Below are 57671 nucleotides of genomic sequence, written 5' to 3'. Positions count from 1 at the left end.
CAATTCCGCCACCATCGCATCTTAGTTGTCTGTTTATATCGTCGCATTGGTGCGAAGGGAGGGACTTGAACCCTCACGTCCGTAAGAACACTAACACCTGAAGCTAGCGCGTCTACCAATTCCGCCACCATCGCTCAGTGCGCAGATATAAACTGTGTGATTTTAGTTTGGTGCGAAGGGAGGGACTTGAACCCTCACGTCCGTAAGAACACTAACACCTGAAGCTAGCGCGTCTACCAATTCCGCCACCATCGCAAACTAACAACACCCTAAAGTATTGCTAACCACGGAGGCGCATTTTAGAGATTTTACTCATTGCGTCAACACATATTTCGCGACGGCAAAACGATCGCTGTAAAAAGCAACGTTTCTGCCGCCGCGCTTGAATTAACGCGCTTTAGCACCGCGACCGTAGACGGCGCGATAGACTTTGAAGCGTCCGGTTTGCGCCAGCACTTCGTGGTTGCCGAAGGTTTCATCGAGAATTTGCGGATACGGCAGGAAGGCGTTAGCCACGATACGCAGTTCGCCGCCGCTGTTCAGATGCTTAAGCGCACCGCGAATCAGCGTGTTGGCCGCTTCAAGGCTGGTTTGCAGGCCATCGTGGAACGGCGGGTTGGAGATGATCATGTCAAAACGGCCGGTAACGTCAGAGAACACGTTACTGGCAAACACTTCACCTTCCAGTTCATTGGCGGCCAGCGTGGCTTTACTCGCTTCAATCGCAGCAGCGTGCACATCACACAGCCACAAACGTACGCGCGGCGACACTTTCGCCATTACGGTCGCCAGCACGCCGCTGCCACAACCGATATCCAACACTTTGCCACGGAAGTGCGGCGTCAGCGTGGAGAGCAGCAGATCGCTGCCGATATCCAGACCATCGCGGCTGAACACGCCTGGCAAGGTATGGATGGTGAGATCCTCGAGCTGATAGGTATTGCCGTAGCTGCTGGCATCAAAGGTCGGCTGCTTATCGAGACGACCGTGATACAGGCCGCAACGACGCGCGCTGTCGACTTTCTCCAGCGTTGCCCACTCTTCCAGCATGCCTTCGGCGCTGCGCACGCCGCTGCGGTTTTCACCCACCACGAAGATATCGCAGCCAACCGGCAGCAGAGAGAGCAGGTTTTGCAGCTGGTACTGCGCTTCGGGTTTGTTCTTCGACCAGTAATAAACCAGCGTATCGCAGCCTTCAACATCGGCAGCGGTTGCGACCATGCTGTAAACCGCACGTTCACCAAGGCGATGGCTAAGGTTCTGCCAGTGATGATATTGCTGGGTATGCACGCGGCTCGACGCGGTTTCTAGCTGGGCGGGCAGGTCATCCTGCAGGTCGCCAGCAAACAACACGTGGCGGGCGGTAAATTCATCACTGTGGCGCAGAATCACTTCGCTGGCCGGGGTAAAAGCAGACATGGAGCACTCCTGTTAAATCAGAGCGACGATTATATACACGTCATACTTCAAGTTACAGGTGCGTTGGCTGCTCTCGCTCACCCGAATCACTTACCTGAAGTAAGCTCATCGGGCCTCACTCGTTTGCCGCCTTCCTGAAACTCGAATTATTTTGTGTATGGTGCTTTGTTGGCGCATGTTCGATGGGTTTGCTAGCATAGCGTCGCATTCTGGCAGCATAACGGGTAATAGCATGAGCACAAGGCGCGACTGGCTTCTACAGCAAATGGGGATTACGCAGTACCAGCTGCGGCGTCCGCGCGTGCTGCAAGGGGAAATTGCCGTTACGCTTTTGCCCGACACACGTTTGGTTTTGGTGGCCGAACAGGCACCAACGCTACAAGAACCGCTGATTCGCGACGTGCTGCGCGCGCTGAACCTTCAACCCGCGCAGGTGATGGCGTTAACGCCAGACCAGCTGCAAATGCTGCCGGAGCAGGTCGACTGCGCCGGCTGGCTGCTGGGCGTCGAGAGCGAACATCCCTTTAACGGCATTACCTTTAACACCGCCGTTTTCAATGAACTGATCAGCAGCGGCGCCGCAAAACGCGCCCTGTGGCAACAGATGTGTAACCATGACAGCCATCTCTTTAATCACCCCTGAAGACCAGCCGCAGCTGCTGGCGATTGAGCGCCGCGCGCATGCCTTCCCGTGGAGCGAGCAGACGTTTAGCAGCAATCAAGGCGAACGTTTTGTTAATTTCCGCATTGAAGATGAAGGTAAGCTGGCCGGATTCGCCATCACCCAGGTGGTGCTGGATGAAGCGTCGCTGTTCAACATTGCGGTGGATCCCGACTTCCAGCGTCGCGGCCTGGCGCGCCAGCTGTTACAGCATCTGATTGCTGAGCTTGAACAGCGCGACGTCATGACGCTGTGGCTGGAAGTGCGCGCCTCAAATACGCCAGCGATTGCGTTGTATGAGCAGCTGGATTTCCATCAGGTGAGCGTACGCCCCAACTATTATCCCACTGCCAGCGGACGAGAAGATGCCATCATTATGGCGCTAACCCTTTAAGGAGCACCATGCTAAACGATTGGGACTGCATCCTGTTTGATGCAGACGACACGCTTTTCCATTTCGATGCTTATGCCGGTTTACAGCGCATGTTTGCCCGCTATGACGTGCAATTTTCCGCGCAGGATTACACCGATTATCAGGCGATCAACAAGCCGCTGTGGGTCGATTATCAAAACGGCACCATTTCCGCGCTGCAACTGCAAACGCGCCGCTTCACCTTGTGGGGCGAAAAGCTCAGCGTCGCGCCGGAAGTGCTCAACAGCGATTTCCTCAGCGCGATGGCCGATATCTGCCTGCCGCTGGAAGGCGCAGCGCATCTGCTGGAGACGCTGAAAGGCAAGGTGAAGATCGCCATCATCACCAACGGTTTCACCGCACTACAGCAGGCGCGCCTTGAGCGCACCGGTTTCCGCGATGTGTTTGATGCGCTGGTGATTTCTGAAGAAGTTGGCGTACCGAAACCTGACGTGGCGATCTTTGACCATACGCTAGCCTTGCTCGGCAATCCGGATCGTAGCCGCGTGCTGATGGTCGGCGATACGCCGGAATCGGACATTCTCGGCGGCATGAATGCCGGCCTGAAGACTTGCTGGATCGATCATGGCACGCGTCCGTTACCGGATCACATCACGCCAACCTGGCAGGTTAAGACGCTGGCCGAGCTGGAAGCGATTCTGACCAAAGGTTAAAAGTATCTATTCACCGTTACCATCGTGATGATGCTAAGAAGCCCGCTGTGCGGGCTTTTTTGTACAAAAAATCTATTCAAGTATCTATTCAAGTATCTATTCACGAATCTATTCACGAATCTATTCATGAAGGTGCTGAGGAGGAAACGGAGATATCGTTAACGCTCTTTTTCGGTCTCGGATGTTGCCGTCTGCGCCTCTTCTTCCTCTTTCTCTTTATCCTCTTTCACGGTGCGGCTCGCCGTTAGCAGGAACGGTGATTGCTGCCAGCGGGTGCGGCGGTCACGCAGCAGGGTACGCGTCAGAATAATGCCGATGGCCAGCGCCAGTAACATCATCAGGCGCAGGATGTTGGTGGTGTTATCCACCTGTCGCGATTCCGTTACCAGCACGTGGGTATCCAGCGTGACGCGCAGGAAGCCTTGCGGGCCATCTTTGCCTTCCAGCGGCTGCACAATTTGATGGTTGAAGTAGCTGCCGGCGCGTTTGCCATCCAGCGACAGGCGATCGCGTACATTAATGCTTTCACCGCTGTGCGCCACCAGGCTGCCATCATCGGCGTAAACGGAGGCATCAAGAATGCGGCTGTTGTCGGTCATCTGATTGAGGATCGCGGCAATCTGCGTGCGGTTATCGTCGCTGTTATCCATCAACGGTTTAAGGCTAAACGCCACCTGTTTAGTCAGGGTGCGCGCCAGTTCTTCCACTTGTTCAGAGCGTGCCATTTGATGGCCGAGGCTAAACCAGGATGCACCTTGCATCAGAACCACTAACAGAGCCAGCGAGATAAGAACAATCACCGTGCGATGCAGGCGAAATTTCAGTGCGGTTTTAACCATCAGAAACCCGTGTGATGTAACAGCAGAAAGGCTGGCAATTATGTTGCCAGAACCCGCGCAGACAAGGTAGCCTCTTGCGTGGTTTTGTTGTCCCTACAGGAGCTGTAATGCCAAATCGTCTTACCTGGTGCGATCTGCCCGCCGATGTTTCACTTTGGCCGGGTTTACCCCTTTCCCTCAGCGGTGATGAAGTGATGCCGCTGGATTACCGTGCCGGTCGAACTGGCTGGTTGCTGTATGGGCGCGGGCTCGATAAACAAAAACTCACCGATTATCAGCATAAGCTGGGTGCGGCGATGGTGATCGTTAGCGCCTGGAATGTCGATGAGTATCAGGTGATACGTCTGGCAGGCTCGCTGACGCCGCGCGCCAGCAAACTGGCGCATGAAGCCGGTTTTGATGTCGCGCCGCTTGGCAAAATCCCGCATCTGAAAACACCTGGCTTGCTGGTGATGGACATGGATTCCACCGCGATCCAGATTGAGTGCATCGATGAGATCGCCAAACTGGCGGGCTGCGGCGAGCAGGTGGCGGAAGTCACCGAACGCGCCATGCGTGGCGAACTGGACTTCAAAGCCAGCCTGCGCGAGCGCGTCGGCACTTTAGCGGGCGCCGATGCCAATATCCTAATGCAGGTGCGCGACGCGCTGCCGCTGATGCCAGGCTTAACCGCGCTGGTGCAGAAACTGCAGGCGCTGGGCTGGCAAGTGGCGATCGCCTCGGGCGGCTTCACCTTCTACGCCGACTATTTGTGCCAGACGCTGCATTTAGCTGCGGCGGTAGCCAACGAGCTGGAAATTCGCGACGGCAAGCTGACCGGCCAGGTGCTGGGACAGATTGTCGATGCCCAATTTAAAGCCGATACCCTGAACGATCTGGCCGAGCGCTTTAATATTGCCCCGGAACAAACCGTGGCGATTGGCGATGGTGCCAACGATCTGCCGATGATTAAAACGGCGGCGCTGGGTATCGCCTATCATGCTAAACCTAAAGTGAATGAGCAGACGGAAATCATCATCCGCCATGCTGACCTGATGGGCGTGTTCTGCATCCTGACCGGCAGCCTGATTCACGAAGAGCGTTAACAGAGGATTTGATTTGGCCAAAGCGGCAAAACGCGCCTTCGTTTGTAACGAATGCGGCGCTGATTATCCGCGCTGGCAGGGGCAATGCAGCGCCTGCCATGCGTGGAACACCATCACCGAGGTGCGCATTGCCGCCTCGCCTGCGGCGGCGCGTAACGAGCGTCTGAGCGGCTATGCCGGCGGCAATGCAGGCGTTAGCCGCGTGCAGAAGCTATCGGAGATCAGCCTCGAAGCCCTGCCGCGTTTCTCTACCAGTTTCAAAGAGTTCGACCGCGTACTGGGCGGCGGCGTGGTGCCGGGCAGCGCCATCTTGATTGGTGGTAATCCGGGTGCCGGTAAATCGACGCTGCTGCTGCAGGTAATGTGCAAGCTGGCGGAAGGGATGAAAACCCTGTACGTCACTGGCGAAGAATCACTGCAACAGGTCGCGATGCGCGCCCATCGTCTGGGATTACCCACCGAAAACCTCAACATGTTGTCGGAAACCAGCATCGAGCAGATCTGTCTGATCGCCGAGCAGGAGCAGCCGAAACTGATGGTGATCGACTCGATCCAGGTGATGCACATGGCAGAGATCCAATCTTCGCCAGGCAGCGTGGCGCAGGTGCGTGAAACGGCCGCTTACCTGACGCGCTTTGCCAAAACGCGCGGCGTGGCGATCATTATGGTCGGCCACGTCACCAAAGACGGTTCGCTGGCCGGCCCGAAAGTGCTGGAACACTGTATTGACTGTTCGGTGATGCTTGATGGCGATGCCGATTCCCGTTTCCGTACCTTGCGCAGCCATAAAAACCGCTTTGGCGCGGTGAATGAGCTCGGCGTGTTCGCCATGACCGAACAAGGCATGCGCGAAGTCAGCAATCCTTCAGCCATCTTCCTGTCGCGCGGTGATGAGATCACCTCGGGCAGCTCGGTGATGGTGCTGTGGGAAGGCACGCGTCCGCTGCTGGTCGAGATTCAGGCGCTGGTGGACCATTCGATGATGGGCAATCCACGCCGCGTCGCGGTGGGGCTGGAGCAGAATCGCCTGGCGATCCTGTTAGCGGTGCTGCATCGCCACGGCGGCTTGCAGATGGCGGATCAGGATGTGTTTGTTAACGTGGTCGGCGGCGTAAAAGTCACCGAAACCAGCGTCGATTTGGCGCTGCTGATGGCGATGGTATCGAGCTTCCGCGATCGTCCGCTGCCGCAGGATCTGGTTATCTTTGGCGAAGTGGGCCTTGCCGGCGAAATTCGCCCGGTGCCGAGCGGTCAGGAGCGGATTTCCGAAGCGGCGAAGCACGGCTTCAAGCGCGCCATCGTCCCGGCCGGTAATGCACCGAAGAAGCCGGTAGAAGGGATGAAGGTGTACAGCGCGAAGAAGCTGGCGGATGCGTTAGCGATTCTGGATGAGTTGTAAGTTTTACCGGTCGGCATGAATGCCGACCCTACGTTTGTAGGGTGCGCATTTTTGCGCACCGTCTTTAAGGCCGCACCGCCCTTTATTCCACGCAGGAGGCACGCAATGTCATCATTTGACTACCTGAAAACAGCCATTCGCCAGCAAGGCCACACGCTGCAGCAGGTTGCCGATGCCAGCGGAATGACCAAAGGCTACTTAAGCCAGCTGCTCAACGCCAAAATCAAAAGCCCGAGCGCGCAGAAGCTGGAAGCGCTGCACCGTTTTCTTGGCCTGGAATTTCCGCGCCGCGATAAAACCGTAGGCGTGGTGTTCGGTAAATTTTATCCGCTGCATACCGGCCATATTTATCTGATCCAGCGCGCCTGCAGTCAGGTAGATGAATTGCATATCATCATGGGCCACGACGATCCGCGCGATCGTGAACTGTTTGAAAACAGCGCCATGTCGCAGCAGCCGACCATCAGCGATCGATTACGCTGGTTGCTGCAAACCTTCAAATACCAGAAAAATATCCGCATCCATTCGTTCGATGAAGAGGGCATCGAACCTTATCCGCACGGCTGGGATGTGTGGAGCGGCGGCGTTAAAACCTTTCTGGCTGAGCAGGGCATCGAGCCGAATTGTGTCTACACCAGTGAAGAACCCGATGCCGCCATGTATGAGCAACACCTTGGCATTCCGGCGGTGGTGATCGATCCCAATCGATCCTTTATGAATATCAGCGGCGGCCAGATTCGTCAGGATCCGTTCCGTTACTGGGAATACATTCCAACCGAAGTGAAGCCGTTCTTCGTGCGCACCGTGGCGGTGCTGGGCGGCGAGTCGAGTGGCAAATCAACGCTGGTGAACAAGCTGGCGAATATCTTCAACACCACCAGCGCCTGGGAATATGGCCGCGATTATGTTTTCTCTCACCTCGGTGGCGACGAGATGGCGCTGCAGTATTCCGATTACGACAAAATCGCGCTAGGCCAGGCGCAGTACATCGACTTCGCCGTGAAGTACGCCAGTAAAGTTGCCTTTATCGATACCGATTTCATCACCACGCAGGCGTTTTGCCTCAAGTACGAAGGACGCGAGCACCCGTTTGTGCAGGCGTTAATTGATGAGTACCGTTTCGACCTGGTAATTTTGCTGGAAAATAACGTGCCCTGGGTGGCGGATGGACTGCGCAGCCTCGGCAGCTCCATGGATCGCCGCGAGTTCCAGACCATGCTGATCACCATGCTGCGTGAAAACAATATCGAGTTTGTTCACGTCAAAGAAGATGACTACGACACGCGCTTCCTGCGCTGCGTCGAGTTAGTGAAGCAGATGTTGGGCAGTTGATTCAGCCATAAAAAAAGGCGCCATGCGGCGCCTTTTTCACAGCAAAAGCCTTACTTCGTCATACGCTTGTACTTGATACGCTTCGGCTCCAGCGCATCGGCGCCGAGGGTGCGTTTCTTGTACTCTTCGTACTCAGTAAAGTTGCCTTCGAAGAACTCCACCTTACCTTCATCCTGATAATCGATGATGTGGGTGGCGATACGGTCGAGGAACCAACGGTCATGCGAGATCACCATGGCACAGCCAGGGAATTCCAGCAGGGCATTTTCCAGCGCGCGCAGAGTTTCGATGTCGAGGTCGTTGGTTGGTTCATCGAGCAGCAACAGGTTGCCGCCGACTTGCAGCAGCTTGGCGAGGTGCAGACGACCGCGCTCACCACCTGACAATTCACCAACGCGTTTGCCCTGATCGGTGCCTTTGAAGTTGAAACGACCAACGTAAGCACGGCTTGGCATCTCGGTGTTGCCCACGCGCATAATGTCCTGACCGCCAGACACTTCTTCAAACACGGTTTTGGAGTTGTCCATCGCGTCACGGAACTGATCAACCGACGCCAGCTTGACGGTTTCGCCCAGCTCGATGGTGCCGGAATCCGGTTGCTCCTGACCTGACATCATGCGGAACAGCGTAGATTTACCCGCGCCGTTCGGACCGATGATGCCGACAATAGCGCCTTTCGGTACCGAGAAGGTCAGATCATCGATCAGCACGCGATCGCCATACGATTTCTTCAGATTGGTCACTTCCAGCACTTTGTCGCCAAGGCGTGCGCCAGGTGGAATGAAGAGTTCGTTGGTTTCGTTACGCTTCTGGTAATCGGTGTTGTTCAGCTCTTCAAAGCGTGCCAGACGGGCTTTGCCCTTCGACTGACGGCCTTTCGCGCCTTGACGCACCCACTCCAGCTCTTTCTCGATAGATTTGCGACGCGCCGCTTCAGAAGACGCTTCCTGCGCCAGACGCTGATCTTTCTGCTCCAGCCAGGAAGAGTAGTTACCTTCCCACGGAATACCTTCGCCGCGGTCCAGCTCCAGAATCCAGCCAGCCACGTTATCCAGGAAGTAACGGTCGTGCGTGATCGCCACAACGGTGCCTTCGAAGTCATGCAGGAAGCGCTCGAGCCACGCCACGGATTCAGCATCCAGGTGGTTTGTCGGTTCGTCGAGCAGCAGCATGTCTGGCTTTTCCAGCAGCAGACGGCACAGCGCCACGCGACGCCGCTCACCACCGGAAAGGGTGGCGATTTTGGCATCCCAGTCTGGCAGACGCATCGCATCAGCCGCACGGTTCAGTTGGGTATCGAGGTTGTGACCATCATGCGCCTGGATCACTTCTTCCAGACGGCCCTGTTCAGCGGCCAGCTTATCGAAATCCGCATCGGGATCGGCATACAGCGCATAAACTTCGTCGAGACGCTTCAGCGCGCCAACCACTTCTGAAACCGCTTCTTCAACGGATTCACGCACGGTGTGCTCCGGGTTCAGCTGCGGTTCCTGCGGCAGATAACCCACATTGATGCCCGGCTGCGGGCGAGCTTCCCCTTCGATATCGGTATCGATACCGGCCATGATGCGCAGCAGCGTCGATTTACCCGAGCCGTTCAGGCCGAGTACACCGATTTTTGCTCCAGGGAAGAAGCTAAGAGAAATATTCTTCAGGATGTGACGCTTCGGCGGAACCACCTTGCCGACGCGATGCATGCTATAGACGAATTGAGCCACGTTGTATTGAGCCTTTTGGTCTGTGAGTTATGAACTTTAGGTACAGAAGTTTAGCCGTTTTCAGCCTTTATTCATACCCGTCATACTTCGGCTTGCCGCGGTCTTTATCGGTCACCCTAAATGGCGACCCTACAACACATCTGCACGCTTTTGTAGGGTCGCCATTTATGGTGACCACATGCAATATCATCAACTTATGGCAAACGCAGCGGGATGTTTTGTTGTGCCAGCCAGCTCTTCAGCGCCGGTTCGGGCGCGCTATCGCTGACCAGCAAATCAAAACGGCGCAGTTCAGCAATGCGCGCCGGCAGCACTTTGCCAAATTTACTGCTATCTGCCACTAACACGCGCTGACGTGCGCGCAGCATCGCGTGGTGCTTCATCGCCAGCTCGTTGATGTTGTAGCAGGTTGCGCCCTGTTCCTGATCGATACCTGCCGCTGAAATAAACGCCAGCGTCGGGCAGAGATCGTCGAGGATCGAATGCGCGCCAATCGGCGTAAACAGCGCGTTGTCGGCGTGGAACTCGCCTCCGCTCAGGATCACATTGCAGGCCGATTTCTCTTTCAGTGCCAGGAAGGTGTTCATCGCGCAACAGATGGCGGTGAACGGCAAGGTGTCAGGGATCGCATCCACGATGTACGGCAGCGTAGTGCCGCAATCAAAAAATACCGTGTCATTTTCACTGATCAGGTCCGCTGCAGCCTGCGCCAGGCGCTGTTTGCGTGCGGCGTTCTGACCGTGCTGATCGGAGATGAAATAGTGTCCAGCGTGGCTTTTCGGATCGCTAACGATATAGCCGCCCAGCAGCACCACGGTTGAAGCCGGTTCGGTGAGATCGCGGCGGATGGTCATTTCCGACACGCCCAGCAGCTGCGCCGCGTCTTTCAGATGCAGTTTATCGGTGCGTTTCAGCGCCTGGGCTAACTTGTGAATACGTTCGTCGCGCCGGGTTTCCATGATCATCTCTGCGTAATTAATCCTGAAGTCGAAGTAGCCTGGTCAAAAATCACGATAAATCTCACATATTTTAATGATTTGCGACGTATGCAGCAGGCCAGTTTTCAATCTTACCTGTAATGAGATCGGCCCGCAAACCTCACGCAGTGCCGCCAATATGTTGCCTTCTAGCCGCTTCGCTCGCCGCCAGGTTGCCTTCTCAATGTTGTTGCATTGTTAGAATAATAACATTCATTTCTATGAATGAATGGCTGTTTATCGGCTTTTTGTCATGATGTTGAGGTGTGAAATTTATCACATAATTAACTTTATTAACCTGATATTGTGATTTTAATAACATTATGACGTTAAAATTTCACCGGGAGAAAACAATGGATATTGCGGTTATTGGGTCAAATATGGTGGACCTCATTACCTATACCAATCAGTTGCCTAAAGCGGGCGAAACGCTGGAAGCACCTGATTTTGCTATCGGCTGTGGTGGCAAAGGTGCCAACCAGGCGGTGGCAGCGGCGAAAATGGGCGCCAGCGTGATGATGGTGAGCAAAGTCGGCGACGATCTGTTTGCGCCGAATACCGTGGCCAATCTGCAACAGCAGGGCGTTGATACCCGTTTCGTCACCACTGCGCCAGGTACTTCCAGCGGCGTGGCGCCGATCTTCGTTGACGATCAGTCGCAGAACCGCATTCTGATTATCAAAGGTGCCAACCAGCAGCTGAAACCGGCGGATATTGATGCCGCCGCCGAGGCGCTGAAAAGCTGCCAGCTGATCATCCTGCAACTGGAGATCCCACTGGAAACCGTGTACTACGCCATTGATTTTGCCCGTCAGCACCACATCAAAGTGATCCTCAATCCGGCACCGGCGGTAGCGGCTCTCAATATCGAATACGCCTGCAAATGCGACTTTTTCATGCCGAATGAAACCGAGCTGGAGATCCTCACCGGTATGCCGGTCACCACCGATGAAGAGGTGAAGCTGGCGGGGCAATCGCTGCTTAAACGTGGGCTGAAAAACCTGATCATCACGCTGGGCGGACGCGGTTCGCTGTGGATGTCTGGCGACAATGTGCATCAGGTTGCACCCACTGCGGTAAAAGCGGTGGACACCAGCGGCGCGGGCGATGCCTTTATCGGCTGCTTCGCCCACGAGCTGGTGAAAAGCGGCGATATCCCGGCCGCGATGGCGCAAGCCTCTGCTTATGCCGCCTGCAGCGTGACCGGTCGCGGCACGCAGCGCTCCTATCCCGACGCGGAAACCTTCCAGCGTTTTCTCAACGTTCACTGAGGTCGAGTTATGCAACCGAACATTGTTCAGCAATCTGATGGCTATCTGAATAAAACGCCGCTGTTCCAGTTCATTTTGCTCTCGTGCCTGTTCCCGTTGTGGGGCTGTGCGGCGAGTCTGAACGACATCCTGATCACCCAGTTCAAAAGCGTGTTCGCATTAAGCGATTTCGCCAGCGCGCTGGTGCAGAGTGCGTTCTACGGCGGCTACTTCCTGATCGCCATTCCGGCCTCGCTGGTGATCCGCAAAGCCACCTATAAACTGGCGATTTTGCTGGGACTGGCGCTGTATATCGTGGGCTGCGTGCTGTTCTATCCCGCTTCGCACATGGCGACCTACACCATGTTCCTTGCGGCGATTTTCGCCATCGCCATCGGTTTGAGCTTCCTCGAGACCGCCGCCAATACCTATAGCTCGATGATTGGTCATCGCGATCACGCCACGCTGCGCCTCAATATCAGCCAGACGTTCTATCCAGTCGGTGCGCTGATGGGCATCGTGCTGGGCAAATATCTGGTGTTCCAGGAGGGTGACAGCCTGGAAAGTCAGCTGGCGGGCATGAACGCTGAACAGGCGCATGCGTTCCGTCTCACCATGCTGGAGCACACGCTGGAACCGTACAAATATCTGGTGATGGTTTTGGTGGTGGTGATGCTGCTGTTCCTGTTCACCCGCTATCCGCGCTGCAAGCCGGAAAGTAGTGAAAAATCCCTGCCGTCGCTCGGCGAGACCTTCCGCTATCTGGCGGCGAATCGTCACTTCAAACGCGGCATCGTGGCGCAGTTCCTGTATGTCGGCATGCAGGTGGCGGTATGGTCGTTCACCATTCGTCTGGCGCTGACGCTTGGCGCGATCAATGAACGTCATGCCTCTAACTTTATGATTTATAGCTTTATCGGCTTCTTTATCGGTAAATTTATCGCCAACTTCCTGATGACACGCTTCCGTGCGGAGAAAGTGTTGATTGCCTACTCGCTGCTGGGCGTTCTCGCGCTGGCGTATGTGATGTTTGTGCCGAACTTTACCGCCGTGTATGCCGCCATCTTTGTCAGTGCGCTGTTTGGTCCGTGCTGGGCGACGATCTACGCCGGTACGCTGGCGACTGTCGATAACAAATACACCGAAGTGGCGGGCGCATTTATCGTGATGTCGATTGTCGGTGCCGCCTTTATTCCAGCGATTCAGGGCTTCGTCTCAGATCATCTGGGATCGATGCAGCTGGCGTTCGGCGTTTCGCTGCTGTGCTTCGCCTGGGTGGGTTACTTCTTCTGGGGCGAGCTGCGTCATAAAAAGCAGGCGGAAGCGGCCGGTCGTTTAGTCGAGGAGATGCCATGAAAACCCGTTTACCGTTACGTCGTGAGCAGTTTCACGAAACGCCCGCTACGCTGCTGCGCAACGAAACGTTCCACGTCGAGCTGTTTCGCTATCCAGCCGGCGTGGAAGCGGTGCGCATCAGCAACCCACGCGGCACGGTAATCGTGCTGCCGTTTTACGGTCAGATGGTGTGGGACGCCAACTTTGACGGCCATTCGCTGACCATGGGCCACAGCTTTAAGCAGCCGCTGCCCGGCAGTTCGATTATTGATACTTATGGCTGCTTTGCTTTCCACTCCGGGTTGCTGGCTAACGGCTGCCCGGCAGAAGATGACGATCATCCGCTGCACGGCGAAATGGCCTGCGCGCGCATGGACAGCGCATGGATGGTGCTGGAGGAGGATCGCGTGTCGCTGGAAGGCGAAACCGAGTACGTGAAGGGCTTCGGCCATCACTATCTCGCCGAACCGGCGGTGCGCCTTGAGGCCAATGCGGCGCGTCTGCACATTGAGATGAACGTCACCAACCTGGCGGGCGCGCCGATGCCGCTGCAGTATATGTGTCATCTGAACAGCGCCTGGCTGGATCAAGGCCGTTTCCAACAGTCGATTCCCACCGATGCGTTCCAGCTGCGCAGCTCGATCCCGGCACACGTCAAGCCTACGCCGCAGTGGCGTGCGTATACCGATCAGCTGGCGCGCGAACCGCAAGCATTTCAGCAGTTGGATCAGCCGGAAATGTGCGACCCGGAGATCGTGTTCTTTGCGGACGATCTCCAGCAGTACGGCGATGAGATGCAGTTCGAACTGCACTCACCGCAGGGTTTTGCCCTGATGACGCGCTTCTCCAGCCAGCAATTCCCGCACGCCACGCGCTGGATGCTGCATAACCGCGATCAGCAGGTCGCCGCCTATGTGCTGCCGTCAACCTGCCGCCCGGAAGGTTTTAAAGCAGCGCAGCGCGCCGGCACGCTGATTGAGCTGGCACCTGGCGAACAGCGCCATTTCAGCGTTGAAACCGGTATTTTGTAATCCCATTCCATGCACAATTCGTAGGGTCGCCATTTATGGCGACCTGGTCTCCAGGTGCGCATTAATGCGCACCCTACATAAACCGCACCTCAGGTTTGTAGGGGCGCCATTCATGGCGACCTGGTCTCCAGGTGCGCATTAATGCGCATCCTATAAACCGCACCTCAGATTTGTAGGGGCGCCATTTATGGCGACCTGGTTTCCAGGTGCGCATGAATGCGCACCCTACGAAAAACGGTGCAACTAAATCGCCACTAACCCGCGTACGCCGTCGGCTTCCATGCTTGAACCGGCGCCGCGCTGCACGATCTCGCCGCGCGACATCACCAGATAACTGTCGGCCAGTTCGGCGGCGAAATCGTAAAACTGCTCCACCAGCAGGATCGCCATATCGCCGCGCTGCGCCAGCTGGCGGATCACCGCGCCGATCTCTTTGATCACCGACGGCTGGATCCCTTCGGTCGGTTCATCGAGGATCAACAGCTTTGGTGAACAGGCGAGGGCGCGGCCAATCGCCAATTGCTGCTGTTGTCCGCCCGACAGATCGCCGCCGCGGCGTGCTTTCATCTCACGTAGCACCGGGAACAGTTGATAGATCTCCTCCGGCACCGCTTTGGCCTGTGCGCCAGAAAAACGCGCCAGCCCCATCAGCAGATTCTCTTCCACCGTCAGACGCGGGAAAATTTCGCGCCCCTGCGGCACATAAGCGATGCCCGCCTGCACGCGCTGATGCGGTTTGCGGCTGTTGATCACTTTATCCTGCCAGCGAATCTCGCCAGACTTGGCCGGAATCAGCCCCATTAAACATTTCAGCAGCGTGGTTTTGCCCACGCCGTTACGTCCCAGCAGGCAGGTAATTTCACCCGGTTTCGCTTCAAACGACAGCCCGCGCAGAATGTGGCTGCCGCCGTAATATTGATTCAGTTCCGCGACTTGCAGCATGTTAGCGCCCCAGATAAACGTCGATAACCCGATCGTCCGCCTGCACTTCGCGTAACGATCCCTCAGCCAAAACCTGGCCCTGATGCAGCACGGTGACGTGATCGGCAATGGTTTCAACAAAGCCCATGTCGTGCTCGACCACCATCAGCGAATGCTTACCGGCGAGGCTGCGAAACAGCTCGGCGGTGTACTCGGTTTCGGCATCGGTCATGCCGGCCGCCGGTTCATCCAGCAGCAGCAAATGCGGGTCCTGCACCAGCAGCATGCCGATTTCCAGAAACTGCTTCTGACCGTGCGACAGCAAACCGGCTTTGCGCTGGCGTTCGCCGCCCAACCGCAGCAGTTTCAGCACCTCATCAATGCGATCCTGCTGCTCGCCGTTCAGTCGCGCACGCAGGCTGGCCCACACTGATTTGTCATTTTTCAGCGCGATTTCCAGATTCTCAAACACTGTTAGCGCTTCGAAAACCGTGGGTTTCTGGAATTTGCGTCCAATACCGGCACGCGCGATCTCCACCGGCGACATTTTGCTGAGATCGGTATCTTGGTCGTAGATCACCTGGCCATTATCCGGCCGGGTTTTACCGGTGATCACATCCATCAGCGTGGTTTTTCCCGCGCCGTTGGGGCCGATCACGCAGCGCAACTCGCCCACGCCGATCTTTAGTGAGAGATCGGTTAGCGCGCGGAAACCGTCGAACGACACGTTGATCTTATCCAGCTGCAATACCGGATCGGTTTGTTCACGATGGCGATCCGCTGGATGAGGTTGGGTAAACAGGTGTTCAGTCATCACGCCTCCGGCGCAGCAGGCCAATCACGCCACGCGGCAGGAACAGCGTGACCAGGATAAACATCAGACCAAGGAAGAACAGCCAATATTCCGGGAAGGCGACGGTGAACCAGCTTTTGGCACCGTTGACAATGGCGGCACCAAGCAACGGACCAATCAAGGTGCCGCGTCCGCCCAGCGCCACCCAAATCGCCGCTTCAATTGAGTTGGTCGGCGACATTTCGCTGGGATTGATAATGCCGACCTGCGGCACATAGAGCGCGCCCGCCAGCCCGCACAGCACCGCCGAAAGCGTCCAGACAAACAGCTTGAAGCCTTTGGGATCGTAACCGACGAACATCAGGCGGTTCTCCGCATCGCGCACGGCGGTCAGCACGCGGCCAAACTTGCTGCGTGCCAGCGCGAAGCCAATGCCGAGGCTCACCAACAACAGCAGCACCGTGGCGACAAACAGCCCGATGCGCGTGCCGGTCGCGGTGACGTTAAAGCCGAGCAGCGTGGTGAAGCCGGTGAAGCCGTTGTTGCCGCCGAAGCCGGTTTCGTTGCGGAAAAACAGCAGCATGCCGGCGTAGGTCAGCGCCTGCGTCATGATCGAGAAGTAGACGCCTTTGATTTTCGAGCGGAAGGCGAAGAAGCCAAACACCAGCGCCAGCAAACCCGGCACCAGCATGATCAGGCATAGCGCCCAGGCAAAATGTTGCGTGCCCGCCCAGAACCATGGCAGCTCGTTCCATGAGAGGAAAGACATAAACGCGGGTAAGCCGTCGCCGGAGGCCTGACGCATCAAATACATGCCCATCGCATAGCCGCCGAGCGCGAAGAACAGGCCGTGACCCAGCGACAGCAGCCCGGCGTATCCCCACACCAAATCCAGCGCCACCGCGACCACGGCGTAACAGAGAATTTTGCCGACCAGCGTCAGCGTGTAGGTAGAGATCGCCAACGGATGCGTGGCGGGCAGCAGGGCGCAGAACGGCAGCACCAGCAATAGCGCGGTGATCACCACGCCAAGGCTTATAGTCAGGCGCGGTGCTTTGCGCGCAATGGTTAACGTCATTGGCTGGCTCATCAGTCAATCACCCTCCCTTTGAAGGCAAACAGGCCCTGCGGACGTTTCTGGATAAACAACACGATCAGCACGAGGATGAGGATTTTGCCGAGCACCGCGCCAATCTGCGGCTCCAGCACTTTGTTAAGAATGCCGAGACCAAAGGCCGCCACCACGGTGCCCGCCAGTTGGCCGACGCCGCCCAGCACTACCACGAGGAAGGAGTCGATGATGTAGCCCTGACCGAGCTCCGGCCCGACGTTGCCAAGCTGCGACAGCGCCACGCCGCCGAGTCCAGCAATGCCAGAACCGAGGCCAAACGCCAGCATATCGATGCGTCCGGTCGGCACGCCGCAGCAGTCGGCCATCGCGCGGTTCTGCGTTACGGCCCGCACGCTAAGGCCGAGGCGGGTTTTATTCAGCAGCAGCCAGGTGAGGCCCAGCACGGCAAACACAAACAGGATCACCGCGATACGGTTGTAAGGCAGCACCAGATTGGGCAGCAGCTGCAGCCCGCCGGAGAGCCAGCCTGGGTTAGCCACCTCCAGGTTCTGCGCGCCAAACAGCATGCGCACCAGTTGAATCAGCATCAGGCTGATGCCCCAGGTTGCGAGCAGTGTTTCCAGCGGACGTCCGTACAGATGGCGGATGATGGTGCGCTCCAGCAGCATGCCCATACAGGCGGTGACCAGAAACGCCACCGGCAGCGCCAGCAGCGGATACCACGCCAGCCACTGCGGTGCGAACTGCTGGAACAGGCTTTGCACAAACCAGGTGGCGTAAGCGCCCAGCATCAACATTTCGCCGTGCGCCATGTTGATCACGCCCAGCAAACCGTAGGTGATGGCGAGGCCCAGCGCCGCTAATAACAAGATCGAACCCAGCGATAAGCCGGTAAACGCCTGACCGAGCAGATCGCCCCACATCAGACGCTGTTTAATCTGCTTCAGGCTGGCAGCGGCGGCGTCACGCACGTTGGCATCGGGCTCATTGCTGGCCTGAGTTAAGCGTGTGAGGTTGGCCTGCATGTTGGGATCGCTGGATTCGCCGAGCAGTTTGACGGCTTTGAGGCGCAGCGCGGCATCCGGGCTGGCGAGTTGCAGGTTGGCCGCTGCCATGAGCAGCACGTCGTGCACTTTCGCGTCTTTTTCCAGCGCGAGACGCTGCTCAATCAGCGGCAGCATGTCGGCGACGCCATCGTTTTGCAGTTGTTGTGCGGCGCGTAAACGGATCGCGGCATCGTCGCTCACCAGCTGGTGGGCGGCGAGGGCGCTGGCGATCAGCACGCGCAGGCGGTTATTCATGAACAGCTTTTTGGTGTCGCCGCTGGGCTGCTGCGCGCTGTCGAGCGGCTGCAGCGTATCGCCCTGTTTGCTGAACGGCTGCTGTTTTTGGTCGATGACCACGGTTTCATTGCGCAGCGCCTGCAGCAGCGGCAAGCGACTGGCCTGCGGTGCGGCGGCCCACTGCTGGAGCAGCGTAGCTTGTTGCGTGCGGCTGGCGGCCGCGAAGTCTGCGCCATCGCCCGCCTGGGCGAGCCAGGGCAGCAGTAACAGCAGACAGCAGAGATAACGGCGGATTGTCATGGTTCTGGCCCTGATGGTTGAGGTACGGATGGTGCAGCCATGATGAAGGTCGCCATAAATGGCGACCCTACTCTTTACTGCGTTGATTTCACCGGATGATCAGGCTTCTTATCGTTACCCGCGATGTACGGGCTCCACGGCTGGGCGCGTACCGGTTGCTGGGTCTGCCACACCACATTGAACTGACCGTTCTCTTCCACTTCGCCAATCATTACTGGCTTGTGCAGGTGATGGTTGGTTTTATCCATGGTCAGGGTGAAACCGTCTGGCGCTTTGAAAGTTTGTCCCGCCATCGCCGCGCGCACTTTGTCCACATCGGTGGTGCCCGCTTTCTCTACCGCCTGCGCCCACATATGCAGGCCAACGTAGGTCGCTTCCATCGGATCGTTGGTCACCACGGTGTTAGCGTTCGGTAAGTTGTGCGCCTTGGCGTATGCGCGGTAATCCGCAACAAATTTGGCGTTGGTTGGGTTATCCACTGACTCGAAGTAGTTCCACGCCGCTAACTGTCCGACCAGCGGTTTAGTATCGATGCCGCGCAGTTCTTCCTCGCCGACCGAGAAGGCGATCACGGGAATATCCGTGGCTTTGATGCCCTGGTTGGCCAGCTCTTTGTAGAACGGCACGTTGGAGTCGCCGTTGATGGTGGAGATCACCGCGGTTTTGCCACCGGCAGAGAACTTCTTGATGTTGGAGACGATGGTCTGATAATCGCTGTAACCAAACGGCGTATAGACCTCTTCGATGTCTTTATCCTGTACACCTTTGGTGTGCAGGAAGGCGCGCAGAATCTTGTTGGTGGTACGCGGATAGACGTAATCGGTGCCCAGCAGGAAGAAGCGTTTCGCACTGCCGCCATCTTCACTCATCAGGTATTCCACCGCCGGAATCGCCTGCTGGTTCGGCGCGGCACCGGTATAGAACACGTTCGGCGACATCTCTTCACCTTCATACTGCACCGGATAGAACAGCAGGCCGTTCAGCTCCTCAAACACCGGCAGCACCGATTTACGCGATACCGAGGTCCAGCAGCCAAACACCGCCGCCACTTTGTCCTGGGTCAGCAACTGGCGCGCTTTCTCAGCAAACAGCGGCCAGTTAGAAGCCGGATCGACCACCACCGGTTCCAGCTTTTTGCCCAGCACGCCGCCTTTGGCGTTGATCTCATCGATAGTCATCAGCGCCACATCCTTCAGCGGCGTTTCGGAGATCGCCATGGTGCCGGAGAGCGAGGACATAATGCCCACCTTGATGGTGTCAGCAGCCTGTGCCGCGAAGGCAAAGCTCATGCTGGCAACAGAGGCAGAGAGCGCGAAAGCCTTGAGCAACGAACGTCTTTTCATCAGTAAACCCCTCACTATGTTTGTATTGTTATTCAATGGGTTGAAGTCGAGCCTGCTGTAACATATGCAATGTGATCTTTCTGACCTCTGCCTTACTGACGGCGATGTGGTCGGTTAAAATGCGCTGCGCCTCCTCGGTTTGTTGCTGGAAAATCGCCCGTAAAATCTGAGCGTGCTCGCGGTATGTCGCCTCCATTCGGTCGTCACGGGTAAAATCGAGACGGCGAATGATGCGGATTTTTTCGGTCAGTTCGGCGTGGATGCGCGCCATCTCCTGATTGCCAGCGGCGGCCACCAGCGCCATGTGAAAAGCTTCATCCTGCGCCGAAACGGCTTTGCCATCGGCCAGCGGCGGCGCATCGATCCAGAATCTTTTCAGCGCGGTCAGCATGTCAATGCACTGCGGTGCGGGCAGCGCGCACAAGCGGCGCACCGCTTCGCACTCCAGCACGGTACGGAAGTCGTACAGCTCTTCGAAATATTCGAAGTCGAACGGCTTCACCTGCCAGCCGCTGCGGAACCACACTTCGACGTAGCCCTCGCGCTCCAGCCAGAACAGCGCCTGACGCACCGGCGTGCGGCTGACTTCCAGCCGATCGGCGATTTCGTTTTCGCTGAAGCGGTCGCCCGGCATCAGGCGGAACTCAAAAATGTCCTGCTTCAGCGCCTGATAAACCTTCTCGGCCAGCGCTTCCGGACGACCTTTGCTACGAGGGCTCGTGTTCATGCAAACTCCTTATTCCAGCCACAGCAGGGCATCGCCCGGACTCACCGGACGTCCTGCCTGGCAGGCAATGCGTTTCACCGTTCCTGCCTGCGGCGCGGCAATCGCCAGTTCCATTTTCATCGCTTCCACGATGATCAGCGTTTGACCGGCTTCCACTGCGTCGCCCGGCTGCACCAGCACTTTCCAGATGTTGCCGTTCATATCGGCGCACACCGCCAGCGCATCGTCGTCGGCTTCAGCCACCACCAACGTCTCTTCGCTGGTGAGCGGCGCGTTCTGCTCTTCCTGCGCCCACAGCGTCACTTCCTGCTCGAAGGCGGCGGACTGACGCTGACGGAAATCGCTGATCGACGCGGCGTTTTCCGCGAGGAATTGATGATGAGCGGCGAAGTCGAATACCGTTTCTTCGATGCGCACCGAGGCGCGGCCTTCGCGGAAGTCATCGCGCAGCTGCGTCAGTTCGTCTTCCGTTACCGGGTAGAAGCGCACCTGATCGAAGAAGTGCAGCAGCCAAGGCTCGTCGGCCGCGAACTGATGGTTTTTGAGGAATTTGTTCCAGATTGGCAGCGTGCGGCCTACCAGTTGATAGCCGCCAGGTGAATCCATGCCGTAAATGCACATGTACATGCCGCCAATGCCAACAGTGCCTTCAGCGGTAAAGGTGCGCGCCGGGCTGTATTTGGAGCTCAGCAGGCGATGGCGTGGATCGATCGGTACCGCGCAGGGCGCGCCGAGATAGACATCACCAAGGCCGAGAATCAGATAGCTGGCATCGAAAATCGTGTCGCGCACCGCTTCACGGCTCGCTAAGCCATTAATACGCTGGATAAAGTCGACGTTATTTGGCAGCCACGGCGCGCTGGCACGCACGGTTTCTTGATAGCGTTCAACCGCGCCTAGCGTGGCGCTGTCTTCGAAGGCCATCGGCAACCAGACAATGCGCGACGGCACTTTCAACTGGCTGACATCGCCGAGCCCGGCTTCCAGTTCCAGCAGCAGCTGCATCAGCTGTTTCTGGCTGAGAATCAGGCTGTCGTAGCGCACCTGCAAAGAGCGCACGCCCGGCGACAGCTCTTCCACGCCCGGCACCGCGCGTTCACGCAATGCATTCATCAATAGATGCACGCGCAGACGCAGCGCCAGATCCAGCACGTTATCGCCGTACTCAATCAGCACATATTTGTCGCCCGCCTGGCGATAAACCGCCGCTGGCGTGGTTGCCGTGGCGGGGAGCGCCGCCAGCAAGGTGGCGGAACCGATAGCGCTGGCCGCTAAAGAGGGCACTTCAAAGGCTGGCGCGTGGCTGCTGCGCAGGGTGGCCACGCTGTGCGCCTGGGCTTTTTCCAGCGCCACCGCTTCGTCGGCGCTGATCGGGTGGAAGCGGATTTTATCGCCCGGTTTCACCTGGCCAACTTTCCACAGTTCAGCTTTGGCGATGGTTACCGGGCAGACGAAGCCGCCGAGGCTTGGGCCGTCGTGCGTCAGGATCACCGGGAAGTCGCCAGTGAAGTTCACCGCGCCGATGGCGTATTCGCAGTCATGCACGTTGGAGGGATGCAGACCGGCTTCGCCGCCGTTGGCGCGCGTCCACGTCGGTTTCGGGCCAACCAAACGCACGCCGAGGCGGTTGGAGTTATAGTGCACCTGCCAGTCGCTGGCAAAGAACTCATCAATCGCCGCCTGGGTGAAGAAATCCGGTGCGCCGTGCGGTCCATACAGCACACCGATGCGCCATTCCGTACCGTAATGCGGCACCAGCGCATGATCGAGCGCCTGCGGTGCGCTGACAGGTGCGGGCGTGGTGCAGGCGGCGAGCTGCGGCTGGGAGATTGGCAGCATGTCGGCGATGCGCAAGGTGCGTCCGGCGTGGCCGCCAAACTGACCGAGCGAGAAGGTGGAGCGGCTGCCGAGATATTCCGGCACGTCGAACCCGTTGCGCACCGCTAAGTAGGTGCGACAGCCGCTCTGCGCACGGCCCAGCGTCAGCGTTTGTCCTGCTTTGACGCTAACGGGCTGCCAGTACGCAACGCTTGCGCCATCGACGTCGGCTGGGCAATCGGCGCCTGTTAAGGCAATCACCGCATCGCTGTGGAAGCGCAGCGTGGGGCCTTGCAGGGTGAATTCCAGACCAGCGGCGCTGTCGTGGTTGCCGACAATGCGGTTGGCGAGGCGGAAGGCGAAATCGTCCATTGGGCCGGACGGCGGCACGCCGATATCCCAGTAGCCGAGGCGGCCAGGGAAATCCTGAATGCTGCTGAAGGTGCCGGGTTGCAGCACTTCAATCACGCTGGCGGCTGGCGTGAAGCTATCAAGGAAACGCGTCCAGACTTTGCCGCTGCGGAAGGCGTCGGTGGCGACAATCTGGCGCAGATAATCGAGGTTGGTGGCGATGCCATGCAGTTGGGTAGCGGCCAGCGCCTGCTGCATCTTTTCCAGTGCCGCTGCGCGCGTGTCGGCATGCACGATCAGCTTGGCGACCATCGGATCGTAGTAGGCTGAGACTTCGGTACCGGTATCGATCCAGCCATCGACGCGCACATCATCCGGAAAACAGACGCCGGTCAACACACCCGGACTTGGCTGGAAGTTTTTCAGCGGATCTTCAGCGTAGATACGCACTTCAATCGATGCGCCTTGCGGAGCCTGTTGCAGGCGCGCCCAGTCGATGGCATCGCCAGACGCCACTTTCAACATGCACTCAACCAGGTCGAGGCCGGTAACGCATTCGGTCACCGGATGCTCAACCTGCAAACGGGTGTTCACCTCGAGGAAGTAGAAAGCATCTTGCTCAGCGTCGTAGATGTATTCCACCGTTCCGGCGCTGCGATAGTTCACGAGTTCGCCGAGGCGAACGGCGGAAGAGAGCAGCGCTTCACGTGTTGCCTGCGGCAGATTCGGTGCCGGCGTCTCTTCCACCACTTTTTGGTTGCGGCGCTGCAACGAGCAGTCGCGTTCGCCGAGCGCGATCACTTTGCCGCTGCCGTCGCCAAAAATCTGCACTTCGACGTGGCGCGCGCGGTCGATGCAGCGTTCGAGAAATACGCCCGCATCGCTGAAGAACTGCTCGCCCAGACGGCGCACGCTCTCCCACGCATTGCCCAGCGCATCGGCGTCGGCGCAGCGCGTCAGGCCAATGCCGCCGCCGCCCGCCGTACTTTTCAGCATCACCGGATAGCCGATGGTGTCGGCGGCGCTTAAGGCTTCTTCCAGCGAACTCAGCAGCGGCGTTCCCGGCGTCATCGGCACGCCCGCGCTGGCGGCTAACTCACGCGCGCGGTGTTTCAGGCCAAACTCGCCAATCTGTTGCGCGGTCGGGCCGACAAAGGCGATACCGGCTTTTTCACAGGCGTCGGCAAACGGCAGACTTTCTGACAGGAAACCGTAGCCCGGCCAGATGGCTTCCGCGCCGGTTTCCTGTGCGGCGGCGAGGATTTTATCGATGCGTAAATAGCTATCGCTGGCTTTGTCGCCGCCGAGGGCGATGGCGACGTCTGCCTCTTTGACGTGGCGCGCGTTGCGATCGGCATCGGAATAGACGGCAACGCTTTTCACGCCGAGGCGTTTTAAGGTGCGAATGGCGCGGCAGGCGATTTCGCCACGGTTAGCAATCAGAACGGTGCTGAACATGCTTATTTACTCCCCTGAGATGCCAGCCAGTTGCGCCAGCCGCCAAATTCGGTAATTTCCAGCGCCTGCGACAGCACGGCCGGTTCACAGATAAAGCCTTTGACGATGCGACCGTCGGCCAGCGTCAGCGAGCCAATGCCGAGCGGCGCCGGGATTTCCGCCACGAACTCGCCAAAGCGCGCCAGCGGGATATCCCACAGTTCCACAGTGATCGCCGCACCGCTGTCGCCACGCAGCAGGCCCGGCTTCTTAATCGGGCCATCGAGCAGGGCGAACAGGCGGTAATTGCTGGCGGTTTGTGTCTCTTCGACTAAAACCGCCTGGCGTGTTGTGAGCTGGAAGTTGAGCGGCATGCCGGTGAGATGCGCGCCCACCACCGCCACGCGCACGTGATCGGCGGAAACCGGCAATGCGTCTTGTTGAGCAGGCTGCGCTTTGCCGGTGGCACCGAGCGGCAGCGCCATCTGCTGCTGCCAGCGCAGACCAAAACCGGCCAGCGCACGATCCTGCCAGGCAGGCGCAATCAGCGTGATGCCGGCGGGCAAACCATCGGCACGGAACGGCGCAGGCAGCGCCAGCGCGCTGAGATCGGCGAGGTTGGTAAAGTTGGTGTAGGTGCCGAACTGCGAGTTGTAATGCACCGGCTCTTGCTGCATCTCGGCCAGCGTATGGATGGTTGGCGAGGTGGGCACCACCAGCGCATCGAACTGCGCCAGCGTTTGCTGAATCTGGCGCGTCAGTTCGGCGCGCAGATATTCCGCCTGATAGGCTTCGACCGCAGTGTATTTCAGGCCGCTGCTGACGATGCCGTACACCACCGGATCCATCTCTTCCGGACGATTGATCATCTCGCCCACCGCCACGGTGCGTTCGGCAACCCACGGACCGTAATAGAGCTGCTCGGCGAGTTGATGGAATAGTGAAAAGTCGATCGGATGCAGCGTTGCGCCGCCAGCCTGCAATTGCTCCAGCGCCGCCAGCCAAGCGGCTTCGGCCTGTTTGTCGCCGAAGAACTCGGGCGTGGCGGGAATGGCGAAATCGGGCTGCGCTTTGAAGCTGGCTGGTGCGGTGTGCGGATTGCTGCGCGAATAGGCATCGCCCGCGTCATAGCCGCCCGCTGCGGTTGCCACGGCATAGGCATCTTCGACCGTTAACGCGAACACGGAAATGGTGTCATTGAGGCGGCAAGCCGGTACCACGCCGCTGGCGGAGAACCAGCCTTTGGTCGGTTTGAGGCCAACAATGTTGTTGAAACCGGCGGGCACGCGGCCCGAACCGGCGGTGTCGGTGCCGAGCGAGAAGCCCACCAGACCGCGCGCCAACACCGACGCTGAACCTGAGCTGGAGCCGCCGCTGACGTAATCAGGATTGAAGGTGTTGCTCACCGCGCCAAACGGCGAACGCGTGCCGACTAAGCCGGTGGCGTATTGGTCGAGGTTGGTTTTGCCAATCACCACCGCGCCTGCTGCTTTGAGCTGCGCGACGACAAAGGCATCGGCTTCGGCGGTGTAGGTGAAGGCCGGGCAGGCGGCGCTGGTTGGCCAGCCAGCGACATCAATATTATCTTTTACCGCAAACGGCACGCCGAATAGCGGTAACGCGGCCGGATTGCGCTGATAACTCGCCAGCAGCGGTTCAATTTGTGCCTGCAGCTGCGCGGGCGTGGCGAGATAGAGCCAGGCGTTATCCTGCGCGTCGATTGCGTCGAGATGGGCCGCCAGCAAGGCGGTAATTTGTTGTGGATCCTGTTGGTAACTGCGTTGCCAATCCTGGAGCGTAAAGCCAAAGGTCGATGCCATGAGTGAATTCCAACTGGTATACAAGATGGAATTCAACAGAGCAAAGCGCGTGCCATTTTTGTAAGCCGATGAAACCGCGTAGTTAATTGATGTGTAATAAGTTTTTCTGATGATAAATTGCACAGCGGCGGCGCAAACGCTGCGCAATGGCGGTGCGCGAGCGTAAATTTTGTGAAGAACATGGCAAGAGACGGTTGGCCTGGTTAGCATGAAGGATGTCTGGCATGAGCTGGATCGCAGCACTGAGAGGAGAGCGTAATGGAGAAGTGGCGTTACTGGATGCTAGGGATCTGTCTGGTCAGCACGGCCAGCAGCGTATGGGCCGATTCGCTGGATCAGCAGCGACAGCGCTATGCGCAAATCAAGCAAGCCTGGGATAACAAACAGATGGACCAGGTGACGCAGCTGATGCCGACGCTGCAGGATTATCCGCTCTACCCGTATCTGCAATATCGCCTGCTGGCGCAGGATCTCGATCAAGAGACGCCGCTGGCGGTGAAGAACTTTATTCAACAATATCCCACGCTGCCACCGGCGCGCTCGCTCTCAACGCGCTTTGTGAATGTGCTGGCGAACCGTCAGGATTGGCAGGGCGTGCTGAGTTTCAGCCCGGAGGAACCCAAGCCGGTGCAGGCGCGCTGTAACTGGTATTACGCCAAATGGGCCACCGGGCAGCAGCAGGCGGCGTTTGCCGGTGCGAAAGAGATTTGGCTGCGCGGCACCGCGTTACCGAACGACTGTGACAAGCTATTCTCGGTATGGCAGGCCAGCGGGCAACTCTCGCCGATCACCATCCTCGAGCGCATCCGTCTGGCGATGAAAGCCGGTAACGACAGCCTGGTGAATTACCTGGCGAAAATGCTGCCAGCGGATTATCAAACCACCGCCAGCGCGCTGATTGCGCTGCAGCAGAATCCGCAAACCGTCACTACCTTTGCCAGCACTATGGGGCCAACCGATTTCACCCGCATGGCGACCAGCTACGCCTTCGCCCGCGTGGCGCGTGAGGACATGGACAACGCGCGCATGATGATCCCGCAACTGGTGCAGGCGCAGAAGATGAGCCAGGCCGATGAGCAGGATCTGAAAGAGACCGTGGTGTGGCGCATGATGGGCGCGGATCTCACCAGCGAGCAGGCGCGCTGGCGTGATGCGGTGGTGATGAACAGCGAATCCACCGCGCTGGTGGAGCGTCGCGTACGTTTGGCGCTGAGCCAGAACGATCGTCGTGGTCTTAATACCTGGATCGCGCGTTTGCCGGTGGAAGCCAAAGAGAAAGATGAGTGGCAATACTGGCAGGCGGATTTGCTGATTTCGCAGGGCCGTAAAGAGGAAGCCAACGATATTCTGCGTAAGCTGATGCAGGCGCGCGGCTTCTATCCGATGGTCGCGGCGCAGCGTTTGGGCGTGGAGTATCCGTTGCAGGTCGATAAGGCACCGGCAGCTGACAGCACCGTGACGCAAGGCGCGGAAATGGCGCGCGTGCGTGAGCTGATGTATTGGGGATTGGATAACCTGGCGCGCAGTGAATGGGCCAATCTGATCTCCAGCAAAACCCGTTCGCAGCAGCAGATGCTGGCGCGTTACGCCAACGAGCAGGATTGGTGGGATCTCAGCGTGCAGGCCACCATTACTGCAAAAATGTGGGATAGCCTGAAAGAGCGCTTCCCGCTGGCGTGGCAAAACCTTTATCAGGAATACACCAGCGACAAAGGCATTCCGCAGAGTTATGCGATGGCGATTTCGCGTCAGGAGAGCGCGTGGAACCCGAAAGCGCGTTCACCGGTGGGTGCCAGCGGACTGATGCAGGTGATGCCTGGCACGGCGACGCATACCGTGAAGATGTATAACATTCCCGGCTATGTGAACAGCAGCCAGCTGCTGGACCCGCAGACCAATATTCAGATCGGGACGCAGTATCTGGAGTATGTCTATCAGCAGTTTGGTCAGAACCGCATCTTCTCTACGGCCGCCTATAACGCTGGTCCGGGACGCGTGCGCAGCTGGCAGAAAACCAGCGGCGGTAATCTGGATGCGGTGGCGTTTATCGAAACCATTCCGTTCTCAGAAACGCGTGGCTACGTGAAAAACGTGCTGGCCTACGATGCCTATTACCGCTACTTCATGGGCAAGCCGGACAAGATTCTCGCCGACAGTGAGTGGAATCGCCAGTATTGACTGTGCTATGCTTCCGTACTCGTTAATGAGTACGGAAGCCCTTCATGAGCCAACCCCTTTCTTCCCAGCCGGAATCGGCTCAGCCTGTTGAAGATAACTGGCTGCGTTTTATCGAACTGATGCAAAACGCTTTTGCCGATGGCGTAGCGCTGCCGTTATTACAACTGATGATGACGCCGGATGAACGTGAATCCTACGGGACGCGTTTGCGCATTATTGAAGAGTTGATGAGTGGCGAGATGAGCCAGCGTGAACTGAAGAATGAGTTGGGCGTGGGTATCGCCACCATTACGCGTGGCTCTAACAGCCTGAAAGAGGCGCCGCCAGAGCTGAAACGCTGGCTGGAAGCGCGTCTTGGCCGCGATTAACGTTGGCTGTACAGCGGATGCGTGAACGGACACAGCGCCAGAATCAACGCCTGATGGTAGACGCTGGAGCGGCTCAGCAGGCCGTGGGTTAAGGCTCCAATCGCGCCGCCTTTGTGTTTGATATTTTCCACGCCGGTTAAGCGTGCCATCTCATCACCCAATTCATGCCCGGCAGCTAAGCCTGCCACGACAATCGGCGGCAGCGTAAAGCTGGCCGAACGTGATTCTCCGCGCTGCTGCGCGTTTTCAATCACCATCCACGCAAAGGCGCAATCGCCTTCAATGCCCGCTTCAATTGCCACCCAGTAATCGGCCTGTGGACGCGCCTGACGTGCGTTCTCTACCCGCTGGCGTGCGCCAGTTCGCGTTTCAACATCACTAAGTGGCTGGGCTGCGACGCCGCTCTCGACCTCAACCCCTTCGATGTGGCAGGATCCTTCGCCGAAAACGTCGTTGAACGCCTGAGCAATCGCGCGAATTTTTGCCGGGTTGATGGTGGCTGCGACAACATGGTACATAATTGTTTGAACCCTCGAGGCAAATTTGTCGCAGTATAACGGAAATTAAGCATGCTACAGGTCTATCTTGTTCGTCACGGTGAAACGGTATGGAATGCGGCCCGACGCATTCAGGGGCAGTCTGACAGCCCGTTAACGGAAAAAGGTGAGCAGCAGGCGCATCAGGTGGGCGAGCGGGTGAAATCGCTGGGCATTACTCACGTGATTGCCAGCGATTTGGGACGTACGCGTCGTACGGCAGAGATTATCGCCGACGCGTGTGGCTGCACCGTTACGCTCGATGCGCGGCTGCGCGAGTTGAATATGGGCTGCCTGGAACAACGTCCACTCGACGGCTTGACCGAAGAAGAGGAAAACTGGCGCAAAACGCTGGTGGATGGCACCACGGCGGGGCGTATTCCGGGTGGTGAATCGATGGCGGAAATGGCAGCGCGTATGCACGAAGCGCTGAATGCGCTGCTCGAGCTGCCTGCAGGTAGCCGTCCGCTGATTGTCAGCCACGGTATGGCGCTGGGCGTGCTGGTCAGCACTATTCTCGGTTTGCCTGCGCATGCGGAGCGTCGTTTGCGTCTGCGTAACTGCTCGATTTCACGCGTGGATCATCAGCAGAGCGCGTGGCTGGCGGCCGGTTGGGTGGTTGAGACGGCGGGCGATGTGTCGCATCTGGATGCGCCTGCGCTGGATGAGTTGCAGCGTTGATCGGATGTGATGAATAAAGAGGTCGCCATGAATGGCGACCTTACGACGATTAATGGTTTTGTGGGCGAATCGGAATCAGGTATTCGCAGCGGATTTCCGTTGGCGGCTCGCTACGCTTCTTACCACCGTGCGTGAAGAAACGCTCGATATCCTGTCCCTGACGACGCACTAATCCCAGCGTCGGCATGCAGGTGCCGTACAGCAGCAGGATGAATTCACCCAGCGCGCTGCGCGCACCGTTGTAGGTGAACTGCACATAATCTCCTGCTTCCAGCACTACGCTCTGATTCGACTGCATGCTTTTTGCCAGCTGATCGGCGGGCACCGCAGTGGTGTAGAGAATCTCCTGCTCATCATCCTTTTCATGGCTTGCACGCACCTGATGCAGGCCGTACAGCACCGGCGGCACCGTGTCGGTTTCCAGCAGGAACTGCTTCCAGAAATGCATGCGCATCTCATCACGGTAGCTGGAAATCTGCTCTAGCGTGCAGGAGTAACTCTGCGTTTGGCCGACCAGCACCGTTTCAGGCAGCGTAACAAACTGCGCTTCCGGAATACTGTTGTCGTCGAGACGAATCGGTGGGCGAATGCCAAACGAGTTCCACTCCGACGAGCGACGATACCAGGCGGGCGTTTGGTTGAACTGCTTTTTAAACGCACGGGTAAACGTCTGCTGCGAATCGAAGCGATATTGTAGTGCGATGTCGAGGATGGGGCGGCTGGTCAGGCGTAGCGCCACCGCGGCTTTCGACAGCCGACGCGCGCGAATATACGCACCAATCGCGTGGCTGGTTACTTCCTTGAACATCCGCTGCAGATGCCACTTGGAATAGCCTGCTTTCTGCGCAACGTTATCTAATGAAAGCGGTTGATCCAGATGGCTCTCCAGCCAGACAAGCAAATCGCGAATGATACCGGCTTGGTCCATAAAACATCCTCATAACTCTCTGGTGGCGCAACTATGAAGTCGTCGAATAATAGCACGAAATGCACAAAAGCGTGGGGGCGGTTTGCTAATCGAGTGTGCTAAGTCAATGCGGGTTAAAACCCGTTTAGGTTTGGTTCTGTGTCCGATTGACAGTACATTACATTCTCATCTATTCGATTGGCAATGGTAACTCAATGACAATAGCTCGTATTCTTATAATCACGTTGGCAACATATGTATTCAGTGCTGGCGTTCAGGCCGAAGAGATCGGCTCAGTTGACACGGTATTCAAGATGTTTGGCCCCGATCATAAGATCGTGGTGGAAGCCTTCGATGACCCGGACGTAAAAAATGTAACCTGTTATATCAGCCGGGCAAAAACCGGCGGTATCAAAGGCGGATTGGGTTTGGCGGAAGATACGTCCGACTCGGCCATTTCCTGCCAACAGGTTGGGCCGGTAGAGCTTAGCGATAAAATCGCACAAGGCAAGGCGCAAGGTGAAGTGGTGTTCAGGAAACGCACATCGCTGGTGTTCAAGAAGTTGCAGGTGGTGCGCTTCTTTGACCAGAAACGTCATGCGCTGGTGTACCTAAGCTATTCCGACAAAGTAGTGGATGGATCGCCGAAGAATGCGCTGAGCGCCGTGCCGATTATGCCGTGGCATTAATGCAGACATAAAAAAACGCCCTGACGGGCGTTTTTTCTTTCAACTCTTAATCCTGCAGTTCGCCGCAAAAGCGGTAACCTTCGCCGTGAATAGTGGCGATGATTTCTGGCGTGTCTGGCGTGGATTCAAAATGCTTACGGATGCGGCGGATGGTGACATCCACGGTGCGGTCATGCGGCTTCAGCTCGCGGCCGGTCATCTTTTTCAGCAAGTCACCACGCGTTTGAATTTTGCCTGGATTCTCACAGAAGTGCAGCATGGCGCGGAATTCACTGCGCGGCAGCTTATACTGATCGCCGTTCGGGCTGATCAGTGAGCGGCTGTTAATATCCAGCTCCCAGCCATTAAAACGATAGCTTTCAACGGTACGGCGCTCTTCGCTTGGCATCGCCAGATTCATGGTACGCGACAGCAAGTTGCGTGCACGAATCGTCAATTCACGCGGATTGAACGGTTTGGTGATGTAATCATCGGCACCGATTTCCAGACCGAGGATTTTATCCACTTCATTATCACGGCCGGTCAGGAACATCAGCGCGACGTTTGCTTGCTCACGCAGTTCGCGTGCCAGCAGCAAACCGTTTTTACCTGGCAGGTTGATATCCATAATCACCAGGTTGACGTCATTTTCCGTCAAAACCTGATGCATCTCGGCGCCGTCGGTGGCTTCATAGACCACGTAACCTTCTGCCTCAAAGATACTTTTGAGGGTGTTACGCGTGACCAGTTCGTCTTCAACGATAAGAATGTGCGGGGTCTGCATGTTTCGCTACCTAAAATTTGCCAACAAATCGAAAACAGGGCGTACGTCGGTTACGCTATTTTGCTGCAACCGGTATACGAAATAATCTTCGGAATACACCATCCATCTACGTCAACTTCAGTGTTAGCTCAGCCAGCCAGGATGGATATTTGCACGCCCCGAGGATATCGGACAGGCGCTCATCCTAACCGTATTAACAGCAACCTAACAGCACCAACAACAACCGATAAGCATAAAAACAACGCTTCGTTGACTTATATCAAATGCAAGTGTAGCACGTTAACACTTTTATGAAAAACTTCTCCAGGATTGCTAGTTTAGCTCACAAAATGCAGCATTTTTGCTACATTTATCCCTTATACAACCAAAACTAAAACACGCAGGAAATTATATTTCAATGATATGAAAGAAAAGGGTTTTATATTAAATAGGTCATATAATTTTGCTTATGCCTGCTAATTTCCACTACAGCTGGATTTATCCCTCTTTTAACATCGTTAACATCTTATTTTCTCTGCTAGCCGCAGTTGGTATTTTCTCTCCTGCATGCCAACATAATGCGAGTTGTTAACAGTTCGATGGAAAAATCATGCATTTCCCCTTAATCCTTGTCTCTCCCGCCCGTCCGGAAAATATCGGTGCGGCTGCCCGCGCCATGAAAACCATGGGTTTTAGCGAACTGCGCATTGTCGCCAGCGATGCCTGGCAAGATCCGGCAGCACGCCGCGTGGCGCACGGCGCCGGTGAGATTCTCGATAACGTTAGAACCTACGCCACGCTGAGCGAGGCGCTAAAGGATGTCGATTTTTCCGTGGCGACCACCGCACGCAGCCGCGCGAAGTTCCGCTATTACGCCACGCCTGCGCAGGTCGAAAACATTCTGCAGGAGAAGCGCCAATGGCTGAGCCGCATCGCGCTGGTGTTTGGCCGTGAAGACAGCGGTTTAACCAATGAGGAGCTGGAGCAGGTTGATCTGTTGACCGGCATCCCGATGGCCAATGATTATCCGTCGCTGAATCTCGGTCAGGCGGTGATGGTGTATTGCTATCAACTGTCAGCGCTCAATCAAATAGCGGCTGAGACCGCGGAAGTGGCAAATGAGCTGCAGCTGCAGGCATTGCGCCAGCGCTTCCATCAGTTGCTGGTTAAGCTGGACGTCAGCGATGACGTTAAAATGGCCGACTGGATCGATCAGCGTATTGGCCTGCTGGAACAGCGTGACAGCGCCATGCTGCATCGCTTGTTACATGACGTAGAAAAAAAACTTATAGATAATTGCTCGGATAAATCCTGAGTTGCTAGTGACTGATGCGGGAATCTGCCGCATCTCCTGAACGATCGCAATAATTTTTGCTTCAGCAAGCGCAGCACTGCGCAGCGCCAGGGATGGCGCGGCTAAGACAAATTCGTTGACTTAACGTGCGCTTTGCTTTACTTCTGGAAGGCAGACGGACAAGACAAAGACAGACAGAAAAAAATCTAAATGCGTAAACTCAGCCTGAACACCACAATTATTATTACCACCACCATTACCACAGGTAACGGTGCGGGCTGACGCATACAGGAAAAACAAAGAAAAAAGCCCGCACCTAAACAGTGCGGGCTTTTTTTTCGGCAAAAATTCAGGAGAGCTTTAACTATGCGAGTGCTGAAATTCGGCGGAACCTCAGTAGCCAATGCGGAACGTTTTCTCCGTGTGGCGGACATTCTGGAAAGCAATGCACAACAGGGACAGGTTGCGACCGTACTCTCTGCACCAGCAAAAATTACCAATCATCTGGTGGCGATGATTGAGAAAACCATCAGCGGCCTCGACACCTTGCCGAATATCAGCGATGCCGAACGTATTTTTGCCGACCTGCTGCAAGGCTTGCGTGACGCGCAGCCGGGCTTTGATTACGACGGACTGAAAACCCGCGTTGAGCTGGAGTTTGCGCAGCTGAAACAGGTGCTGCACGGCATCAGCCTGCTGGGCCAATGCCCGGACGCCGTTAATGCCGCCATCATCTGCCGTGGCGAGAAGCTATCGATTGCGATTATGGAAGCGTTGCTGCAGGCGCGCGGCCATAAAGTCACCGTGATCGATCCTGTGGAGAAGCTGCTGGCGATTGGTCATTACCTCGAATCCACCGTTGATATCGCCGAATCCACGCGCCGCATCGCCGCCAGCCAGATCCCAGCCGATCACTTTATCCTGATGGCCGGTTTCACCGCCGGTAACGAGAAGGGCGAACTGGTGGTGCTGGGCCGTAACGGTTCTGATTACTCCGCCGCGGTGTTGGCTGCGTGTTTACGTGCTGACTGTTGTGAAATCTGGACTGACGTTGACGGCGTTTATACCTGCGACCCGCGTCAGGTACCCGATGCGCGCTTACTGAAATCGATGTCATATCAGGAAGCGATGGAGCTCTCTTACTTCGGCGCCAAAGTGCTGCATCCGCGTACCATCGCGCCCATCGCTCAGTTCCAGATTCCTTGCCTGATCAAAAACACTGCTAACCCGCAAGCGCCGGGCACCTTAATCGGTGGCGAAGGCGAGCTGGATGAAAATCCGGTTAAAGGCATCACCAACCTGAATAACATGGCGATGTTCAACGTGTCTGGTCCGGGTATGAAAGGCATGGTTGGCATGGCGGCGCGCGTTTTCGCCGCGATGTCACGCACCGGCATTTCAGTGGTGCTGATCACCCAATCCTCTTCAGAATACAGCATCAGCTTCTGCGTACCGCAAAGCGAGCAGGCGCGTGCGCGTCGCGTGCTGGAAGAGGAGTTCTATCTTGAGTTAAAAGATGGCTTGCTTGATCCGCTGGACGTGCTGGAACAGCTGGCGGTGATCTCGGTGGTCGGTGATGGCATGCGCACGCTGCGCGGCATCTCGGCCAAATTCTTCTCGGCGCTGGCGCGTGCCAATATCAATATCGTGGCGATTGCGCAGGGTTCTTCTGAGCGTTCCATCTCGGTAGTGGTGAGCAACGATGAAGTTACTACCGGTGTACGTGTCGTGCATCAGATGCTGTTTGCCACCGATCAGGTAATCGAAGTGTTCGTGGTTGGCGTTGGCGGTGTCGGCGCAGCATTGCTGGATCAGCTGCATCGCCAGCAGACATGGCTGAAACAGAAGCATATCGATCTGCGTGTGTGTGGTATCGCTAACTCGCGTGCGCTATTAACCAACGTACACGGTATCGATCTTAGCAACTGGAAGGCAGAACTGAACGAAGCCAAAGAGCCGTTCAATCTCGGTCGCCTGATGCGTTTGGTGAAGGAGTATCATCTGCTGAATCCGGTGATCGTCGATTGTACTTCCAGCCAGGCGGTCGCCGATCAGTATGCCGATTTCCTCGCCGAAGGTTTCCACGTCGTCACGCCGAACAAAAAAGCCAACACCTCGTCGTGGAATTACTACCAGCAGATGCGAGCAGCGGCAGCGAAATCGCGCCGTAAGTTCCTGTACGACACCAACGTCGGTGCCGGTTTGCCGGTGATCGAAAACCTGCAAAACCTGATGAACGCTGGTGATGAACTGATCAAGTTCTCCGGTATTCTGTCAGGCTCGCTCTCCTTTATCTTCGGCAAGCTTGATGAAGGCGTTTCGCTGTCGGAAGCGACCAAAATGGCGCGAGAAATGGGCTTTACCGAGCCGGATCCGCGTGACGATCTTTCTGGTACCGATGTGGCGCGTAAGCTGCTGATTCTGGCACGTGAAGCGGGGCATCAGCTGGAACTCAGCGATATCGAAATCGAACCGCTGCTGCCTGCCAGCCTGACCGAGATCGCCGACGTTGAGCAGTTTATGGAACGTCTGCCGGAACTGGATAACGCCTTTGCCGCGCGCGTTGCCAAAGCGCGTGACGAAGGTAAAGTATTACGCTTCGTCGGCGCGATTGAAGAGGGCGGCGTCTGCAAAGTGAAGATTGATGCGGTGGACGGCAACGATCCGCTGTACAAAGTGAAAAACGGTGAGAATGCGCTGGCATTCTACAGCCGCTACTATCAGCCAATCCCGCTGGTTCTGCGTGGATATGGTGCAGGGAATGATGTCACAGCAGCAGGCGTGTTTGCTGACCTGCTGCGTACGCTGTCGTGGAAGTTGGGAGTTTGATGATGGTAAAAATTTATGCACCGGCCTCGATAGGTAACGTCAGCGTCGGCTTTGATGTGCTGGGCGCGGCGGTTTCGCCGGTGGATGGTACCTTGTTGGGTGACTGCGTTTCCGTAGAAGCCGCCGACAGCTTTAGCCTGGTGAACTCCGGGCGCTTTGTCAGCAAACTGCCGACCAATCCGCAGGAGAACATCGTTTATCAGTGCTGGGAGCGTTTTTGCCAGGCGATTGGTAAACAAGTTCCGGTGGCGATGACGCTGGAAAAGAATATGCCGATCGGTTCCGGGCTCGGCTCAAGCGCCTGTTCGGTGGTTGCTGGCTTGATGGCGATGAACGAATTCTGCGGCAAACCGCTCAACGATACCGAACTGCTGGCGCTGATGGGCGAGCTCGAAGGGCGTATTTCCGGCAGCGTACACTTTGATAACGTTGCGCCGTGCTTCCTTGGCGGCGTGCAGCTAATGATTGAAGAGAACGGCATTATCAGTCAGGACGTGCCGTGCTTTGATGAATGGCTGTGGGTGATGGCGTATCCGGGGATTAAAGTCTCCACCGCCGAAGCGCGCGCCATTCTGCCAGCACAATACCGCAAAGAGGATGCCATCAAGCACGGTCGCCTGCTGGCGGGCTTTATTCACGCCTGTCATACGCGTCAGCCTGGGCTTGCGGCTAAACTTATGCAGGATGTTATCGCTGAGCCGTATCGCACCAAACTGCTGCCAGGCTTCGCCGATGCGCGTAAAGCGGCGCAGGATATTGGCGCGCTGGCCTGCGGTATTTCGGGTTCCGGCCCGACACTTTTCGCCGTTTGCAACGAGATGGCAACGGCACAGCGGATGGCGGACTGGCTGAGCCAGCACTATCTGCAGAATGAAGAAGGTTTCGTCCACATCTGCCGTCTTGATACGGCTGGCGCACGTAAATTGGGATAACGCATGAAACTCTACAACCTTAAGGATCACAACGAGCAGGTTAGTTTTGCTCAGGCCGTTAAACAGGGCCTCGGCTCGCAGCAAGGGCTGTTTTTCCCGCTCGAACTGCCGGAATTCGAACTGACCGACATTGATGCCATGCTGGAGATGGATTTCGTCAGCCGCAGCAGCAAAATTCTCTCTGCCTATATTGGCGATGAAATTGCGGCGCATCAGTTGGCCGAGCGCGTGAAAAACGCCTTTGCTTTCCCGGCGCCAGTGGCGAAGGTCAGCGATGATGTGGCTTGCCTCGAGCTGTTCCACGGCCCAACGCTGGCGTTCAAAGATTTCGGCGGCCGCTTTATGGCGCAGATGCTCTCCTATGTGAGTGGTGCGGATGAGCAGATCACCATTCTGACCGCCACGTCCGGCGATACCGGCGCAGCGGTGGCGCATGCCTTCTACGGCATGGAAAACGTGCGCGTGGTGATTCTCTATCCGCAGGGCAAAATCAGCCCGCTGCAGGAGAAACTGTTCTGTACGCTGGGCGGCAACATCGAAACCATCGCGGTTGAAGGCGATTTCGATGCATGCCAGGCACTGGTGAAACAGGCGTTTGATGATGAAGAGCTGAAGAAGGCGATTGGCCTGAACTCGGCGAACTCCATCAACATCAGCCGTCTGCTGGCGCAGATTTGCTACTACTTCGAAGCGGTAGCGCAGCTGCCACAAGAGAAGCGCAATCAGCTGGTGGTCTCGGTGCCGAGCGGAAACTTCGGTGACTTAACGGCTGGCCTGTTGGCGAAATCATTGGGTCTGCCAATCAAGCGTTTTATCGCTGCGACCAATGCTAACGATACCGTGCCACGCTTCCTCGGCAACGGTGCATGGCAGCCAAACGCCACGGTAGCAACGCTGTCGAACGCCATGGATGTCAGCCAGCCAAACAACTGGCCGCGCGTGGAAGAGCTGTTCCGCCGTAAAACCTGGCGCTTGACCGATCTGGCGTACGGCGCTGTAACGGATGAAACCACCAAATCCACCATGCGCGAGCTGGCTGAGATTGGCTACATCTCTGAACCGCATGCGGCGATTGCTTATCGTCTGCTGCGCGACAACCTGCAGGAGGGCGAATATGGCCTGTTCCTCGGGACTGCGCATCCGGCGAAGTTCAAAGAGAGCGTGGACGAGATTTTAGGTCAGGATCTGCCGCTGCCGAAAGAGCTGGCCGAGCGCGCCGACTTGCCGCTGCTGTCGCACAATCTGAAAGGCGATTTCGCTGAACTGCGCGCGTTTTTGTTGAAGTAATGTAGGGTCGCCATTCATGGCGACCTCGATCAAGCCGCCATCACGGCGGCTTCCTTATTTCTGTTCGCGGCGCTTAAACACCAGCTCATTATCTTTGCTTTCTGCTGAGTCAAAGAAATACCCATCCACATCGAACTTCTTCAGCTGCGCTGGCTTGGTCAGGCGGTTCTGAATCACATAGCGGCTCATCAATCCGCGCGCTTTCTTGGCGTAGAAGCTGATGACTTTAAACTTGCCATTCTTCTCATCGAGGAACACAGGCTTGATCAATTCGGCGTTGAGTTTCTTCGGCTTAATGGCTTTGAAATACTCATCGGATGCCAGATTGATCAGCACGTCGTCACCTTGCTCCGCAATCGCTTCGTTCAACTTCGCGGTCAACAAATCGCCCCAGAAGCCGTAGAGATCTTTACCGGCTGGATTCGCCAGTTTAATGCCCATCTCCAGACGATAAGGCTGCATCAAATCGAGCGGGCGCAGTAGACCGTATAATCCGGACAACATGCGCAGGTGCTGCTGGGCAAAATCGAAATCGTTGTCGCTAAAGGTTTCGGCCTGCAAACCGGTATACACATCGCCTTTGAACGCCAGAATTGCCTGACGCGCGTTCTCCAGCGATAAGGGTGGCTGCCATTGGTTAAAACGATCGGCATTCAGGTGCGCCAGTTTGTCGCTGATGCCCATCAGTGAACTGATCTGCGACGGTGAAAGATCGCGCGCAACGTCAATTAATTGGTGTGATTTTTCTAACAGCGCCGGTTGGGTAAAACGTTGTGTCGCCAGCGGGCTTTCATAGTCCAGTGTTTTCGCTGGCGAGATAACCATCAGCATCGTGTACGTCCTCTTTGACCCGCAGGTTTATCAGGGAATTGAAGGGAAAAATGTTGCAAGGAGTGTAGCAAAAAAGCGGCATGGATCGGCAAATCGCTCCCATTTGTTAGCGCTATCGTAAAGGGCACTTCGTGGTGTTGCGCCGTCACTTGTGCGTGATATTATCGCAACAGCCTTTTACACCCTGACAGTCAACCTAAGAGAAAGAGAACCATGACGGACAAACTTACTTCCTTGCGTCAGCTGACTACTGTGGTCGCCGACACCGGTGATATCGCGGCAATGAAGCTTTACCAGCCGCAAGATGCGACCACCAACCCTTCTTTGATTCTCAACGCCGCTCAAATCCCTGAATACCGCAAACTGATTGATGAAGCCATTACCTGGGCGCGTCAGCAGAGCAGCAATAAAGAAGAACAACTGGCGCTGGTATCTGACAAGCTGGCCGTCAACATTGGTCTGGAAATTCTCAAACTGATCCCAGGTCGCATCTCGACTGAAGTGGATGCGCGTCTCTCCTACGACACTGAAGCGAGCATCGCTAAAGCGCGTAGCCTGATCAAACTGTACAACGATGCTGGCATCAGCAATGACCGTATCCTGATCAAACTGGCGTCAACCTGGCAGGGTATCCGTGCTGCTGAGCAGCTGGAGAAAGAAGGCATCAACTGTAACCTGACGCTGCTGTTCTCCTTCGCGCAGGCGCGTGCGTGTGCCGAAGCCGGCGTGTTCCTGATCTCTCCATTCGTTGGCCGTATCCTCGACTGGTACAAGCAGAACACCGATAAAAAAGAGTACGCAGCACACGAAGATCCAGGCGTGGTGTCTGTGGCTGAAATCTACAACTACTACAAGCAGCACGGTTATGAAACCGTGGTGATGGGCGCGAGCTTCCGTAACGTTGGCGAGATCATTGAACTGGCGGGCTGCGATCGTCTGACCATTTCTCCGGGCCTGCTTAAAGAGCTGGCTGAGAGCGAAGGTACTGTTGAGCGTAAACTGAGCTACACCGGCGAAGTGAAAGCGCGTCCAGCGAAGATGACTGAAGCTGAGTTCTTCTGGCAGCACAATCAGGATCCAATGGCCGTTACCAAACTGGCTGAAGGTATCCGCAACTTTGCCATCGATCAGGGCAAACTTGAGAAGATGATCGCCGAACTGCTGTAAGGTGCCAGGCCGTGGCGGCGACAGGCTGCCACGGTTTTACGTTTTTCCCCCGCTTCCTGTATTATCCTTTTACTTCCCACATCATTTGCTGCCTTGCAGCCAACCACAGCGATAACTCTATGGATACTTTACGAATTGGATTAATTTCCGTTTCCGATCGTGCTGCTAACGGCATCTATCAGGATCAGGGCATTCCGGCGTTAGAGAGCTGGCTCGCCGCCGCGCTGGCTACGCCATTTGAAATCGAAACGCGCCTGGTGCCGGATGAACAACCCATGATTGAGCAGGCGATCTGCGAGCTGGTCGATGAGCTGTTCTGTAACCTGGTGCTCACCACTGGCGGTACCGGACCGGCGCGACGTGATGTGACGCCGGATGCCACGCTGGCGGTCGCCGACCGTGAAATGCCGGGCTTCGGCGAGCAGATGCGTCAAATCAGCCTGCAATTTGTGCCGACCGCCATTTTGTCGCGTCAGGTTGGCGTGATTCGCAAACAATCATTGATCCTCAATCTGCCGGGTCAGCCAAAATCCATTAAAGAGACGCTGGAAGGACTGAAAGCGGAAGATGGTACGGTAAAAGTGCCAGGGATTTTTGCAGCTGTACCTTATTGTTTACAGCTGTTGGAAGGGCCGTACGTTGAAACTCATGCCGATGTGGTAGCAGCTTTTCGCCCCAAAAGCGCCCGTCGTGAGACAAATGACTAAAAATCGGCATTTTCAGGCATAAAATCCAGCGGCACTGGTGTGGCAAAATATTGACGGTATAGTAATCCAATCTTTACATAAGTTGTTTTGCCTCTGGATACCGCTGGATTATGGATACGCACGCAACGCGTCGACTCAATGGACAGGATTACAAAACCCTGTCGCTGGCCGCCCTTGGTGGGGCGCTGGAATTCTACGACTTCATCATCTTCGTCTTCTTTGCAGCTGTGATCGGCGAGCTGTTCTTCCCACCTGACATCCCCGAATGGCTGCGTCAGGTGCAGACCTTCGCCATCTTTGCTGCCGGTTATTTGGCGCGTCCGTTGGGCGGCATCATCATGGCGCACTTTGGTGACAAAGTGGGGCGTAAGAAGATGTTCAGCCTCAGTATTCTGTTGATGGCGCTGCCGACGCTGGCGATGGGCGCATTGCCCACTTATGCCAGCATCGGCATCGCTGCGCCGCTGTTGATGTTGCTGATGCGTGTGCTGCAAGGCGCGGCTATTGGCGGTGAAGTGCCTGGCGCGTGGGTGTTTGTCGCCGAACATGTGCCCGAAAAACGCATCGGTTTTGCCTGCGGCACGCTGACGGCGGGCTTAACCGCCGGCATTCTGCTCGGTTCGCTGGTGGCAACGGTGCTGAACACCACGCTATCACCGGCTGCGATTCGCGATCACGGCTGGCGCATTCCCTTCTTCCTCGGCGGGGTGTTTGGCCTGCTGGCGATGTATCTGCGTCGCTGGCTGCATGAAACGCCGGTGTTCCAGCAGATGCAGCAGCGCAAAGCGCTGGCAGAAAAAATGCCGCTGCAAACCATTCTCGCCAGTCACAAGCGCGGCATCGTAATTTCGATGCTGCTTACCTGGCTGCTGTCAGCCTGCATTGTGGTGGTGATTTTGATGGCGCCAACGCTGATGCAGAAACAGCACGGCATTCCTGCTGCGCTCAGTCTGCAAGCCAACAGCTTCGCCACCATTATGCTGCTGCTGGGCTGCGTTATCGCCGGATGGCTGGTGGATCGCTTCGGCGCGGCGCGATCGCTGGTGGTCGGCTCATTATTGCTGGCGATCGGCAGCTGGAACTTCTTCCATCAACTGGGCAGCACGCCGGAAATGCTGTTTGTCTGGTATGGCTTAGCGGGCCTTAGCGTTGGCGTGGTAGGCGTGGTGCCGTTTGTGATGGTACGCGCGTTCCCAGCGGCGGTGCGCTTTACCGGCATCTCGTTCTCTTACAATGTTGCTTACGCGATTTTTGGTGGCCTGACGCCAATTAGCGTGACGCTGATGATGAGCCTGACGCCAATGGCACCGGCCTGGTATGTGCTGGCGCTGGCGGTTATTGGCTTTATGGTGGGCATTTGGCTGTGGCGCGATAGCCGTCAGCAGCATGCGCAGTTGGATATGTCGCTGCACTCGTCATAAGGCAAAAAGCGGAGCCAAACAGCTCCGCTTTTTCTTTTCTTACTCGCCAATCGGCAATACCGTGCGGCCAAATTTCTCGTTCAGCACTTCGCCCATCGCCAGATAGAACGCGCTCGATCCACAAATAATGCCAATCCAGCCAGCAAAGCGCAGCAGCCCCGCGTTATCGGTCAGATGGCCGATGGCCAGCAGCGCAAACAGCAGCGTCAGACTGGCGAAGATGAACTGCAGCATTTTCGGCGACTTCAGCGTGCCGAAGAACAAAAACGCGGTGAACACGCCCCACAGCGCGAGATAGGCGCCAAGGAAGTGGCCATCGGCCGCCTCTGCCAGCCCTAGTTTCGGCAACAGCAGAATCGCCACCAACGTTAACCAGAAGCTGCCGTAAGAGGTAAAGGCGGTCAGCCCGAAGGTGTTGCCTTTCTTATACTCCAGCAGCCCGGCAAAAATTTGCGCGATGCCGCCGTAGAAAATACCCATCGCCAGGATGATCACATCCATCGCAAACAGGCCAGTGTTGTGTAAGTTGAGCAGGATGGTGGTCATACCGAATCCCATCAGGCCCAACGGGGCGGGATTCGCCAGCGTGGTATTGCTCATAATTCCTCAGAAGCAGCGTTGAAGATGTTGTTAGTGTTTTACCCCCGCGCAAACCGCTGGTGGCGCGAGGCGCTGCATAATAAGCGGCCTCTTTTTGGCCAACTTTGATCTGAATCGACCAGAGAATGAAATTTTTTTTAGTTTTAACCCTTGATGCGCATCGAACCGGCCCCATTTACTTGTCATCGAGCGTTGTGAGGCAGCAAAAAAAGCCTGCTTCAGCAGTTGAAAGTGGTCAGTTTGACCGCATCTCTGTTTCACAACCCTAATTGGCAAAGAATTTAAGTGGGAGATGTTTAGATGGGTAAGATTATTGGTATTGACTTGGGTACAACCAACTCATGTGTTGCAGTTATGGATGGTGGTAAAGCGCGCGTGCTGGAAAACGCCGAAGGCGACCGCACCACGCCGTCGATTATTGCGTATGCACAGGATGGCGAAACTCTGGTTGGTTCACCGGCTAAACGTCAGTCTGTGACCAACCCGCAGAATACCCTGTTTGCGATCAAGCGCCTGATTGGCCGTCGCTTCCAGGACGAAGAAGTACAGCGTGATATTAAAATCATGCCTTACAAAATCATCGGCGCGGATAACGGCGACGCATGGATTGATGTGAAGGGCCAGAAAATGGCACCGCCGCAGATCTCTGCTGAAGTGCTGAAAAAGATGAAGAAAACCGCGGAAGATTTCCTCGGTGAAGCTGTAACTGAAGCGGTTATTACCGTTCCAGCTTACTTCAACGATGCGCAGCGTCAGGCGACCAAAGACGCCGGCCGTATCGCAGGTCTGGAAGTAAAACGTATCATCAACGAACCAACCGCAGCAGCACTGGCTTACGGTCTGGATAAAGGTCAGGGCAACCGCACCATCGCGGTATACGACCTGGGCGGCGGTACTTTCGATATCTCAATCATTGAGATCGATGAAGTTGATGGCGAGAAAACCTTTGAAGTTCTGGCAACCAACGGTGATACCCACCTGGGTGGTGAAGACTTCGATAGCCGTCTGATTAACTATCTGGTGGCCGAATTTAAGAAAGATCAGGGCATCGATCTGCACAACGATCCGCTGGCGATGCAGCGTCTGAAAGAAGCGGCAGAGAAAGCCAAAATCGAGCTCTCTTCAGCGCAGCAGACCGACGTTAACCTGCCGTACATCACGGCGGATGCGACCGGTCCTAAGCACCTGAACATCAAAGTAACGCGTGCGAAGCTGGAATCTCTGGTTGAAGATTTGGTATCTCGCTCAATCGAGCCGTTGAAAGTGGCTCTGCAGGATGCGGGTCTGTCGGTTTCAGACATCAATGACGTGATCCTGGTGGGCGGTCAAACGCGTATGCCAATGGTTCAGGCCAAAGTAACTGAGTTCTTTGGTAAAGAGCCACGTAAAGACGTGAACCCGGACGAAGCGGTAGCCGTTGGTGCTGCGGTTCAGGGCGGTGTGTTGGCAGGTGAAGTGAAAGACGTTCTGCTGCTGGACGTTACCCCGCTGTCGCTGGGTATCGAAACCATGGGCGGCGTGATGACTTCGCTGATCAGCAAGAACACCACTATCCCAACCAAGCACAGCCAGGTGTTCTCGACTGCTGAAGATAACCAGTCTGCCGTGACCATTCACGTGCTGCAGGGTGAGCGTAAGCGTTCAGGCGATAACAAATCACTGGGCCAGTTCAACCTCGACGGTATTCAGTCTGCACCGCGCGGCATGCCGCAGATCGAAGTGACCTTCGATATCGATGCGGATGGTATCCTGCACGTGTCGGCGAAAGACAAAAACAGCGGTAAAGAGCAGAAGATCACCATCAAGGCGTCTTCTGGTCTGAACGAAGAAGAGATCGAAAAAATGGTGCGTGACGCGGAAGCGAACGCCGAGTCTGACCGTAAGTTCGAAGAGCTGGTTCAGACCCGTAACCAGGGCGATCAGATTTCGCACAGCACCCGTAAGCAATTGGACGAAGCGGGCGACAAACTGTCTGCTGAAGATAAAGCACCAATCGAAGCGGCGTTGACCGAGCTGAACACCGCGCTGAAAGGCGAAGACAAAGCAGACATCGAAGCCAAAATGCAGGCATTGATGGAAGTGTCCAGCAAACTGATGGAGCTGGCACAGCAGCAAGGTCAGGCAGCTGACGCAGGCGATGCAACTGCACAGAAAGATGACGACGTTGTCGACGCTGAGTTCGAAGAAGTTAAAGACAAAAAATAATTGCCCCTGACCGGGCGCGACGGCTGGCCTGACAGCCGTTGAAACCAGCACGGGCGTAGGAGATCTCTCCACGCCCGTGCGATCATGTTAAGGGCAGAACAAATATGGCTAAGAGTGATTTATACGAGATCTTAGGCGTCTCTAAATCCGCAGATGAGCGTGAAATCAAAAAGGCTTATAAGCGCCTGGCGATGAAATACCATCCGGACCGTAATCCGGACAATAAAGAAGCCGAAGCGAAGTTTAAAGAAATTAAGGAAGCCTACGAAATTCTGACCGACGCACAGAAGCGTGCGGCCTACGACCAATATGGTCATGCAGCCTTTGAACAAGGTGGCATGGGCGGTGGTGGCGGCTTCGGCGGCGGCGGTGCTGACTTCAGCGATATCTTTGGCGACGTCTTTGGCGATATTTTTGGTGGTGGCCGCCGTCAGCGTGCCTCACGTGGCGCCGATTTACGCTACAACATGGAGCTAACGCTGGAAGAAGCGGTACGCGGCGTGACCAAAGAGATCCGCATTCCAACTCTGGAAGAGTGCGATGTCTGCCACGGCAGCGGCGCGAAAGCGGGAACCAAACCGCAGACCTGTCATACCTGTCATGGTGCTGGTCAGGTGCAGATGCGTCAGGGCTTCTTCACCGTGCAGCAGGCGTGTCCGACCTGTCACGGTCGCGGTTCAGTGATCAAAGATCCGTGCAATGCTTGTCATGGTCACGGTCGCGTTGAGCGCAGTAAAACCCTGTCGGTGAAAATCCCTGCAGGCGTGGATACCGGCGATCGCATTCGTCTGACCGGCGAAGGTGAAGCGGGCGAACACGGCGCACCAGCGGGCGATTTGTACGTTCAGGTTTCGGTGAAAAAACACCCGATCTTCGAACGTGAAGATAACAACCTGTATTGCGAAGTGCCGATTAACTTCGCGATGGCAGCATTGGGCGGCGAGATTGAAGTGCCGACGCTTGATGGACGCGTGAACCTGAAAGTGCCTTCTGAAACGCAAACCGGCAAGCTGTTCCGCATGCGCGGTAAAGGCGTGAAATCGGTGCGTGGCGGTGCGGTGGGTGATTTGCTGTGTCGTGTAGTGGTGGAAACGCCAGTCAGCCTCAACGACAAACAGAAAGCGCTGCTGCGTGAACTGGAAGAGAGTTTTGGTGGCCCAAGTGGCGAGAAAAACAGTCCGCGCTCCAAAAGCTTCCTCGACGGTGTGAAGAAGTTCTTTGACGATTTAACGCGTTAATTCCAGCAGTTATGCAGTCAGAAAGCGGAGAGGAAACTCTCCGCTTTTTTTATGTTTTGCCGCCAACGCGTCGCTCCTGATATAAGCTCAATCTGCCTGGCGTTTGATATGAGCTAAAATGCCCTTGGAATGCATCGGCATTACCGAGCAATTAACGAGACATAAGCTGCTTTTAACGAGGTGTCTGAATCGCTACACTTCTCAGCCTAAATGTCTCTACTCAGGAGGAGTTGTGAACAAATCCCGTTCTATTCGAAGCTTGCTGAAAAGCTTTATCGCCAGTGACGCCAGTAACGGCATGGTGCTGATTCTGGCGGCCGTTGCGGCGATGATTTTGGCTAACAGCGCAGAAACCGCCCAAGGTTATCAATCGTTTCTTGCTGAGCCGGTGCAGATTCGCTTTGGCGCATTAGACATCAGCAAAAACCTGCTGCTGTGGATTAACGATGCCATGATGGCGCTGTTTTTCCTGGTGATTGGTTTGGAAGTGAAACGCGAGCTGATTACTGGCGAGCTCGCCAGTCGCGATCGCGCCATTTTCCCGGTCATCGCGGCAATTGGCGGTATGGTGGTGCCAGGACTGATTTTCCTGTTCTTCAACCACGGCGATCCGATTGCACGTAACGGCTGGGCGATTCCAACCGCCACCGATATTGCTTTCGCTTTGGGCGTGTTGGCGCTGCTGGGCAGTCGCGTACCGACTGCGCTGAAAGTGTTCCTGATGGCGCTGGCGATTATTGATGATCTCGGCGCAATTGTGATCATCGCGCTGTTCTATACCAGCGATCTTTCGGTGTTGTCATTGAGCGTGGCCGCCGGTGCGATTGTGCTGTTGGCGATTCTTAATCGCTGTGGCGTACGTAATATTGCCATCTATATGTTGGTCGGTATTGTGCTGTGGACGGCGGTGCTCAAGTCTGGCGTCCACGCAACGTTGGCGGGCGTGATTGTTGGCTTCTTCGTGCCGCTGGAAGAGAAGAACGGCCATTCTCCGGCCGAGCATCTGGCGCATGGTTTAATGCCGTGGGTCAACTGGCTGATTCTGCCGCTGTTCGCCTTTGCCAACGCCGGTATTTCGCTGACCGGTATTACCTTTATGGATGCGCTGTCGCCAGAGCCGCTGGGCATCATTCTCGGCTTGCTGATTGGTAAACCGTTGGGCATCACGCTGTTCTGCTGGCTGGCAGTCAAGTGGCGGCTGGCGGTGCTACCGGGAGGGACCACCATACGCGATATCATGGCGATTGGTGTGCTATGCGGTATCGGCTTCACTATGTCGATCTTTATTAGTTCGCTGGCGTTTGATGCCGCCCACGAGCAACTGGTGACCTTCTCCAAACTGGGGATTCTCAGTGGCTCGCTGCTTTCGGCGGTCATTGGCTACACGCTGCTGCGCATCAAACTGCGTTAAAAGAGGAAGGAGGCGAAAGCCTCCTTTTTTTGCCGATGAATCAGCTCAATTTTAATCATCTCTACTATTTCTGGCAGGTGTGTAAAACCGGCTCGGTGGTGCGTGCGGCGGATGTGCTGTGCCTGGCGCCACAGACGGTTACCGGCCAGATTAAATCGCTGGAAGAGCAACTCGGCGGCGTGCTGTTTCGCCGTCAGGGACGCGGTTTGGTGCCCAATGAGCTTGGGCAACTGGTGTTCCGCTATGCCGATCGCATGTTCATGCTGAGTCAGGAGATGCTCGATATTGTTAACTACCGCAAAGAGTCGCATCTGCTGTTTGATGTTGGCGTGGCGGATGCGCTGTCAAAGCAACTGGTGAGCAAGGTGCTGGAGGCGGCGGTGGTGGCTGAAGAGAGAATCCATTTGCGCTGTTTTGAATCAACGCACGAGATGCTGCTGGAACAGCTAAGCCAGCACAAGCTGGATATGATCCTCTCCGATTGCCCAATTGATTCCACTCAGCAGGAAGGGCTGTTTTCGGTCAAGCTGGGCGAATGTCCGATCAGCTTCTGGTGTAACACGCCGTTACCGACGCTGCCGTTTCCCGCCTGCCTGGAAGAGCGGCGCTTGCTGATTCCGGGCCGTCGCTCGATGCTGGGCCGCAAACTGCTGAACTGGATCCACAGCCAGGGCTTGCAGGTGGAGATTCTGGGTGAGTTTGATGATGCGGCACTAATGAAGGCATTTGGTGCGCTGAACAACGCGATATTTGTGGCTCCCACATTATATGGGGACGAGATTTACCGTGATGATGCTATTAAAGAGATTGGGCGTTTGGATGCGGTGATGGAGGAGTATCACGTGATCTTTGCTGAGCGGATGATTCAGCATCCGGCGGTACAGCGGATCTGCCATCGCGACTTTAGTGCGCTGTTTACCACTGAATTGCAGGCATAAAAAAACCGGCTAAGCGCCGGTTCTTTTTTACAAAGCGATTAACAGACGGGCGATTAAGCCAGTTTGTTGATCTGTGCAGTCAGGTTTGCTTTATGACGTGCAGCTTTGTTTTTGTGGATCAGACCTTTAGCAGCCTGACGGTCCACGAGTGGTTGCATTTCGTTGAATGCGTTCTGCGCAGCAGCTTTGTCGCCTGTTGCGATAGCCGCGTATACTTTCTTAATGAAAGTACGCATCATTGAACGGTTGCTTGCGTTATGCTTGCGACGTTTCTCAGATGTTACGGCGCGTTTCTTAGCTGATTTGATATTAGCCAAGGTCCAACTCCCAAATGTGATCTATATGGACAAATCAAAGGCCGAGGACTATGCCTTTTGCGCCTTCTTATGTCAATGGATTTGTGCAAATAAGCGTCGTTTTAAAAACAACACTCGATTACGTAATTGATGGCGCAGGATTCTACCAGCAACGCGGCGTTGAATACAGTATTTCGCAGCAAAAATCTTCAGATCCTTGCTAAGCAACTGGCTACGCGTGGAATAAGCCGCGCCAGAAGCAGGAAAGGCACGTATACGGGTTAACCTAAACGCCATTCAAGGGTATAATCCGCCGATTTCCACCGGTTTGAGTCAGCCATGAAGTTTATCCGCGGTATTTATAATCTGAAAGAGCAGCATCGCGGCTGCGTCCTGACCATTGGTAATTTCGACGGCGTACATCGCGGCCACCAGGCTTTGATGGCTGAATTAATTGCTGAAGGACGAAAACGCAATCTGCCGGTGGTGGTGATGGTATTTGAGCCACAACCGCTTGAGCTGTTTGCCGGCGATAAAGCCCCGGCGCGCCTTACGCGTTTGCGTGAAAAGCTGAAGTACCTCGAACAAGCGGGCGTTGATGCCGTACTCTGCGTACGTTTTGATCGTCGCTTCGCTGCGCATTCGGCGCAGAGTTTTATTTCTGAATTGCTGGTGGACAAGCTGAACGTCAAGTTCCTGGCCGTCGGTGATGATTTCCGCTTCGGCGCTGGTCGCCAGGGGGATTTCCTGTTATTACAGAAAGCCGGTGCGGAGTATGGCTTTGAGGTCATCAGCACCCAAACCTATTGCGATAGCGGCAAGCGCATCAGCAGCACCGCCGTTCGTCAGGCGCTGGCGCAGGATGATTTTGCGCAAGCCGAAGCGCTGCTGGGCCATCCGTTCAGCATCTCAGGTCGCGTAGTGCACGGTGATGCACTTGGGCGCACCATCGGTTTCCCAACGGCTAATCTCCCTTTGCGTCGCACCGTTACGCCGGTTAAAGGCGTATTTGCGGTAGAAGTGTTGGGCCTCGGCGATCAGCCGCTGCCCGGCGTGGCCAATATTGGTACGCGCCCAACGGTAAAAGGTTTACGTCAGCAGCTTGAAGTTCACCTGCTCGACACAAATATGAATCTCTATGGGCGTCACATTGAAGTGGTGCTGAAACAGAAGATTCGCGATGAACAGCGTTTCGCTTCGCTGGACGCGCTGAAAGAACAAATTGCGAAAGATGTGGTGACGGCCCGCCAATTCTTTGGGCTAAAAACACCGGTTTAATGACCGAAATACGGAATCGAGAATCTGATGAGTGACTATAAATCTACCCTGAATTTGCCGGAAACGGGGTTCCCGATGCGTGGCGATCTGGCCAAACGCGAACCGGGAATGCTGCAACGTTGGTATGATGACAACCTGTACGGCATCATCCGCGAAGCCAAGAAAGGGAAAAAAACCTTTATTTTGCATGATGGCCCTCCTTATGCGAACGGCAGCATTCATATTGGTCACTCAGTTAACAAGATTCTGAAAGACATTATCGTCAAGTCGAAAGGCATGGCGGGCTATGACTCGCCGTACGTTCCAGGTTGGGACTGCCACGGTTTGCCGATTGAGCACAAAGTTGAGCAGATGATTGGTAAGCCGGGCGAGAAAGTCAGCGCGGCTGAATTCCGTGCCGCTTGCCGCCAATACGCAGCGGAGCAGGTTGAAGGTCAGAAAAATGACTTCATCCGTCTCGGCGTGCTGGGCGACTGGGATCGTCCTTACCTGACGATGAACTTCCAGACCGAAGCCAACATCATCCGTGCGCTGGGTAAAATCATCGGCAACGGCCATCTGCACAAAGGCGCGAAGCCGGTGCACTGGTGCATGGATTGCCGCTCGGCGCTGGCTGAAGCGGAAGTGGAGTATTACGACAAAACTTCACCATCCATCGACGTGATGTTCAATGCCGTTGATGCCGATGCAGTGCGCGCGAAGTTTGGTGTTGCCGCGTCAGAAGGCCCGGTTTCACTGGTGATCTGGACCACCACGCCGTGGACCATGCCAGCCAACCGCGGTATCTCGCTGCATCCGGAATTTGAATATCAGCTGCTGCAGATCGAAGGTCGTAGCCTGATTCTCGCTAAAGAGATGGTTGAGAGCGTGATGAAGCGCGCCGGCATCAGTGACTGGAAAGTACTGGGCGAATGCAACGGTGCGGCGCTTGAGCTGCAACTGTTCCAGCATCCGTTCCTTGAGCAGATCCAATCGAAAGTGGTTCTGGGTGAGCACGTGACGCTGGAAGCCGGTACCGGTGCGGTACATACCGCGCCAGGCCATGGCCCGGATGACTATGTTATCGGTCAGAAATACGGTCTGGAAACCGCCAATCCGGTGGGTCCGGATGGCGCGTATCTGCCAGGCACCTACCCTACGCTTGATGGCGTAAACGTCTTTAAAGCCAACGACATGATCGTTGAGCTGCTGAAAGAGAAGGGTGCGCTGCTGCACGTTGAGAAACTGCTGCACAGCTACCCGCACTGCTGGCGTCACAAAACGCCGATCATCTTCCGTGCCACGCCACAATGGTTCATCAGCATGGATCAGAAAGGCCTGCGTGCGCAGTCGCTGAAAGAGATCAAAGGCGTGCAGTGGATCCCGGATTGGGGTCAGGCGCGTATCGAAGCGATGGTGGCGAACCGTCCGGACTGGTGTATCTCACGCCAGCGTACGTGGGGCGTGCCGATGGCGCTGTTCGTGCATAAAGAGAGCGAGCAGCTGCATCCGGATACGCTGGAGCTGATGGAGAAAGTCGCCAAGCTGGTTGAGCAGGACGGCATTCAGGCGTGGTGGGATCTCGATCCGCGCGATCTGATGGGCGATGACGCTGACCACTACGTTAAAGTGCCAGACACCTTAGACGTGTGGTTCGACTCCGGATCCACCAGCTACGCGGTAGTCGATGCGCGTCCGGAATTCGGTGGCCATACGCCGGATATGTATCTGGAAGGTTCTGATCAGCATCGCGGCTGGTTCATGTCTTCTCTGATGATCTCCACCGCGATGAAAGGCAAAGCGCCTTATCGTCAGGTACTGACGCACGGTTTCACCGTGGATGGTCAGGGCCGCAAGATGTCGAAATCGATCGGCAACACCGTGGCGCCACAGGATGTCATGGATAAGCTGGGCGCGGATATTCTGCGTCTGTGGGTCGCCTCTACCGATTACTCCGGTGAGATGGCGGTCTCCGACGAAATCCTCAAGCGTGCCGCAGACAGCTATCGTCGTATCCGTAACACCGCGCGTTTCCTGCTGGCTAACCTCGCGGGCTTCAACCCGGCGACCGATTGCGTCAAGCCGGAAGAGATGGTGGTGGTGGATCGCTGGGCGGTTGGCCGTGCGCTGGCAGCACAGCAGGATATCGTGCACTCCTACGAAAACTACGATTTCCACGAAGTGGTGCAGCGTCTGATGCACTTCTGCTCTATCGAAATGGGCTCGTTCTATCTCGATGTGATCAAAGATCGTCAGTACACCGCGAAAGGCGACAGCCTGGCGCGTCGCAGCTGCCAAACCGCGCTGTGGCATATCGTTGAAGCGCTGGTGCGCTGGATGGCGCCAATCATGTCCTTCACCGCAGACGAAATTTGGGGCTACCTGCCGGGCGAGCGCGCGAAATACGTGTTCACCGAAGAGTGGTACCAGGATCTGTTTGGTCTGGCGGATAACGAAGCGCTGAACGACGCCTATTGGGATGATCTGCTGAAAGTGCGCGGCGAAGTGAACAAGGTCATCGAGCAAGCGCGAAGCGACAAACGCATCGGTGGCGCGCTGGAAGCAACGGTCACGCTGTATGCGGATGCCGAGCTGGCAGCTAAGCTGCAGGCGCTGGGCGATGAGCTGCGTTTCGTGCTGTTAACTTCAGGCGCAACCGTGGCGGATTACGCCACTGCCAGCGATGAAGCGCAGCAGAGCGAACTGTTCAAAGGTCTGAAAATCGCGCTGCACAAAGCAGAAGGCGAGAAATGTCCGCGCTGCTGGCATTACACTACAGACGTTGGCCAGAATCCTGAGCACGCTGCGGTATGTGGCCGTTGCTACACTAACGTGTCCGGTAACGGCGAGCAGCGGAAATTTGCCTGATGAGTAAAGCTATTTGTTCGACTGGTTTGCGCTGGCTCTGGCTGGTGCTGGTGGTGATCGCCATCGATTTTGGCAGCAAAATGTGGGTCATGGATAACATGATGCTGCATGAAACGCAGCCGCTGATGCCGTTCCTGAATCTGTTCTACGCGCACAACTATGGCGCGGCGTTCAGCTTCCTGGCCGACAAAGGCGGCTGGCAGCGCTGGTTCTTTGCCGGCATCGCCATTGCTATCGTCGTGGCGCTGTTGGTGATGATGTATCGCAATGCTGCCAGCAACAAATTAACCAATATTGCTTACGCGCTGATTATCGGCGGGGCGTTGGGTAACCTGTTTGACCGTTCGTATCACGGCTTTGTGGTCGATTTTATCGACTTCTATGTCGGAGACTGGCACTTCGCGACCTTCAACATCGCCGACTGTGCCATCTGTATCGGCGCGGCGCTGGTGGTGCTGGAAGGTTTTCTCAGCCCGAACGGCAAACCGGCAAAAGATAAAGGGTAAAAAATGAGTGAGTCTGTTCAGCGCGATAGCGCGTTGCTGGTGCATTTTACGCTGAAGCTGGAAGATGGCTCGACGGCGGAATCTACGCGCGCCAACGGCAAACCTGCGCTGTTCTGTCTGGGCGATGGCAGCCTTTCAGCCGCGCTGGAACAGCAGCTTCTGGGGCGTAAAGTGGGCGATAAGCACGCCTTTACTCTCGAGCCGGAAGATGCCTTCGGCGGCACCAGCCCGGATCTGGTTCAGTACTTCTCGCGCCGTGACTTTAACGACGCGGGCGAACCGGAAGTCGGCGCTATTATGCTGTTCAGCGGCCGTGGCGGCAGCGAAATGCCGGGCGTGATCCGTGAAGTTTCCGGCGACTCAATCACCGTAGACTTCAACCATCCGCTGGCGGGTCAGCGCATTCAGTTTGATATTGAAGTGCTGGAGATTGATCCGGCGCTGGAGGCCAACGATGCAAATCCTGTTAGCTAACCCACGCGGTTTCTGCGCAGGCGTTGATCGCGCCATCAGCATCGTTGAGCGCGCGCTGGAGATGTACGGCGCGCCCATCTACGTACGTCACGAAGTGGTGCATAACCGCTACGTGGTGAGCAGCTTGCGCGAGCGCGGGGCGATCTTTATTGAAGAGATCGCTGAAGTGCCGGATAACGCCATTTTGATCTTCTCCGCACACGGCGTATCGCAAGCGGTTCGCGCCGAAGCCAAAGCGCGTAATCTCACCATGCTGTTTGATGCCACCTGTCCGCTGGTGACAAAAGTGCATATGGAAGTCGCGCGCGCCAGTCGCAAAGGTGTTGAAGCGATTCTTATTGGCCACGCGGGACATCCGGAAGTGGAAGGCACCATGGGCCAGTACAGCAATCCCAACGGCGGCATGTATCTGGTGGAATCGCCGGAAGATGTGTTCAAGCTGAACGTCAAAGATGAGAGCAACCTGTGCTTTATGACGCAGACCACGCTGTCAGTCGATGATACTTCGGACGTGATTGATGCACTGCGTCAGCGCTTCCCGGCGATTATCGGTCCACGTAAAGATGACATCTGCTACGCCACCACCAACCGTCAGGAAGCCGTTCGCGTGCTGGCGCGAGATGCTGAAGTGGTGCTGGTAGTGGGATCGAAAAACTCCTCTAACTCGAACCGTCTGGCCGAACTGGCGCAGCGTGCCGGTAAGCTGGCGAAGCTGATTGATTCGGCTGATGACATTCAGGAAGAGTGGGTCAAAGATAAGCAGATCATCGGCGTGACAGCGGGTGCTTCTGCTCCAGATATTCTGGTGCAGCAGGTGATCCAGCGTCTGCGTGAGCTCGGCGGTGAAGCGGCGATTGAGCTGATTGGCCGTGAAGAGAACATTGTGTTTGAAGTACCGAAAGAGCTGCGCGTTGACGTGCGTAACGTGCAGTAAGCGGTTCACACCGCAGTAAAATCAGGCCGACATTGTTCGGCCTTTTCTTTGCCTGTCGCAGCCAGAAATCCCACTTCCAGCATGCGGGATTGCTTTTACTGATAATGTTTACCGGCTGGCATAAAATTCTTATATCCCTTTATTATTGTGGCGTGACTGTTATCTGACCGTTAACCTGTTTACGCTTTACATGCATAGATTTGTATCAGGAATGAATAATTATGAGTGAAATCCGCATTGCTATCGTTGGTGCGCCGGGTCGCATGGGACGCAATTTGATTCAGGCCGTACAGCAGGCGGAAGGTGTTGCGCTCGGCGCGGCACTGGCGCGTAGCGGTTCGTCATTGCTGGGCGTTGATGCTGGCGAACTGGCGGGCATCGGCAAAACGGGCGTGATTGTTTCTGACGATCTGCAAAAGGTGGTTAACGACTTTGATGTCCTGATCGATTTCACCCGTCCGGAAGGCACGCTGGAGTATCTGGCGTTTTGCCGCCAGTACAACAAAGCGATGGTGATCGGTACCACCGGTTTTGATGAAGCCGGCAAAGCGGCGATTCGCGCGGCAGCCGAAGAGATTGGCATTGTGTTCGCTGCCAATTTCAGCGTGGGCGTCAATCTGGTGCTGAATCTGCTGCAGCAGGCGGCGAAGGTAATGGGCGACTACGCGGATATTGAAATCGTAGAAGCGCATCATCGTCATAAAGTTGATGCACCATCAGGTACAGCGCTGGCGATGGGCGAGGCGATTGCCGATGCCATGAAGTGGAATCTGGATGAGCACGCGGTATATGCCCGTGAAGGTCATACCGGTGAGCGTAAAGCGCAAACCATCGGATTTGCTACCGTGCGCGCTGGCGATATCGTGGGTGAACACACCGCGATGTTTGCAGATATTGGTGAGCGTGTAGAGATTACCCACAAGGCTTCCAGCCGTATGACCTTTGCAAATGGTGCAGTTAAGGCGGCAAGTTGGTTAAAGAACAAGAAATCTGGCCTTTATGATATGCGTGATGTGCTGGATTTATCGATGTTGTGAGTGTTGTGAACCATCGTGATGTGGTTATTTCAATCGGTAAGACCTTGATTGACGAGGGCAATGTGATCATTGCCCTTTATTTTATCTGTAAATGGATGCTTTGTTTGTTTTTCACTACGAAGGGTTCATTTGTTGCGGTTAATGAGCATTTATCAGGCTTGTGATGGCTAATTTTGACCATTTGGTCAAAAATTTATGCGCGCTAGCACCACTTTGCCATTATCGCCGTCAGGCAACCGATTATTTTTCCGAGTTATCTCACTCTTTTATCGCCTTTCACCGTTTTTAACATTCAGTTGCCCGAAATATACAAAAAAATGACCACATGTTGTAGACAAGGTGCGGGGCGATCATTAGAATGCGCGCAATTTGCCAAAATTCGAGTACTCAGGCGGGTTTTGCATTGATTCTGGCACTGCTTTTGAATTAATATGCAAATATTGTGACTGTTTATTCCCTGGAGGATGTTTTGATTAAGTCAGCGCTCTTGGTTCTGGAAGACGGAACCCAATTCCACGGTCGGGCCATCGGGGCTACGGGGTCGGCAGTGGGAGAAGTTGTTTTCAACACTTCAATGACCGGTTATCAAGAAATCCTCACTGATCCTTCCTATTCCCGCCAAATCGTTACCCTCACTTATCCCCATATCGGCAATGTTGGCGTTAACGCCGCCGATGAAGAATCCAGCCAAATCCATGCTCAAGGCCTCGTTATTCGCGATCTGCCGCTGATTACCAGCAACTTCCGCAGTGAAGAAAGTCTGTCAGCTTACCTGCAGCGCAATAACATCGTTGGCATCGCCGATATCGACACGCGCAAACTGACCCGTTTGCTGCGCGAGAAGGGCGCACAGAGCGGCTGCATTATTGCGGGCGATAATCCGGATGCCGCACTGGCGCTGCAGAAAGCGCAGGCGTTCCCGGGCTTGAAAGGCATGGATCTGGCGAAAGAAGTGACCACCGCTGAGACTTACGCGTGGCAGCAAGGTAGCTGGACACTGGAAGGTGACCTGCCGGAGCAGAAAAAGGCGGAAGAGTTACCGTTCCATGTGGTGGCGTACGATTACGGCGCCAAGCGCAACATCCTGCGCATGCTGGTGGATCGCGGCTGTCGCCTGACGGTCGTACCTGCAAAAACCCCGGCGGAAGAGGTTCTGGCACTTAATCCAGACGGTATTTTCCTGTCGAACGGTCCTGGCGACCCGGAACCGTGCGACTACGCGATTAACGCCATTCAGGCATTCCTGAAAACCGATATCCCGGTATTCGGTATCTGTCTTGGCCATCAGCTGTTAGCGCTGGCGAGCGGTGCCAAAACCATCAAGATGAAACTCGGCCACCA

General features: G+C 55.9%; 50 protein-coding genes, 3 tRNA genes and 1 other annotated feature (2 of these 54 running past the window's edge). Of the genes, 32 read left to right on the top strand and 21 right to left on the bottom strand.

Features of this window, described 5'->3' with window-relative positions:
• The 4 genes from FHW71_RS11845 to rsmC form a co-directional block, all read right to left on the bottom strand.
• Window positions 1–18, bottom strand: a tRNA-Leu gene (locus FHW71_RS11845) (it extends 69 nt beyond the left edge of the window).
• 29 nt (window positions 19–47) lie between these two features.
• A tRNA-Leu gene (locus FHW71_RS11840) sits at window positions 48–134 on the bottom strand.
• A 34-nt stretch (window positions 135–168) separates the two neighbouring features.
• Window positions 169–255, bottom strand: a tRNA-Leu gene (locus FHW71_RS11835).
• Window positions 256–387: 132 nt separating this feature from the next.
• Window positions 388–1419 carry a 16S rRNA (guanine(1207)-N(2))-methyltransferase RsmC gene (gene rsmC / locus FHW71_RS11830; RefSeq protein WP_154193068.1) on the bottom strand — a complete coding sequence of 344 codons (1032 nt, stop codon included), beginning with the start codon at window positions 1417–1419 and terminating at the stop codon, window positions 388–390.
• 232 nt (window positions 1420–1651) lie between these two features.
• Between rsmC and FHW71_RS11825 the strand changes: the two genes are divergently transcribed.
• The 3 genes from FHW71_RS11825 to yjjG are packed head-to-tail and all read left to right on the top strand — an operon-like array spanning window position 1652 to window position 3166.
• Window positions 1652–2062, top strand: coding sequence for a DNA polymerase III subunit psi (locus tag FHW71_RS11825; RefSeq protein ID WP_179451932.1), 411 nt, complete (start codon window positions 1652–1654; stop codon window positions 2060–2062).
• Window positions 2034–2474 (top strand): ribosomal protein S18-alanine N-acetyltransferase, encoded by a 441-nt coding sequence (gene rimI / locus FHW71_RS11820; protein ID WP_179451933.1) that lies wholly within the window; start codon window positions 2034–2036, stop codon window positions 2472–2474. The genes FHW71_RS11825 and rimI overlap by 29 nt, the downstream gene beginning before the upstream one ends.
• A gap of 8 nt (window positions 2475–2482) precedes the next feature.
• Window positions 2483–3166 carry a pyrimidine 5'-nucleotidase gene (gene yjjG, locus FHW71_RS11815; protein ID WP_154154336.1) on the top strand — a complete coding sequence of 228 codons (684 nt, stop codon included), beginning with the start codon at window positions 2483–2485 and terminating at the stop codon, window positions 3164–3166.
• A gap of 158 nt (window positions 3167–3324) precedes the next feature.
• Here yjjG and FHW71_RS11810 read toward each other — a convergent pair whose 3' ends face one another.
• A complete protein-coding gene (locus FHW71_RS11810) occupies window positions 3325–4005 on the bottom strand; it encodes a YtjB family periplasmic protein (protein WP_179451934.1) in 681 nt (226 codons plus the stop codon).
• A gap of 107 nt (window positions 4006–4112) precedes the next feature.
• Here FHW71_RS11810 and serB point away from each other — a divergent pair, with 107 nt between their 5' ends.
• The 3 genes from serB to nadR all read left to right on the top strand — a co-directional run bounded on the left by serB (window position 4113) and on the right by nadR (window position 7821).
• Window positions 4113–5090, top strand: a complete 978-nt coding sequence (gene serB, locus FHW71_RS11805; protein ID WP_179451935.1) for a phosphoserine phosphatase — start codon at window positions 4113–4115, stop codon at window positions 5088–5090.
• Between the two features lie 13 nt (window positions 5091–5103).
• Entirely contained in the window at window positions 5104–6489 is a 1386-nt protein-coding gene (gene radA, locus FHW71_RS11800; protein WP_007886867.1) for a DNA repair protein RadA, read from the top strand.
• 105 nt (window positions 6490–6594) lie between these two features.
• A complete protein-coding gene (gene nadR, locus FHW71_RS11795) occupies window positions 6595–7821 on the top strand; it encodes a multifunctional transcriptional regulator/nicotinamide-nucleotide adenylyltransferase/ribosylnicotinamide kinase NadR (protein ID WP_008101769.1) in 1227 nt (408 codons plus the stop codon).
• Between the two features lie 50 nt (window positions 7822–7871).
• Here the strand turns inward: nadR and ettA are convergent, their stop codons facing one another.
• Window positions 7872–9539 (bottom strand): energy-dependent translational throttle protein EttA, encoded by a 1668-nt coding sequence (ettA, locus tag FHW71_RS11790; protein ID WP_008101764.1) that lies wholly within the window; start codon window positions 9537–9539, stop codon window positions 7872–7874.
• Between the two features lie 194 nt (window positions 9540–9733).
• Entirely contained in the window at window positions 9734–10498 is a 765-nt protein-coding gene (deoR, locus tag FHW71_RS11785) for a DNA-binding transcriptional repressor DeoR (RefSeq protein ID WP_179451936.1), read from the bottom strand.
• A gap of 371 nt (window positions 10499–10869) precedes the next feature.
• Between deoR and rbsK the strand changes: the two genes are divergently transcribed.
• From rbsK to FHW71_RS11770, 3 genes are read left to right on the top strand one after another with little or no spacing between them, the layout of a single operon-like run.
• Window positions 10870–11787, top strand: a complete 918-nt coding sequence (gene rbsK / locus FHW71_RS11780) for a ribokinase (protein WP_061718179.1) — start codon at window positions 10870–10872, stop codon at window positions 11785–11787.
• 9 nt (window positions 11788–11796) lie between these two features.
• The gene (gene fucP / locus FHW71_RS11775; protein WP_008101752.1) at window positions 11797–13122 is read left to right on the top strand and encodes an L-fucose:H+ symporter permease; all 1326 of its coding nucleotides are present in this window, start codon (window positions 11797–11799) and stop codon (window positions 13120–13122) included.
• The gene (locus tag FHW71_RS11770; RefSeq protein ID WP_179451937.1) at window positions 13119–14132 is read left to right on the top strand and encodes an aldose 1-epimerase family protein; all 1014 of its coding nucleotides are present in this window, start codon (window positions 13119–13121) and stop codon (window positions 14130–14132) included. The genes fucP and FHW71_RS11770 overlap by 4 nt, the downstream gene beginning before the upstream one ends.
• Window positions 14133–14375: 243 nt before the next feature.
• Here FHW71_RS11770 and urtE read toward each other — a convergent pair whose 3' ends face one another.
• The 8 genes from urtE to atzF form a co-directional block, all read right to left on the bottom strand.
• Complete coding sequence (gene urtE, locus FHW71_RS11765) at window positions 14376–15074, bottom strand: urea ABC transporter ATP-binding subunit UrtE (RefSeq protein ID WP_008108711.1); 699 nt, start codon at window positions 15072–15074, stop codon at window positions 14376–14378.
• Window position 15075: 1 nt separating this feature from the next.
• The gene (gene urtD / locus FHW71_RS11760; RefSeq protein WP_179451938.1) at window positions 15076–15867 is read right to left on the bottom strand and encodes an urea ABC transporter ATP-binding protein UrtD; all 792 of its coding nucleotides are present in this window, start codon (window positions 15865–15867) and stop codon (window positions 15076–15078) included.
• Window positions 15860–16936, bottom strand: coding sequence for an urea ABC transporter permease subunit UrtC (urtC, locus tag FHW71_RS11755; protein ID WP_008108709.1), 1077 nt, complete (start codon window positions 16934–16936; stop codon window positions 15860–15862). Before urtC ends, urtD begins: the two co-directional genes overlap by 8 nt.
• Window positions 16936–18501, bottom strand: a complete 1566-nt coding sequence (gene urtB, locus FHW71_RS11750; RefSeq protein ID WP_179451939.1) for an urea ABC transporter permease subunit UrtB — start codon at window positions 18499–18501, stop codon at window positions 16936–16938. The genes urtC and urtB overlap by 1 nt, the downstream gene beginning before the upstream one ends.
• A gap of 74 nt (window positions 18502–18575) precedes the next feature.
• On the bottom strand, window positions 18576–19844 hold the full coding sequence (gene urtA / locus FHW71_RS11745; RefSeq protein WP_179451940.1) for an urea ABC transporter substrate-binding protein: 1269 nt from the start codon (window positions 19842–19844) through the stop codon (window positions 18576–18578).
• A gap of 28 nt (window positions 19845–19872) precedes the next feature.
• Complete coding sequence (locus tag FHW71_RS11740) at window positions 19873–20571, bottom strand: GntR family transcriptional regulator (protein WP_179451941.1); 699 nt, start codon at window positions 20569–20571, stop codon at window positions 19873–19875.
• A 9-nt stretch (window positions 20572–20580) separates the two neighbouring features.
• Window positions 20581–24198 (bottom strand): urea carboxylase, encoded by a 3618-nt coding sequence (gene uca, locus FHW71_RS11735; protein ID WP_179451942.1) that lies wholly within the window; start codon window positions 24196–24198, stop codon window positions 20581–20583.
• 2 nt (window positions 24199–24200) lie between these two features.
• Entirely contained in the window at window positions 24201–25997 is a 1797-nt protein-coding gene (gene atzF / locus FHW71_RS11730; RefSeq protein ID WP_179451943.1) for an allophanate hydrolase, read from the bottom strand.
• A gap of 258 nt (window positions 25998–26255) precedes the next feature.
• Between atzF and sltY the strand changes: the two genes are divergently transcribed.
• Together sltY and trpR are read left to right on the top strand one after the other, a co-directional pair.
• Complete coding sequence (gene sltY, locus FHW71_RS11725; protein ID WP_179451944.1) at window positions 26256–28175, top strand: murein transglycosylase; 1920 nt, start codon at window positions 26256–26258, stop codon at window positions 28173–28175.
• A gap of 44 nt (window positions 28176–28219) precedes the next feature.
• A complete protein-coding gene (gene trpR / locus FHW71_RS11720; RefSeq protein WP_008108696.1) occupies window positions 28220–28543 on the top strand; it encodes a trp operon repressor in 324 nt (107 codons plus the stop codon).
• Here trpR and yjjX read toward each other — a convergent pair.
• On the bottom strand, window positions 28540–29061 hold the full coding sequence (gene yjjX, locus FHW71_RS11715) for an inosine/xanthosine triphosphatase (protein ID WP_008108694.1): 522 nt from the start codon (window positions 29059–29061) through the stop codon (window positions 28540–28542). The two genes, trpR and yjjX, sit on opposite strands and share 4 nt — an antisense overlap.
• A gap of 51 nt (window positions 29062–29112) precedes the next feature.
• Between yjjX and gpmB the strand changes: the two genes are divergently transcribed.
• Window positions 29113–29760, top strand: coding sequence for a 2,3-diphosphoglycerate-dependent phosphoglycerate mutase GpmB (gpmB, locus tag FHW71_RS11710; RefSeq protein WP_061718168.1), 648 nt, complete (start codon window positions 29113–29115; stop codon window positions 29758–29760).
• 49 nt (window positions 29761–29809) lie between these two features.
• On the opposite strand, the gene robA is transcribed toward gpmB, so the two are convergent.
• On the bottom strand, window positions 29810–30688 hold the full coding sequence (gene robA, locus FHW71_RS11705) for an MDR efflux pump AcrAB transcriptional activator RobA (RefSeq protein WP_008108690.1): 879 nt from the start codon (window positions 30686–30688) through the stop codon (window positions 29810–29812).
• Between the two features lie 194 nt (window positions 30689–30882).
• Here robA and creA point away from each other — a divergent pair, with 194 nt between their 5' ends.
• Entirely contained in the window at window positions 30883–31356 is a 474-nt protein-coding gene (gene creA / locus FHW71_RS11700; protein ID WP_008108688.1) for a protein CreA, read from the top strand.
• A gap of 46 nt (window positions 31357–31402) precedes the next feature.
• Here creA and arcA read toward each other — a convergent pair whose 3' ends face one another.
• Window positions 31403–32119 carry a two-component system response regulator ArcA gene (arcA, locus tag FHW71_RS11695; RefSeq protein ID WP_008108686.1) on the bottom strand — a complete coding sequence of 239 codons (717 nt, stop codon included), beginning with the start codon at window positions 32117–32119 and terminating at the stop codon, window positions 31403–31405.
• 589 nt (window positions 32120–32708) lie between these two features.
• Here arcA and FHW71_RS11690 point away from each other — a divergent pair.
• From FHW71_RS11690 to thrC, 5 genes are all read left to right on the top strand, one after another.
• On the top strand, window positions 32709–33413 hold the full coding sequence (locus tag FHW71_RS11690; RefSeq protein ID WP_179451945.1) for a tRNA/rRNA methyltransferase: 705 nt from the start codon (window positions 32709–32711) through the stop codon (window positions 33411–33413).
• Between the two features lie 189 nt (window positions 33414–33602).
• The gene (thrL, locus tag FHW71_RS24135) at window positions 33603–33674 is read left to right on the top strand and encodes a thr operon leader peptide (RefSeq protein ID WP_071531027.1); all 72 of its coding nucleotides are present in this window, start codon (window positions 33603–33605) and stop codon (window positions 33672–33674) included.
• Window positions 33610–33732 (top strand) — a sequence feature (Thr leader region). It overlaps the preceding gene by 65 nt.
• A gap of 26 nt (window positions 33733–33758) precedes the next feature.
• Window positions 33759–36221 (top strand): bifunctional aspartate kinase/homoserine dehydrogenase I, encoded by a 2463-nt coding sequence (thrA, locus tag FHW71_RS11680; protein WP_179451946.1) that lies wholly within the window; start codon window positions 33759–33761, stop codon window positions 36219–36221.
• Window positions 36222–36223: 2 nt separating this feature from the next.
• On the top strand, window positions 36224–37153 hold the full coding sequence (thrB, locus tag FHW71_RS11675) for a homoserine kinase (RefSeq protein ID WP_008108677.1): 930 nt from the start codon (window positions 36224–36226) through the stop codon (window positions 37151–37153).
• A 3-nt stretch (window positions 37154–37156) separates the two neighbouring features.
• Complete coding sequence (gene thrC / locus FHW71_RS11670) at window positions 37157–38440, top strand: threonine synthase (RefSeq protein WP_008108676.1); 1284 nt, start codon at window positions 37157–37159, stop codon at window positions 38438–38440.
• A gap of 54 nt (window positions 38441–38494) precedes the next feature.
• Here thrC and yaaA read toward each other — a convergent pair whose 3' ends face one another.
• Window positions 38495–39271 (bottom strand): peroxide stress protein YaaA, encoded by a 777-nt coding sequence (gene yaaA, locus FHW71_RS11665; protein ID WP_179451947.1) that lies wholly within the window; start codon window positions 39269–39271, stop codon window positions 38495–38497.
• 213 nt (window positions 39272–39484) lie between these two features.
• Here yaaA and tal point away from each other — a divergent pair, with 213 nt between their 5' ends.
• The 3 genes from tal (at window position 39485) to FHW71_RS11650 (ending at window position 42566) form a co-directional block, all read left to right on the top strand.
• Window positions 39485–40438 (top strand): transaldolase, encoded by a 954-nt coding sequence (tal, locus tag FHW71_RS11660; RefSeq protein ID WP_061718163.1) that lies wholly within the window; start codon window positions 39485–39487, stop codon window positions 40436–40438.
• Window positions 40439–40557: 119 nt separating this feature from the next.
• Window positions 40558–41145 carry a molybdopterin adenylyltransferase gene (gene mog, locus FHW71_RS11655; RefSeq protein ID WP_154154282.1) on the top strand — a complete coding sequence of 196 codons (588 nt, stop codon included), beginning with the start codon at window positions 40558–40560 and terminating at the stop codon, window positions 41143–41145.
• Between the two features lie 110 nt (window positions 41146–41255).
• Window positions 41256–42566, top strand: coding sequence for an MFS transporter (locus FHW71_RS11650; protein ID WP_179451948.1), 1311 nt, complete (start codon window positions 41256–41258; stop codon window positions 42564–42566).
• Between the two features lie 39 nt (window positions 42567–42605).
• Here FHW71_RS11650 and satP read toward each other — a convergent pair whose 3' ends face one another.
• On the bottom strand, window positions 42606–43166 hold the full coding sequence (satP, locus tag FHW71_RS11645) for an acetate uptake transporter (RefSeq protein ID WP_008108667.1): 561 nt from the start codon (window positions 43164–43166) through the stop codon (window positions 42606–42608).
• A 300-nt stretch (window positions 43167–43466) separates the two neighbouring features.
• Here satP and dnaK point away from each other — a divergent pair, with 300 nt between their 5' ends.
• The 4 genes from dnaK to nhaR all read left to right on the top strand — a co-directional run bounded on the left by dnaK (window position 43467) and on the right by nhaR (window position 48958).
• On the top strand, window positions 43467–45371 hold the full coding sequence (dnaK, locus tag FHW71_RS11640; protein WP_008108665.1) for a molecular chaperone DnaK: 1905 nt from the start codon (window positions 43467–43469) through the stop codon (window positions 45369–45371).
• A gap of 104 nt (window positions 45372–45475) precedes the next feature.
• Window positions 45476–46609, top strand: a complete 1134-nt coding sequence (dnaJ, locus tag FHW71_RS11635; RefSeq protein ID WP_008108664.1) for a molecular chaperone DnaJ — start codon at window positions 45476–45478, stop codon at window positions 46607–46609.
• A gap of 232 nt (window positions 46610–46841) precedes the next feature.
• On the top strand, window positions 46842–48020 hold the full coding sequence (gene nhaA, locus FHW71_RS11630) for a Na+/H+ antiporter NhaA (protein WP_008108662.1): 1179 nt from the start codon (window positions 46842–46844) through the stop codon (window positions 48018–48020).
• Window positions 48021–48055: 35 nt separating this feature from the next.
• Entirely contained in the window at window positions 48056–48958 is a 903-nt protein-coding gene (gene nhaR, locus FHW71_RS11625) for a transcriptional activator NhaR (RefSeq protein WP_179451949.1), read from the top strand.
• Window positions 48959–49011: 53 nt separating this feature from the next.
• On the opposite strand, the gene rpsT is transcribed toward nhaR, so the two are convergent.
• Window positions 49012–49275 (bottom strand): 30S ribosomal protein S20, encoded by a 264-nt coding sequence (gene rpsT / locus FHW71_RS11620; RefSeq protein ID WP_036619798.1) that lies wholly within the window; start codon window positions 49273–49275, stop codon window positions 49012–49014.
• 318 nt (window positions 49276–49593) lie between these two features.
• Here rpsT and ribF point away from each other — a divergent pair, with 318 nt between their 5' ends.
• The 7 genes from ribF to carA form a co-directional block, all read left to right on the top strand.
• Window positions 49594–50532 carry a bifunctional riboflavin kinase/FAD synthetase gene (gene ribF / locus FHW71_RS11615; RefSeq protein ID WP_061718149.1) on the top strand — a complete coding sequence of 313 codons (939 nt, stop codon included), beginning with the start codon at window positions 49594–49596 and terminating at the stop codon, window positions 50530–50532.
• 27 nt (window positions 50533–50559) lie between these two features.
• Entirely contained in the window at window positions 50560–53379 is a 2820-nt protein-coding gene (ileS, locus tag FHW71_RS11610; RefSeq protein WP_179451950.1) for an isoleucine--tRNA ligase, read from the top strand.
• Complete coding sequence (gene lspA / locus FHW71_RS11605) at window positions 53379–53885, top strand: signal peptidase II (protein ID WP_179451951.1); 507 nt, start codon at window positions 53379–53381, stop codon at window positions 53883–53885. The genes ileS and lspA overlap by 1 nt, the downstream gene beginning before the upstream one ends.
• Before the next feature lie 3 nt (window positions 53886–53888).
• Window positions 53889–54359: an FKBP-type peptidyl-prolyl cis-trans isomerase gene (gene fkpB, locus FHW71_RS11600; protein ID WP_008108656.1), complete on the top strand. Its 471-nt coding sequence runs from the start codon at window positions 53889–53891 to the stop codon at window positions 54357–54359.
• Window positions 54340–55293, top strand: a complete 954-nt coding sequence (ispH, locus tag FHW71_RS11595) for a 4-hydroxy-3-methylbut-2-enyl diphosphate reductase (protein WP_008108655.1) — start codon at window positions 54340–54342, stop codon at window positions 55291–55293. The genes fkpB and ispH overlap by 20 nt, the downstream gene beginning before the upstream one ends.
• A 221-nt stretch (window positions 55294–55514) precedes the next feature.
• Window positions 55515–56330 carry a 4-hydroxy-tetrahydrodipicolinate reductase gene (dapB, locus tag FHW71_RS11590; RefSeq protein ID WP_179451952.1) on the top strand — a complete coding sequence of 272 codons (816 nt, stop codon included), beginning with the start codon at window positions 55515–55517 and terminating at the stop codon, window positions 56328–56330.
• Between the two features lie 469 nt (window positions 56331–56799).
• Window positions 56800–57671: the 5' portion of a glutamine-hydrolyzing carbamoyl-phosphate synthase small subunit gene (carA, locus tag FHW71_RS11585; RefSeq protein WP_179451953.1), read on the top strand. 277 nt of this gene lie beyond the right edge of the window; only the first 872 of its 1149 coding nucleotides appear in the window; it begins with the start codon at window positions 56800–56802; its stop codon lies beyond the right edge, outside the window.

Source organism: Enterobacter sp. Sphag1F (genome assembly GCF_014193275.1).
Classification (GTDB): domain Bacteria; phylum Pseudomonadota; class Gammaproteobacteria; order Enterobacterales; family Enterobacteriaceae; genus Pantoea; species Pantoea symbiotica.
This window is presented reverse-complemented; position numbering and strand designations above follow the sequence as displayed.

Excerpts from the sequence above, each read along its gene's own strand:
- rsmC (WP_154193068.1), bottom strand. The coding sequence starts at position 1,419 with ATGTCTGCTTTTACCCCGGCCAGCGAAGTGATTCTGCGCCACAGTGAT.
- FHW71_RS11825 (WP_179451932.1), top strand. The coding sequence starts at position 1,652 with ATGAGCACAAGGCGCGACTGGCTTCTACAGCAAATGGGGATTACGCAG.
- rimI (WP_179451933.1), top strand. The coding sequence starts at position 2,034 with ATGACAGCCATCTCTTTAATCACCCCTGAAGACCAGCCGCAGCTGCTG.
- yjjG (WP_154154336.1), top strand. The coding sequence starts at position 2,483 with ATGCTAAACGATTGGGACTGCATCCTGTTTGATGCAGACGACACGCTT.
- FHW71_RS11810 (WP_179451934.1), bottom strand. The coding sequence starts at position 4,005 with ATGGTTAAAACCGCACTGAAATTTCGCCTGCATCGCACGGTGATTGTT.
- serB (WP_179451935.1), top strand. The coding sequence starts at position 4,113 with ATGCCAAATCGTCTTACCTGGTGCGATCTGCCCGCCGATGTTTCACTT.
- nadR (WP_008101769.1), top strand. The coding sequence starts at position 6,595 with ATGTCATCATTTGACTACCTGAAAACAGCCATTCGCCAGCAAGGCCAC.
- deoR (WP_179451936.1), bottom strand. The coding sequence starts at position 10,498 with ATGGAAACCCGGCGCGACGAACGTATTCACAAGTTAGCCCAGGCGCTG.
- rbsK (WP_061718179.1), top strand. The coding sequence starts at position 10,870 with ATGGATATTGCGGTTATTGGGTCAAATATGGTGGACCTCATTACCTAT.
- fucP (WP_008101752.1), top strand. The coding sequence starts at position 11,797 with ATGCAACCGAACATTGTTCAGCAATCTGATGGCTATCTGAATAAAACG.
- FHW71_RS11770 (WP_179451937.1), top strand. The coding sequence starts at position 13,119 with ATGAAAACCCGTTTACCGTTACGTCGTGAGCAGTTTCACGAAACGCCC.
- urtE (WP_008108711.1), bottom strand. The coding sequence starts at position 15,074 with ATGCTGCAAGTCGCGGAACTGAATCAATATTACGGCGGCAGCCACATT.
- urtD (WP_179451938.1), bottom strand. The coding sequence starts at position 15,867 with ATGACTGAACACCTGTTTACCCAACCTCATCCAGCGGATCGCCATCGT.
- urtC (WP_008108709.1), bottom strand. The coding sequence starts at position 16,936 with ATGAGCCAGCCAATGACGTTAACCATTGCGCGCAAAGCACCGCGCCTG.
- urtB (WP_179451939.1), bottom strand. The coding sequence starts at position 18,501 with ATGACAATCCGCCGTTATCTCTGCTGTCTGCTGTTACTGCTGCCCTGG.
- urtA (WP_179451940.1), bottom strand. The coding sequence starts at position 19,844 with ATGAAAAGACGTTCGTTGCTCAAGGCTTTCGCGCTCTCTGCCTCTGTT.
- FHW71_RS11740 (WP_179451941.1), bottom strand. The coding sequence starts at position 20,571 with ATGAACACGAGCCCTCGTAGCAAAGGTCGTCCGGAAGCGCTGGCCGAG.
- uca (WP_179451942.1), bottom strand. The coding sequence starts at position 24,198 with ATGTTCAGCACCGTTCTGATTGCTAACCGTGGCGAAATCGCCTGCCGC.
- atzF (WP_179451943.1), bottom strand. The coding sequence starts at position 25,997 with ATGGCATCGACCTTTGGCTTTACGCTCCAGGATTGGCAACGCAGTTAC.
- sltY (WP_179451944.1), top strand. The coding sequence starts at position 26,256 with ATGGAGAAGTGGCGTTACTGGATGCTAGGGATCTGTCTGGTCAGCACG.
- trpR (WP_008108696.1), top strand. The coding sequence starts at position 28,220 with ATGAGCCAACCCCTTTCTTCCCAGCCGGAATCGGCTCAGCCTGTTGAA.
- yjjX (WP_008108694.1), bottom strand. The coding sequence starts at position 29,061 with ATGTACCATGTTGTCGCAGCCACCATCAACCCGGCAAAAATTCGCGCG.
- gpmB (WP_061718168.1), top strand. The coding sequence starts at position 29,113 with ATGCTACAGGTCTATCTTGTTCGTCACGGTGAAACGGTATGGAATGCG.
- robA (WP_008108690.1), bottom strand. The coding sequence starts at position 30,688 with ATGGACCAAGCCGGTATCATTCGCGATTTGCTTGTCTGGCTGGAGAGC.
- creA (WP_008108688.1), top strand. The coding sequence starts at position 30,883 with ATGACAATAGCTCGTATTCTTATAATCACGTTGGCAACATATGTATTC.
- arcA (WP_008108686.1), bottom strand. The coding sequence starts at position 32,119 with ATGCAGACCCCGCACATTCTTATCGTTGAAGACGAACTGGTCACGCGT.
- FHW71_RS11690 (WP_179451945.1), top strand. The coding sequence starts at position 32,709 with ATGCATTTCCCCTTAATCCTTGTCTCTCCCGCCCGTCCGGAAAATATC.
- thrA (WP_179451946.1), top strand. The coding sequence starts at position 33,759 with ATGCGAGTGCTGAAATTCGGCGGAACCTCAGTAGCCAATGCGGAACGT.
- thrB (WP_008108677.1), top strand. The coding sequence starts at position 36,224 with ATGGTAAAAATTTATGCACCGGCCTCGATAGGTAACGTCAGCGTCGGC.
- thrC (WP_008108676.1), top strand. The coding sequence starts at position 37,157 with ATGAAACTCTACAACCTTAAGGATCACAACGAGCAGGTTAGTTTTGCT.
- yaaA (WP_179451947.1), bottom strand. The coding sequence starts at position 39,271 with ATGCTGATGGTTATCTCGCCAGCGAAAACACTGGACTATGAAAGCCCG.
- tal (WP_061718163.1), top strand. The coding sequence starts at position 39,485 with ATGACGGACAAACTTACTTCCTTGCGTCAGCTGACTACTGTGGTCGCC.
- mog (WP_154154282.1), top strand. The coding sequence starts at position 40,558 with ATGGATACTTTACGAATTGGATTAATTTCCGTTTCCGATCGTGCTGCT.
- FHW71_RS11650 (WP_179451948.1), top strand. The coding sequence starts at position 41,256 with ATGGATACGCACGCAACGCGTCGACTCAATGGACAGGATTACAAAACC.
- satP (WP_008108667.1), bottom strand. The coding sequence starts at position 43,166 with ATGAGCAATACCACGCTGGCGAATCCCGCCCCGTTGGGCCTGATGGGA.
- dnaK (WP_008108665.1), top strand. The coding sequence starts at position 43,467 with ATGGGTAAGATTATTGGTATTGACTTGGGTACAACCAACTCATGTGTT.
- dnaJ (WP_008108664.1), top strand. The coding sequence starts at position 45,476 with ATGGCTAAGAGTGATTTATACGAGATCTTAGGCGTCTCTAAATCCGCA.
- nhaR (WP_179451949.1), top strand. The coding sequence starts at position 48,056 with ATGAATCAGCTCAATTTTAATCATCTCTACTATTTCTGGCAGGTGTGT.
- ribF (WP_061718149.1), top strand. The coding sequence starts at position 49,594 with ATGAAGTTTATCCGCGGTATTTATAATCTGAAAGAGCAGCATCGCGGC.
- ileS (WP_179451950.1), top strand. The coding sequence starts at position 50,560 with ATGAGTGACTATAAATCTACCCTGAATTTGCCGGAAACGGGGTTCCCG.
- lspA (WP_179451951.1), top strand. The coding sequence starts at position 53,379 with ATGAGTAAAGCTATTTGTTCGACTGGTTTGCGCTGGCTCTGGCTGGTG.
- fkpB (WP_008108656.1), top strand. The coding sequence starts at position 53,889 with ATGAGTGAGTCTGTTCAGCGCGATAGCGCGTTGCTGGTGCATTTTACG.
- ispH (WP_008108655.1), top strand. The coding sequence starts at position 54,340 with ATGCAAATCCTGTTAGCTAACCCACGCGGTTTCTGCGCAGGCGTTGAT.
- dapB (WP_179451952.1), top strand. The coding sequence starts at position 55,515 with ATGAGTGAAATCCGCATTGCTATCGTTGGTGCGCCGGGTCGCATGGGA.